We start from the raw sequence: 57,671 nt of genomic DNA, 5'->3' as shown, positions 1-57,671 counted from the left end.
AATTTTGTCCCTGTCTTTAAACCATGTTTAGTAATTACGTAAATCGCGTAGGGTTTTCTACTCTGAATCATCAGAAATACCTCTTAGGACGCCTTTTCGTTTTCGAATAGAGATTATAACCATGGAAAAATAATCGCATGTTTCGTTTTTGATGGATTCTATATCTTTTACGATCCGCTGGCGGTCGGTGGTTCCATAAGAAACGTAGGTTGCATTTTCTAGAATATTCTGTTCCTTTAATATTCTTATTAGTTCGGGAACTACCTGTCCGACTTTTGTTAGAACAATTGTATCAAAATCTTGGATGAGTTTTTCAAGATCCTCTAGGCCATAGGTGGCAGGTAGGACGCAGAACCGTTCTCTTCCATCTGCGAGCGGAGTGAGTAAACTTGCTGGGATCGCTGTGATAGACGATACTGCAGGAACAATTTCAATTTCTATTCCTGGCCATCTGTCTGGAGCTTCTTCCAATAAATAGCTCCAAGAGCTGTAGACAGAAGGATCGCCTTGTGTGATGAATGCAACATCCAATCCTTTTTCTATTCGAATGCCTATTTCCTTAAATGCCTTGTCCCAGGCTGGGATTAAGATATTCGGATCTTTGGTCATCGGGAAATGTAAGAATAATTTTTCTTGCGATTCGTTTTCCTGAACAACTGGAGAGCAAACTCTCCAAGAAAAAGAGGGAAGAGATTCGCTACTTTTGGGGATGGCAAGAACGGGGACTGAATTCAGAACGTGAACTGCTCTGAGAGTAATGAGGTCGGTAGCGCCAGGGCCCACACCGACTCCGTATAATTTGCCGTATTTAGTTTTTACATTCATAAAATGTATTAAGATTTCCTAATTTTAAATATGTGAATCGGATTTAGAGCCTCGTATCTGAGATAATCGGCGAGTTTTTGGCCTCTGGAAATATTAATAAGACTCACTTCAGGGATTAGATCCATGTCTCTAAATGTCCTGTAAGCCTCGGAAACATTGTCTAAGGTAATTGCATTCGCTACTAAACATCCTCCTGGGCTTAGTTTTTCCCACGAAAGTTCTATGATCTCCTTCATGTTTCCTTTGGAGCCTCCTACAAAAACGCAGTCGGGAGAAGGAAGGTCTATCAATGCTTGAGGAGCTTTTCCATGTATTAAGAAAATATTATCCGTTTTGTGAGTGAGAATATTTTGCTCGCAGATCTCTATTCCTTCCGGATCCACTTCGATTGCATATACCCTTCCTTCCCTGGCAATTCTGGCTGCTTCTATTGAAACGGCGCCTGAACCAGCTCCGATATCCCAAACTATTGAATCCGGTCGGATTTCTAACGCAGAAAGAGAAAGTATTCTGACTTCTTTTTTAGTAATCAGTCCTTTTTTAGGAAGACGTTTTGCATATTCTTCTTCTCCTAAAAAGGGAAGAAGTGGAGAAGGTTTCCAAGTCGGATCCTTTCTAAGAAGGATAAGTACGTTTAAGTCGGAAATATTTTGAGTTGTAGCTAAGGTTTCTAATTCGAACTCTCGAACCTTCTCCTCTTTTCCTCCTAAATTTTCACATACGAATGCTTTCCAGTCTGTTTCAGAATAATTTAATAAATACTTTGCGATTGTAGAAGGGGAGTTTGTCTCGTCGGTAAGACAAGCAACCTTGGATATACTTTGTAATTTTGTAATAAATCCTTCGATCGGTCTTCCGTGTAAGGAAAGAAAGGAAGCGTCATCCCATTTAACTCCGATTTTAGAAAAAGCATTTTGAACCGAGCTCGGAGCCGGGATAAATTCTACATGCTCTCTCCCGACTTTTTTTAAGATTAGATTTCCTATTCCAAAAAATAAAGGATCGCCTGAAGCAAGAACACATATCGTATGCTCCGCTGAAAGTTCCGCGATCTTCTCTGCAGTTCGAACCACATCGTTTTTAATAATGATCCTTTCTCCGTCGAACTGAGGAAAGAAGTCTAAATGCCTTTCTCCTCCTGCAAGAATTCTTGCTCTTGCAACGGCTCCCATAGCTTTGCTGGAAAGGCCGACACAACCGTCGTCTCCGATTCCTATAACGGTAACCGCTTTCAAAATTTTTTCTCCGTAGAAAGAAGTAGGAGTGCATGTATGATGGAGACTGCGATCGTGCTCCCTCCCTTTCTTCCTCTTGTAAGTATATAGGGAATGGAATATTCGGATTGGAATTTGACATCCAATAGAGCTTCTTTAGATTCTGCAGCAGAAACAAATCCTACGGGAACTCCAATCACAAGAGAGGGACGTATACCTTCTTCTTGCACAAGTCTCACTATTTCCAAAAGTGCAGTCGGTGCATTTCCGATGGCGATCACACTTCCGTTTAAAAGTCCTTGATTGGCTGCTTTGCGCATGGACTCTATTGCTCTTGTGGAATTATTTTCCTTAGCTTTTTGGATCACTTCCGGATCACTGATAAAACTATAAGTTTTACAACCATAAGCATTCAAACGTTCGTTGTTTAGGCCTGCTATGATCATCTGAACATCACAAATGATCGGGCATCCATTTTTCAATGCGAGAATGCCATCACGGATTGCATTCTCGTGGATCTTTGTTAAGTCTCTGTATTCAAAATCCGCAGTAGCGTGTATAATCCTTCTGACAACTTCCCATTCACTGGGAGGGTGAGGATGATTTCCAGCTTCTTCATCTATGATCGCAAAAGAATTATTTTCGATTTCCCTTCCTAGGGAAGTTATCTGTCGCATATCGTTCATTTATTCCGCTTCTCCTTTAATACCCCAGCCTTCCGGAGCCTCGAACTTTCCTAAAAGTGTTCCATCAAAATCCACCATATAAGTGGAAACCCGTAAGCCTAATCCGTGTTTGGAACAATTTTCGGAAACGATCTCGCAGATTCTGGTGGTGATATAAAAATGTCCGGATTCTTTACAAATATCTAATACGTGTCTTGCGGTATTTGCCGCTTCAATATTGGAACAAACCGTCTCGGGGATTTCCAAAGATCTTGCAATATTCGCAAGCATCTTCGTGTTTACTGAAGAACCTCCTCTATGGGTCATCATGACTCCGTCGGCCATCTTGGATAGTTTCCCGATCATACCTACTATAATCACATGATGGATATCTTCTTTAATCGCTGTCTTGATTCCTGTTCCAATAAAATCTCCGACTTGTATGAATGCGATTTCGTTCATATTAGGAAGAAGGTCCATTGCGAACTTTTCGGACTTTCCTCCGGTGGTTAAAACGATACTTTGTTCTCCGTATTCTCTCGCGACCTGTATCGCCTGTATTACACTTGCTTTATATGCTGCGGTGGAATACGGTTTGACGATGCCGGTAGTTCCTAATATGGAAATCCCCCCGATCAATCCGAGGCGTTCATTCATTGTTTTTTTAGCCATTTCTTGACCGCCCGGAACACTGATGGTCACTTCTGCGCCAGAAAATGCGGAGCCTATCAGTTCTTCTAATATCATTTCCGTAATATTCTTTCGAGGAACGGGATTGATTGCAGGTTCGCCGATTTCTAAACCGAGTCCTGCTTTTGTAACTACTGCAACTCCTTCTCCACCTTTTAAGATGATCTTGTTTTCTTGCGTGAGTTTTACTTCTGCGGTTAGTTCTGCTCCATGAGTACAATCAGGATCATCTCCTGCGTCCTTAATAATACTACAAACTGCGCTATCCTCGGAAATCTCACAACGTTTTAGTTCGAAAGTGACTTTCCGTTTGTTTGGAAGCGTAGTTTCAATTTCCTTAATGGTTTGACCTAAGAGTAAGACTCGGGTAGCTGCTTTTGCAGCCGCGGCTGAGCAAGCACCCGTAGTAAAACCTTCTCTTAGTTCCTTTGTTGCCATTTAAACTCCGAGACTTAATGTAGGAGAAGGATTTCTCTGAGTATTAAAAAATGTTTCCATTCCGATCCTAGATTCTAAGGTTCCTAAACGAACCAATTCGGATCTTACTTCTCTTATAATATTTCCATCTCCGCTCAAGAAAGCATTTTCAGGAACAGTACAGTCTCCTAAAATTGATCTTAGAATTTCTAATACAGTTGAAACCCGATTCGGATCGGAGATGGAAGGAATTTGAAATATATTCGGAAAATTGGAAATACCTGGAAGAATAGTTCTTATTAATTTTTCCGAAATAAAATCTTCCTCTTTTGTTTTAAACCAAACTGCAGTTGTGCTGTCCAATCGGCCCGAGAATTTTTTGGAAAGAAGAAGTCCTATCAGAGAAGTGATCCCGGTATCCGTTGCCAAAATCAGAGAAAAACCCGGAGAAGGCCATGTTGGATCTCCTGCAAATTTTCCCCAAGGACCCGAATATTCTAATTCGTCTCCTAATTTTAATTCAGGAAGGATCGAGGATGCCTTTCCGGTTCCTAAACGTTTCACGCAGATTTGAAAAGAATCAGTTTTAGAATCCGAAGACATGATAGAATAAGCCCTTTTGATTGCTTTTCCTTCACTATCGTTTCCGGTATTTAGGATAACGTATTGTCCTCCTACAAATTCAAAAGGAGAACTGTCCGATCTTTGAAAATGGTATATATCCGAAGAAGGACTTATATTTTCTTTAAAAATTAATTTGAGAAGTTTTTGGCTCAATGTTCCTCCTAAGAAGGGTAGATCTCATGTACGAAATCATGCATTTCTTCTAAATCTAAATATAATGTTTGGAATGCTTTAGCGGAATTTTTCAGATCCAATTCCACTTTTTTAGTTAAGATCAAAAGAGAAGTATAATATCCCGATTTAGGATCTGAGGAGGATAGTCCGGAGATTTTTTGCTCCAACTCTACCAGGCTCGCGTCGAAAAATCGGATCAAATCCTCAAAGTTATTCGCATTCGTCAAAGATTGGATTGGTCCAGGAGAGGAGAGTGCTTCGGATCCTATTTCATTTTTTTCGTGTTGGATAACCGACTCGTCTTTGATTCCGAGAACATTCATCATCCCTAATCTTAAAGCTGCAATTTCATGACATGCCATACTATATTCCTATTGCATAATATTATCAACTAAACGAGAAACCAATCTGTCCTGCAAAAGATGCTCGGAAACAAGATCCTCTGCATCTTCTACGCTTACTTTTTGATACCAGACACCGTCCGGGTATACTACTACTACGGGACCTTCTCCGCATCTCCCCATACAAGAAGAGCGCGAAATTTTAAAATCCAAATGTCTTCCCTGTAATTTTAAAATAGATCTCATACGAGCGACTAAGGCTGAACTTCCTTTGCTTGCGCAGTCTATATTCTCGCAAACAAATATATGTTTTTGTAAATTACGATGAGGGAATAGATGCGGAGCGGCTTGGTTATGAGTTTCCAAATGGCGGATACTCCAAAGCAGAGCCTTTAATCCGCCCACTTTTTTAGAAAGACCTGGAAGTTGGGCTCTATATTCGCAAGTGTCACAAGGGAGAGAAAATTTTCCGGTAATACAATCCTGGATTCTTTCATCCATTACTGAGAAAAGTTCAGGATCGGGGCCTAGATAGGAAGATAGTTCCGTTTTTATCCAAGGAAATTTTTCGGAGAAGTTTTGGACTAAGGAGGAAATTTTTTGGATCAATTTACCTCCGAATAAAAAGTAGGGGACCACCAGAAGTTTTTCCGGTCGTAACTTGGAAGCCATCTCCAAGGTATCTGGAAGCAGAGGGCTGGTGATCCCTATGAAGGAAGGAAGAACAAAGGAGAAATGATTTCCTTCTTGGAATAATCGAACCGTTTTATAAAAATCTCCGTTTGCATCCGGATCGGAAGAACCTCTGTTTACGATAATCACTCCGGTTTTAGAGGCCTGTTCTTTATTTAAAGGTATAAATTCTTCTGCACGTTTTCTAAGTAAGGATATCATCTTAGAATGAATGCCTAAACTATTCGCTATTTTGAAAGAATGCCCCGGAAACTCTGCTTTAATTCTATCGAGTATGATCGGAATATCATTTTTGATATGACCGGATGTGTATAAAAATAGGGGAAATATTATAATATTAGAATGTTCTTGGCTAAGTTCTCTTAATGCGGTTTCCAGATCCGGTTTTGCAAGTTCCACATGGGCATAGGCAATTTTTAAATCTGGGCGGGTAAGTGAATACGCCTCCACTAGGGAAACGAATTCCATATTGGAATTTTCTTCCCTGCTTCCATGACCCAGCACCAATACCGCAAATTTAGGTTTCATTCGAATCCCAATACCTGCCGGGGTTTCCAGAGAAGAAAAAATAAGGAAGATAATAAAAACCAGAAAATCAGATTTGTGAGTAAACTTACATATTCGAATTGAATTCTTATCTCTTCTGGAGCGGAAAAATCCTCGGAAATTTTAGGGACTCCGAGATAGAAGGGAAGCCCTATAAAAAATAGAGCCGTCGCCGCCGCCATAGTCCATTTTAATACATTATGAATTCTTAAATAATTTAGAAGGACCCGAGCTACTAAAACACCTGCTAAACTGGAGCCTACACAGAGATACCACCAGGCCTGTCTTTTTGGATAATCGTATGCACCCGAGGCTCTACCTGGCAACTCAGGAGGAAGTCCTAAGAACGGGATCCCGAAGAAGATTAAAAATCCTCCGAACGTAAACAAAATACTTAAGAGGACCGCTTTGGAAAAGTTGGGACTTTCTAAAAATCCGTTAGGAGGGAATAAGATCAGCCAAACCGAGAGCAAGATTCCAAAAGAAATTCCTAATAGAGCAGAGCCGATGATTGTTCCAAGGTTCCTCTTTTGCCATAGTCCATCATTCTCAGTTTTTTCAGACAGGGTGGACTGCATATTTGTATGAGAATGGATTTCTCCATGCCCGTGTGAGTGTACATGCGTTTCGGCTTTATCTGAATTTTCAGATATCGATTTGGATTCAAACTTCTCCGCTTCTAGGATCAGAGGAAGATTCCAAACACAAACTAAAATTCCCAAAACCAGACCAGATACCAGACCGGATAATAACCCGGTCCTTAAAAGATCAGAAAATCCTGATCTTAATGGCATGGAAAACCCGTAGAATGTCTTATATCGTGAAAAGTATCGTGCAAATACACCATAGGTTCAAGACCTACTGCATAGATCGTAGAAAATGCAAGGAACACGGTTAAAGCTAAAACGGAACCTCGAAGCCATACTTTGGCTCCCGAAAAATCCTTCGAAACGGAAATCGAGCGCATAAAAATCCCTCCTAAGAGATCTTCACCTAACAAGATATAAACGATATTCGAACGCAAAAGATCGCGCCGAAGCATCGTATAAGCAAAATTATTGAGTTTAGTTACGTAATCGTCTTACATCCGAGACTGGGTCACGTAGCTTCAGGATTTTTGTAAGGTCGTTTTCTGACTCGAGATCAACCTACTCGGCACGTCTTCCCAGGTTTTACACCCAGTGACATCTTGTGCCTTTCGTCCCTCTTACAGCGGCGGGTACCGTGACGGAATTGCACCGTCTTCCCATAGATGAGACCATCTATGTTCCTACAAAAATAGACTGAGATTTTAGGATCTATTTAGCTGCGCCATTTTGTATAGTATTTTATTTTCGGATCGAATAAAAATATATAGTCGCTGCTTATACTTTTTGTTTTTTCTTATTTAGTCTGGACTGAGCCGCTTTTAATTCGGAATCGGTAAGTTTAATACTGAATTCGGGAAAATGTCTAAATAAAAAATATTGAAGCCATGAATCCCAACCTGTGTATCCGACAAATTTAGTATTCGGGATCCATTTTAAAATTGCCTTCGCTACTGAATCAATCGAATGCACTCTATTTAATGCGGATCCCATTTCTATTTCCTTACTCAATTCAGGTTTATCTGTATTCTCTTTTTCCAAACCGGGAGTGTCTGTAGTAGGAGGAAGAAATAATTTCACCTTCACACCATGAAGCATCATTTCTTGGCGAAAACCTTGTGCAAAACCTACGATAGCAAACTTACTTGCCGAATAAGCCCCATATCCGTAGATCGAAAAGAATGCCAATGTAGAGGCTAAGAATACGATCTCTCCGCTTTTTTGTTTAGCAAAATGATCCCTAAATGCAAGTGCACTATTCACGTGACCAAAGTAGTTCACATCCATTAGATTTCTATAAACTTCGTCGTCCAGATCGGAAGCTTCTCCTGCTTTTGCAAAACCGCTACTACAAATTAGGAGGTCTAGTCCTCCTAAGGTTTGGATTGCCTTTTTGGCTTCTTTTTCAAGGGCCTTTTTATCTGAAACATCCAAAACTGCGAATCCGAAGATAGCCGTTGGAGTTCCTACAGCCTTCAATTCCTGGACTGTTTTTTCTAAGTTAGACTTTCCTCTGGCTGAAACGATTACACTTGCTCCAGCCCTAGCTAATTCCATGGCAATTCCTTTGCCTATGCCTGCGGAGCCGCCTGTTATAAATACTTTTTTACCTTTGTATCTGCTAAATGACATATTTAAAAATTCTCTTCGATGCGGGCAAGGTTTCCCTTTTTAGGAAACTATTCAATCTAATTCGAAACTTTTTAAATAAAGAATTCGAGAACTTGTTCCAAAATCTTAAATTCCCGGTTTGGTCCCAAAACAAATCTTGCCTTTTCATTCCTATGATACTGAATACGGGAGAATCCAAGGCCAAAATAATGCAGGACATACCTTTTCTGGAAAATCTAAAGAAGAAGATCCCAAGTTTGGAAAAAAATTGGGACCGTTATACCTCCATGTTAAAGGAAAAGAAGGTCCCGGCAAAAACCGTGCTCATCAAAAGAGGAGTTTATACTAAAAATATATTCATCGTTAAAAAAGGATGTTTGAGATTAAGATTCGAAGATAAGGGCAGGGATATAACGATCGCATTTTTTCCCGAGAATAGAGCGATCACATCTATTCATAGTTATAGAGGTACTTATAGAGACAGCCACTTGAGTGTGGAAAGTATAGAGCCAACGGAATTATTAATCTTAAGCGGAGAAGATGCTGAAATTATCTATAGAGAAAATGCGGAGGTCCGGGATTTTTTATTGGAATACGTAGCTGAACGGTTTGATACTTATATGAACTTGTTTTTGTCGAGAATCAGGGATAGTCCGGAACAAAGGTATTTAAATTTGATCAAAGAGCAACAGGATATTGCAAATCGTATTCCGCAACATTATATCGCTTCTTTTTTAGGGATTACCCCAGTGTCTTTAAGTAGGATCCGAAATAGGATTTGGAAGGAACAAAAATAAACTTCTTACAAAATTTAGAAACGGAAGAATGTTTGAAATTCTCCTATTCCAATGCAGGGAAATAAAGGGAAAATTTTGTACCTGACCCAAGTTCACTTTCTACTTTGATCTTTCCTTTATGATTTTCTAAAATTCCATATACGATAGAAAGTCCTAAACCTGTTCCTTTTCCCGGCTCTTTTGTTGTGAAAAAAGGATCAAATATTTTACGAATTGTTTTTCGATCTATCCCAGTTCCGCTATCTATAATTTCTATCACCGCAGTCTTTTGAGTTCGTTCGGGGGAAATAAATTCTCCATCTTCCATTCTTAATCTGATAGAAAGTAATCCACCGTTTGGCATTGCGTCCTTTGCATTTAAGAATAAGTTCAGAAAAACCTGATGGATCTGAGTATGATCCGCTTGGACCAGAATCGGATCTTGGGGAAGGTCGGAAATTACCCGGATAGATTTAGGAAAAGTAGAAGCAGCAATGTGGACTGCCTCGGAGAGCAAGTCGTTTACGATAGAAGGTTTTAGATCTGATTCTACCTTTCTCGCTAAGGTCAAAAGTTGTTTGATTAGAGAAGAACCTCTTTCTGCAGTCTTTTTTATAATTTCAGAATATTGTAAAATTTTTTCAGGATACGTTGCGTTTTTTTCCAAGAGAGTAGTGTAACCTAATACCACTGTCAGAATATTATTAAAATCGTGAGCTACACCTCCTGCCAGGGACCCGATCGACTCCATTCTTTGAGAATGGATGAGTTGTTTTTCCAATTCATGGTGTTTGGTAATATCTTGGAATTGGACTGCAAAATAACTTGGGCTACCTTTTTTGTTTCGTATCAGACTTACATCAATTTGTACCCAAAGATGATGTCCATCTTTATGGATGTATCTTTTTTTCCTCTTAAAAGTAGAAGCGGGACTTTTTAGAAATTGGTCTCTGGAGCGGATATCGTCTTCCAGATCGTCCGGGTACGTGATAGAATCGAAACTCATTCCGACCAATTCATTTTCAGAATAGCCTAAAATTTGAGAGAGAGCAGGATTGGAGCTGATAAATTTGCCTTCCAAAGAAACAATCGCAAATCCATTCGGAGAGTGATATAGTATATTCTTAAATTGTGTCGCTTGGCAGAACCATTCGTCCCAACCCATTTCTTTAGGCAAAAAATCCTTTTCTAAAAAACCCGAGGGCTGCTTTATTTTTGGAGGAATTTCATCGCAGTTTTGCATAACCTTCTCTTCCATAATCTTTCTGACAGATAAGGAGAAGGATTTCGTCTTAACTAATGTTAATAAATTATGTATCTATTTTGAAGTCCATAAGAGAGTTGATCATAGTCTAACTTATTCTAGAGAATGGATTAGATATACGCCTATCCAAAAAAAAAAGAAAGGAGAGGCCGAAACTTCGACCCCTCCCAAGGAAGGATTGCCTTATAGGGAGGCGGAGACCATGAGATAAAAGAATTTAGAAGTATCGTCGAATGTGTATCTTTTCTCTGGATCAGAAGCAAACGGATTCGTTCTTTCATTTCCAATTGCCTCTTTAGCTTTCACAAGAGAAAACCCCATCCAGATTGAGACGGATTCAGTGTAATTATAGATCCAAGTGAAATCGTATTGATAGAATAACCTTCTTCCTAATCTGGAATTCTCGTAAGAGAACTTGTCGTTGGAATAATTTTCTGTACTTGCTCCTGTATTCGGAACCCCCGAAACCTTATACCAAGCATCCTGTAGATTTGCCTTTTGGGTATCGTAGATTGCAAATACAAACATCCCGTATTCCGTTTTGAGATTCGCTCTGATCGAATATGACTTTATATTCTCGAATCCAGCCATTAAGGATTGGCCGTTCATAGTATTCCAATTCGGAAATGAACCTGCGATTTGAGGAAATAAACTCTGCCAAGTCCCTACCTTAGAATCGGATCTATTCGGATCTCCGGATGCATACGTATACCCTAAACCTAAGCGGATCCAATCATTAATCTTGATCCCGGTATCCAAAGAGAGAAGTCTTGTATCATACTGCACCTTCTCCGTATAAATATTTTTACCGTTAGCTGCCTTTTGGTCTAAAACATCCCAATCTGCCTTTACTCTGTCTCCAGTCATCCCAGACTGCCAGGCTGATTCGATCGTCCAATCCCAGATTTTTCCGGCAGGTAAAAGGTTATTATTGGTTCTATTGGTAAATCTAATACCTGTGGTTAATAGATCGTCTCTTTGTTTTAAACGATTATCGAAGTCCGTAGGGTTCGGGTTAGGGATCCATTTTTTAGAAACTTCAAACATATATAGATCTAGATGAGCTTCTTCTCCTAACTTGATCGTATTATAAGCGCCGAAAAAGTAAGCTTGATCTATCGAACCCTTGGATCTTCCATTACTCGTAGTTAATCCGTAGGGAGCATCGTATTGATTGGATAAGATTGTTCCAAATACATGTGATCTGAACCACTGAGAATCATGCACGAATCTGACCCCGTCGAATGCAAACCCTGTATTTAGCCAGTTTAATGGGCCTACAATTTTCAGATCTCCAAAGGCGAATACCTGTCTACCTACCAAAACGGAAACGGGAAGTTTATCAGTTTTTTTGAATACTATATAAGCTTCTCTAATATCCGTATTGTTTCTGATATTCGTGTTATTAGAAGTAGTCGGAGTCAAAGTTGTACCGGCGCCGGTGCTGAGTCCATACGTCCAGTTGCCGGCATTCTGAGGAGTCTGGCTTCCTCCCCATAGTCTACTATCTTGCACAGTAACTTTAATAGCGTAATAGGGAGAAGGATCGAATAAGAACCAAAGTTGAGTATTCTGACCTACAAAAGAACTATAATCATCCGTCTTTTTGTTGAAGTCCGGATTCTCTCTAGATTCGAATCTAGGGCGAAGAGAAACTCCCAATTTTAAATTATCCAGCCAAAACAAATCCGACTTCTGAGTGTCCTTCATCTGTTCCGGAGTGACTAAGAGTGTTCTGAGATGATCAACCGGAATATTTCCTTTCCAGGGAGAATTATACTTTGGCTCTTGTTTTTTAGTTTTTGGATCAGGACCTTCCGTCTTGTTCGTATCCGAAGAAGAGGGCGGATTACTTTGATTTGTTTCCTTCGCATTTTTGCTCGGTTCTTCTTCCGAATACATAGGAATACTAATAACGATAGTTATTAAGAGAAATAGAAAATTAAACTTTAGTTTCGGGATAATGTACATTCGGTAGTTGCCCACAGTAAAAGTATCTTTCCAAAACATATAGCAATTACTGTGCCAATAGTTTAAAAATATATCTATGTTGAAGAAATTGGCAAATTAGATCAATCTGCAGTGAGTTAGATCGAGTTTGTTCTTTTATGTTAGCTTAAATAGCGGTCGTACTGTAGAATTTATATGCAATATCTAGGAGGATTACTTTTGTAGTATCTTCGACTTCTTACCGTGGAGCTGAATTTGCATAAAAATTCTCTGTTTCTGAAAATATTTATATTTTGGCATGAATATTGCTGATTATGTAATGATGTCTATATTCAGTTTTTTGCGGAAATTGAATCCGTAATGTTCTATCAATTCCAGTTCCAGTTCGTTATTAAAACGAATAATACTCTTGGCGGTTTCTTCAAGTGAAACGAGTATTGGGCCTTTTCTTCCTTCTTGGATCTCTTTTTGCAGATTCCAGAAGTATTTACTGTTTTGGAGAGACTTCTTCTTATCCGTTTGTTTGCTTTCAAAAACTCTTTTGTAGATCGAAACTAATTCGCTTGGAGTTTTTACGTTTATATCTACCTTTTTTAATTCGTAAGAAAAATCAGGATCGTGGCCATTTTCGGAAATCTGTTTTGTCTTTGAGATCACGGAAGGGAGAAGTTTAGAAATGTCTTCGTAGATTGGAAATGCGGCAAAGATCCAATTCACAAGGTTTAAGCAGGAAAGTTTTGCGGGAGATCTTTTATATTCCGCCCAGACTTCCTCTAAAAAATCCGCTTGGGAATAGAAAAAAAACAAAATTTCATGCTCGTTCTTCTCTTTCATCTTTTGGGTTCGAGCCTGGGGGACCCGTCAGTATCCAAGGGATACCATTTCTTTATATGCAGGATAAATGCCAGATCTAAAAAAGAAAGGCAATTCGTTTCTGATCACTTTGAATCTTGATTCCAGCAGATATTCTTGGCTTTTCTTCCGGTTAGGGCAGTGAATATTGTCAAGGGTCATTTTGTCGAAGCTACTACATTGCAGATATTTTACACAAACTGCCTGGGATCTAAGGGTATAAGAGCCATACCTCTTGGAAAACAGATTCCAAAAGCCCCTATTTGGTCCATTTTCCAAATAATCCAGAATTTGGCGTGATAATTGCATGAATATGAGTATGCAAAACCCTGAAACCTTTCAGACCACCTGTCCGTACTGCGGGGTGGGTTGCGGCCTAAGGGTGGAAAAATCCGGACCATTAGATATTTCCGTAAGTGGGGATCCGGATCATCCTACAAACAGAGGGATACTTTGTTCTAAGGGAATGAATTTGCATTATTCTGTCATGGACAGAACGGATAGGCTTTTATTTCCGATGATGAGGGAGGACCGTTTTGCTCCCTTAAAAAGAACAAGTTGGGACAAGGCACTTGATCTGGCTGCGGAAAAATTTAAAAGTTTTATCCGAGAGTTCGGTCCTGACTCCGTCGGTTTTTATGTTTCCGGACAACTTTTGACGGAAGAATACTATATTATAAATAAGTTAACTAAGGGTTTTTTAGGAACAAATAATATAGATACTAATTCCAGACTTTGTATGAGTTCTGCAGTCACAGGATATAAGATGGCGTTCGGAGAGGATGCCGTCCCCGTTGGTTACGAGGATCTGGATCTCGCGGATTGTTTTTTGGTAGCGGGTGCAAATCCCGCTTGGTGCCATCCGATCGTATTCAGAAGGATTGAGGCTAGAAAAAGAGAAAATCCGAACATTAAATTGATCGTTGTGGATCCTCGTAGGACCGAGTCCTGTGAACATGCAGACATTCATCTGCAAATAGATCCAGGAACTGATATTTATTTATTTCATGCAATTGCAAGAATCCTAATAGAGAAGGATTGGGTAGATCCCAAATTTATCCAGGACCATACGGAAGGTTTTGAAGAATTAAAAACAAAGGTTTTCGAAATTTCAGTTCCGAAGGCAGCAGAAATCTGCGGGATCTCTTCCGATTTAATTTATAAAACTGCGGAGTACATTTCAAAAGCGAAAGGTTTTATCAGCCTATGGGCCATGGGTTTGAATCAAAGTGTAGTAGGAGTAAATAAAAATTTAGCTCTGATCAATCTTTCTCTTCTTACAGGGCAGATTGGAAAACCAGGAGCCGGTCCATTTTCTTTAACCGGGCAATCTAATGCGATGGGAGGAAGAGAAGTTGGCGGACTTTGTAATCTTCTCCCCGCGCATAGAGATTTGGAAAATCCGGAACATAGAAAGGAAGTCGCAAAATTTTGGGGAGTGGATTCTATTTCAGAGATTCCAGGGTATAGTGCGACTGAAATTTTTGAGAAGCTTGCTTCCGGAAGGATGAAAGCTATTTGGATTATCTGCACAAACCCTGCGGTTAGTCTTCCTGATGTGAGGGCTGCCGAGTCTGGTTTACGTTTAGCCGAGTTTGTAGTAGTCCAGGATATTTCTGCGGACTCGAGTGTAATTCCTTTTGCGGATCTTGTTTTGCCTGCGGCAGGTTGGGCGGAGAAGAAGGGTACAATGACAAGCTCCGATCGGAGTATTTCCCTTCTTCCTAAAATTTTAGAGCCTCCGGGAGAAGCGAGAGCGGATTCTTGGATTATACAGGATTTTGCAAAAAGAATGGGATTTGCTCCTTCTTTCCATTATGAAGATGAGGAAGAAATTTTTTTAGAACATTGTAAATTAACAGAAGGGACCAAGATCGATATATTAGGTTTAGATTATGAAGAAATTCGTAAATATAGAGCTGTAAGATGGCCTTATCCTCAAAAGGGACATTCAGATAATATAAGATTATTCGGAGATGGAAAGTTTTATAGAAAAAGTGAGAAGGCGAGGATACACTCGGTAAGATCCGAAGATGATTCCGAAAAACCGGACGAAGATTTTCCATTGGTGCTTACCACAGGTAGAATCAGAGACCAATGGCATACAATGACTAGAACCGGTAAGGTCAAAAAATTAAGAGAACATCGACCTGAACCTTTTTTAGAAATACATCCGGACGACGCTTACAAATACGATATCAAAGACGGGATGGTAGTGACCGTTTCTAGCAAAAGAGGATCTGTTCGTGCTAAAGCTCTTCTGACTGAATCTATTAAACGAGGTGTTGTTTTTTTACCGATGCATTGGGGGAGAAAGAACGGAACAGATATATTCAGATCTAATAATCTTACAAGCTCTGCTTCGGATCCGTTTTCCAAACAACCCGGTTTTAAAATTTCTGCAGTACGTATTATTCCTTATAAAAAATCTAAAGAAAAAATACTAATCGTAGGCGGTGGAACTGCTGCTTATGCATTCTTAAAACAATATCGTCACCTTGCTCCCGGTGACGATATCACGGTAATGTGCAGGGAGGAAGATCCATTTTATAACCGTGTACTTCTTCCCGATTATATTGGAGGGGAGAAGGAATTTGATGATTTAATGCCTCTCGATCCGGAAGAAGTTAAATCTTGGAATTTAGACCTATTTCCGAATAAATCCGTTCAGATGATCTATACCGAAGGGAAGAAGGTCCGTGACACGGAAGGAACATTATATTCTTATAATAAACTTGTGCTTGCTATGGGTAGTTCTCCTGTTTGGCCCACAAAGGTGCCTCCTGAAATGCAGGGAGTATTCAGCCTAAGAAGTAAATCTGATGCGGATCGTATCAAAGGATTTTTTGTTCCTAAATCTCATGCGTTGATCGTAGGGGGAGGGCTTTTAGGATTAGAACTTGCCGCAGCCTTAAAAGGTGTGGGCGTACAAGTAACCGTTCTTGTTCGATCCGATCGTCTGATGTCCCAAAAATTGGACGCTGTTGGAGCAGACATCTTAAAAGAAGAGATTCTCTCCAGAGGAATCGAATTAATATTTGAATGTGAAATTTCTAAAATAGAGGGGACGGAAAGAATTTCCAGAGTCCAGCTTACGAACGGAAATTTTATCGAACCGGATGGGATCATATTTGCGATCGGGACTAAGCCGAATTTTGAGATCGCAGTCAAAGGAGGATTGGATTGTAGTAGTGGGGTCCTTGTGGATTCCTTTCTAAGATCCAGTGATCCTGATGTTTACTGCATCGGAGAAATTGCAGAACATAAAACCGGAACTTATGGCAATATTTCCGCTGTGGATGATCAGGCAAAGATTGCGGCGCAACATCTATTCGGTTACGCGTTTAATGAATATACCGGTTCCTTACATGCTCATATCTTGAAAATTCCCGGATTGGAACTGGCTACTATTCGACTTCCGGATATTCCAATGGAAATTCCTAAAGAGTTAAGGGGAGAATTCGAGGAGATTATATTCTTAGATCGTAAAAAACGTTTTTATAAAAAATGTATTATCAGAAACGACAGATTGGTTGCCGCTATCCTGATCGGAGACAAATCTTCCTTTAGTAGAATGAAAGACTGGGTTTCTTCCGGAATTGAGTTGGGAGATCGCAGAAAACATCTTCTGAACGACGGAGAGATGATGAAACCTCTCCAAGGAAAGGTGGTCTGTTCTTGCAATGGAGTAGGAGAAGGAAATATCAGAGAGGCTATCCAGAATGGGGAAAGAACTCTGGAGGCCATAGGAAGAAGGACAGGTGCCGGTACGGGATGCGGAAGCTGTCGTTTGGAAGTAACGACCATCCTGAAAAGTATGCTAAAAGATCCTAACCCTGTTTAAACTTGGATGCTGCTAATAAAGCCTCTGCTCTTAGTTTATTTCCATTTTTATAATGTAGTTTGCTTAAATGTTCCAGATTTTTGGAATGGGTCGGATCTCTCATGAGAAGAACTTCTCCGAAATCGATCGCCTTATCATAATTTCCAAGTCTTGCAAGCGCATAAGAAACCCAAAGATAGACAGTACTATCATCCGGATATTTTTCCAAATACTTTTGACCTTCCGATCCGACGTAGATATAATCCTTCTCTTCGATTGCGTTTCTGAGCGCTTTCCTGCGATTTGATTTTTCGGAGATTGCATCCGGAGCTTGTTGGTTATGGAAAGGATCGTCCAGAATATCGGCGACTGAGGTCATTTCCTCCTTGTAAGAGATCCTGACAAGACTTAAGTCGTCTATGATATCTCCTCTGGATCGGATTAGAGCTTCTATTTGAAGTAGTTCGGCCTTTGCTTCTTCTACATCTTTTATAAATGCTCTTTCATCTTCGTTGATGATTTGGTTTCCGTCTTCATTGATCCCGAGTTGAACGTCGTCTCTTCCATCAGAGCCGATTAGGATGACATCATTCGGTTTAAGTTGTAGTGTTTGAACCACGAATACTTCATCCGGATCTTCTACTCCTACTTTTCTCAACATTCCGTTTTCGGAAAGAAAGTCCGCTCTTCCGTCCCTATACATCACAACTTGCGGATGTTCTGCATTCACGAAATACATTAGACCTGATTCTTCATCCACGATGCCTACTACCATGGAGATCAACATTCTTCCATCAAAGGAAACGAATACACTCTTCAGTTCATGATAACATCTTTTTAGCCAATGTTCCGGGAAGAGTTCCTGCATTTCTAAAGTGTTTTGGGTCCTCGTAACTATAGTTTTAAAGATGGTTCCCATGATGAGAGCTCCGCCGGCACCTTGCATGGATTTACCCATTGCATCACCATTAAAGAAAACTAATACAGGTCTTCCTTTCAATTTTAAGGAATATACCGCACATAAATCCCCGCCCAATTCTCCTTGCCAATTTCTGAATTGGAATCTTTTCTTTTGGCGACAAAGTATTTCCGCTCTTACTATATCACTATGTCCATAGTTTCCGGCCAATGGTTGCATTAGTTGGGAAGTTAGGAAATAATCCCCGTCTTGTTGGTGTTTGAGTTCCTTTATCTCACTTAGGCTTTTTTGGAGATCATTTGTTCTTTGTCGGACCTTCTCCTCGAGACTCGCATTTAACTCTTCCACCTCATTATGAACTCGGACAAAGCGGTTGGCCAATATGAATGCGATTCCTAAAATGAATGCAAGAAAGGTAAAAGGCATGATCAATGCGGAATTAATGAGTCTATTTGTAACTGCATAGTCGTGCACACCGCCTAGAGCGATTAATGCCACTCCACCTAAAAGTAATCTTGCGTCCGAGTTTCCTTTCCAGGCGGATCTTCCCGTAATAAATGAAATATAAGGAAGAACAAAAACTACTGTCAATCCTGCAATGATTGTAAGTAATAAATCTCGAATATACTGATTTACGAATATATCTAGAAAGCCTACTAATCCGTAGAGAGCGGCGGAATAGATGGCGAATTTTGGATGTTTTCCTTGGAAGAATCTTGCAATGAATAAAAGGAGGCTTCCGATGAACATCATCAAGGAGAATTGATCCACCTTGGACTGCAGCTGCCTATGAGAACCGAAAAGTATCTCCGCAGTGGAATTATTGGTTAGATGGAATATTGAGAAGAAGATTGCGAACAATCCGAAATATAAATTGAATATATCACTCGGCCTTCTGACTGCTAAAAGTAGGTGATAGAGTCCAACACTTATATAAACAGCGGCGAGCAGGAATGCGACACTCAACTCTAACCCGAATTTTTTAAAAATGGATTCTGAAAGTCCTAAAGAAACTTTAGGTCCGCTCCAATGAAAAGGTTTCCCTGGGATCTTACAGATCTTTGCATAGATATAATTTTCTCCGCCTGGACGAAATGCACCTGCGGGAAGTACGGATACAATTCTACCGTCTTGTCCGGAGAGATAAGGATCTCTTCTTCCCGTTTTTCCTATCAGGCCTAATTTAGAAGTTTCGTTTAGATAAAATTCTGCAAAGTCCGAACTATGACCTGAGTCGATTGCGACAGAAGTCTGTTGGTTCATCCATGCGCGGACCTTCTCCGGTAGCGCATGACGTATGGAAATACATCCGTCGAAATTTTGATAAACATCATCCGAACTAAAATCAAATGGAACAGTGATCTTAGTTCCTTTTTTGAAATCAGGATTTGTATTATTGTCGGAGATAAATTCCCATTCTCCATTTAAGGATAAAATGGAATCCTCCGCGATCCAGGAAGCTCTCTCACAATTGCCAAAGGAAAAAACTAGGCAGAATATAAGAAGTTTTTGTGAGACAAATCTGTGTAAATTAGATGGAATGATAAATTTCAGTTCGGTCATTAGGAGTTCTAGCAAAAAGTCTGCTGCAGGGTATAATACCCCGATTTATTGGCAAGAGCTAAATCCTAAGACGTAGCGTGATTGTAATTTTCGACCCGGAAAGGTCGGAAAATTATTGAAAACTGAAAATATCTCTTAACGTGAAAATCTTTCGCAGAGTAATTCCACTCTTTTACGCAAAACTTTCGTTTTTGGAAGGTCTGCGGAAAGTCCTTCCAAAGCCAGGAAAAACACCTCAGCTGTTTTCTTGTCTCCTAATATCCGCTCTGCGAACTTGACGATTTGCTTTTCGTATTTCTGGGTGCTTTCCGGAGATAATTTAGAACAGGTTTCATAAAACTCTGCTGTTTTTGGCCTTCCTTCTATTTTAGCCCAAGGCTCTATCAGATTCAATTCACATACACGGATGAGCTTTTCTTTCGGGGAAATATTTTGGTACAAAACTTTCTCCGTTTCATCGTAACTCCCTGCTAGGGTGTAATCGAAAATCCCTTGGAAAAGATCTTCTTTGTTCTTAAATTTTAGATAGAGAAGAGGGCGAGATAGATCTGCCTGTTTGGCCACATCGTCCATGGAAGTTTTGGAATATCCGAATTGGAGAAAACAATATAAGGCAGCATCTAAAATTTCCTTTTTTCTTTCCTCGTCCCCAAGGACTGCCTTTCGGGTCATAAGATTATTTGACAATTTTATAAAAAAATGTCAACTTTATAAAAGTTCTCAGGTCTGAAATGTTGACAATATCGAATGAAATTGTCAAAAATGTAAGAATAAAATCTGTCGGTGATCCCGGGAGATCGTTTCTGAACTAGGATATAAAAACGAATGAAGAATGTGAATCGTTCCCGAAAATGGTTGGTCCCGATACTGATCTTTGTCTTAGCTGGATCCTTTTTTTATACCTGCCAGGCCCTGGGTAAGAAAGCAGAAGGAGAAAGACTCGTCAGGATGCAAGGGTCTCCTCAATGGAAAGAGGGACAATTCGTAAATCCCCAACCTCTGATTAATTATTTCTGGTCAGCCTTAAGAAGTATGTTCAGTCCGAGTCCGGAAGTAAGTCCTAAAGATCCTGTTCCAGTGGTTTATGTGGAAAAATCAAGATTTTCTAAATTACCTGAATCCGGTTTAAGAGTCACATGGTTTGGACATTCTTCTTCTTTGATAGAATTGGATGGAGTTCGGATATTAACTGATCCTGTTTGGTCGGAAAGAACTTCTCCTTCATCTTGGATCGGTCCTAAACGATGGTATCCTCCTTTAATCTCTTTGGAAGATCTTCCTCAGATAGATATTGTTTTAATTTCTCATGACCATTACGATCATATGGATTTCGGGACAATATCTAAACTAAAAGACCGGAACACGTTATTTGTGGTTCCGCTTGGATTGGGAGCGAATCTTTCCTATTGGGGAGTTCCCGAAGAAAAAATCATAGAACTGGATTGGTGGGATACTAAGAAGATCAAGAATTTGGAAATAGTAAGTACACCCGCAAGACATGCTGCAGGAAGATATCTTTTGGACAATGATGAAAAACTTTGGTCCAGTTATGCATTGCTCGGACCTAAACATAGGGTTTATTTTTCCGGAGATACCGGCTTATTTCCTAAAATGAAAGAGATCGGAGAAAAATACGGGCCATTCGATCTAACTATGATTGAAACAGGTCAATACAACCAAGCTTGGCCGGATTGGCATATTGGGCCTGAGCAAGCGGTGATCGCTCATACCCAACTGAAAGGAAAGGTTCTCCTTCCGATCCATTGGGGATTATTTGCTCTTGCGTCTCATGGGTGGACGGAACCTGTGGAAAGAGTTTTAGAAAAATCTAAAGAACTTGCTGTCACTGTGATCACTCCAAAGCCTGGAGAAAGTGTAGAGCCTGATTTACAAAAAGATTATGCAATTTGGTGGCCTAAACTTCCTTATAAGTCCGCCAAAGAAGATCCAATCTTATCTAGTCAGCTGGAAGAAAATACTGCGAGTGCGAGGTAATCAAATGAAATTAAGAGCAATCATTACAGGTTCTACAGGAATGGTGGGAGAAGGGGTTTTGTTGGAATGTTTAGAAGATCCGAATGTCGAAAAGATACTTCTATTGAACAGAAAACCTTATGGGATCAATCATCCAAAGGTGGAGGAAATCATACATTCAGATTTTTCGGATATTTCTTCGATCAAAGATAAATTGAAAGGATATAACGCCTGCTTTTTCTGTTCGGGGGTTTCTTCTATAGGATTAAATGAAGAAGAATTTTTTAAACTCACTTATACATTAACATTGCATGTGGCAAGCACCTTGGCTTCTTTAAATCCTAATATGAGTTTTTCTTATATTTCGGGGGCAGGAACGGATAGCACTGAGAAAGGGAAAACTATGTGGGCGAGGGTAAAAGGTAAAACGGAAAATGATCTATTAAAACTTCCTTTTGCTAAAGTGTATAATTTCCGTCCAGGTTATATGCATCCGACTCCTGGAGCAAAAAACACTTTGTCCGCTTATAAGTATATTGGTTGGTCTTTCCCGGTTTTAAGAACGATTTTCCCAAAACGTGTTTCCACTTTGAAACAACTCGGGCTTGCAATGATCCGTGCGAGTGAGAACGGTTATAGCAAGAATACGATAGAAGTGGAAGATATTTTGGTATTAGCCAATTCCTAAAGTTGAATGGTATACTCTCTGAAAAATTGAAATAGTGAAAAAACAAGGGTTATTTTTTAATTTGAAAATAGCCCTTGTTCTTCGGTAAAATTTTCCGAAAAGCCGGGTTCGGCTATAAGGAATTTTCAAGGCCTATGGAAAACGAAGTTAGAATGAAAAAAGTTTTGGATAATATGCCTATCCTCTTCTTTTCCTTGGATGAGAATCTTAGGCCTGTTTCTTGGAACCATGAATGTGAAAGAGTTTTAGGATTTTCTTCCGAAGAAATTTTGAACGATCCAAACTTCTCCTTTAAAAATTTGATACAGGTAAAAGAAGAAGGAGAATCTTCCGGATTTAATCCAGGGTTTCTGAACTCGGATTTTAAAAATTGGGAATTAGATCTAATCTCTAAGGAAGGAAAATTAAAGTTAGTCTCTCTTTCCAATATTTCTTCAGAATTTCCCCTGTTTGGTTCCACGAATTGGTTTGTGGGAGTGGATATCACAAGGACAAAGGAAATTGAGAGGGAGCTAAAAAGTTCCTTAAAGGAACTTTCCGATTTTCAAACTGCACTTAACGCGGTTTCTATCGTGGCAATCACGGATAAGGCCGGAACAATCATCTATGTGAACCAAAACTTCTGCGATATCAGCGGATATTCTAGGGACGAACTTTTGGGGCATAATCATCGTATCATCAACTCGGGTTATCATCCTAAGGAATTTTTTACAGATCTTTGGAAGACAATTTCCAAAGGAAAAATTTGGAAGGGGGAAATTCAGAACAAAGCAAAAGACGGAAGATATTATTGGGTGGATACGACTATTTCCCCTATTTTGGATAGTAACGGAAAACCTTACCAATATCTGGCTATCCGTAATGATATCACGGAAAGAAAAGAAACGGAAGAGAAGGCTAGGCATGCGGAGAATAATCTGAAGATCCTACAAGATAGGATGAGCCCCCATTTTCTTTTTAATACATTGAGCATTATTCACTCTTATTTGCAGACAAATCCTGGGCTTGCGGATTCCGCCATATTAATGCTTGCTGATAATTATAGATTTTTAATGGATCAGGCAAATCTGCAGCTCGTTCCTTTCGATATAGAATGGGAATTTATGGAAAACTATCTACAATTATTAAAACTCAGATTTTCCGACTTTTTGGAAGTTGAGTCCGAAAAAGAGGGTAATTTTAAACAATGCCAGATTCCACCTTTGACCTTACAACCTCTTGTAGAAAATTCGTATATACATGGTTTAAGAGATCGAAAAGGAAAGGGAAAAATCAGCGTGAAAGCTTCTATCCAAGACGGAAAAACTTTAGTGACTATCCGAGATGATGGGAAAGGATTAAGCGATGCAAATATTCATTCTAGAAGTATTGCAAACATCTCTGAACGTCTGAAATTTTATCTTTACGATTCCGAAGTGAGGATCGAAAATCATCCGGAGGGTGGAGCCATCGTCACGATCGGTTTTAAATCCGCGAAAAATTAGAAACAATGACAGAATGGAGAACACTTATCGTTGAGGACGAAGCGCCTACCAGGGAATTGCTTGTAAATTATTGTTTAGCTCGTCCTGAATTAAAATTAGTAAAAGTAGCCAAAGACGGCGAAGAAGCTTTGGAGTATCTCCAGAACGAAGAATTTCATCTCGCATTTTTAGACATCAATCTTCCCATCCGTTCCGGTTTGGATATTTTAGAAAAACTGGAAAACCCACCTTATATCATATTTATCACTGCGCTAAGAGATAAAGCGATCGAAGCATTCGAATTCGGCGTGATCGACTATCTTCTCAAACCATTTTCTAAAGAGAGATTTTTTAAGGCAGTGGATCGAGCTTTGGAAATCTTGGGAAATGAGGCGGACAAACCTTCCAAGAATGTTTTTAACGAACACGGACTTTTTATTTTAGAAAAGGAAAATCATTTTCTCATTCCTTACGGAGAAATTATTTATATTTCGTCTAGAGATAATTTCAGCGTGGTCCACACGGAAAAAAGGCAATATGTGACTTACAAGTCCTTAAAAAGTCTGGAGCAAAAACTTCCACCTGCTAAGTTTTTACGAATATATAAACAATACATAATCAATCTAGAAAAGTTATCTCATCTACAAAGTGATAATATGGGAAATTATTCCGTTCATTTAAAAGATGAGGACGAAACACAACTTCCGGTTGGAAGGAAGTATATCTCTAAGATTAAAGAACTTCTCTAATTTTTTACCCTGTAATTTTGCCGTTTAAGAACTGATTTCCCCGTATCTCATCTCTGCCATTGACTTAGGAAAAAATTTACTTATCCTTTTTTCCTTCCGGTAAGTTCGGAAAAAGTCCATCAAAAGGAGAAATGTAAGTGGAGAATCAGAACGAACGTTTCGTTAGTCTTCAATTTTTAGGAGGAGTGGGAACTGTTACCGGTTCTAAATACCTTATAAAAGCCTTCGGTAAAACAATCCTTGTCGACTGTGGACTTTTTCAAGGAGAGAAAAAGTTAAGGCTTCTAAACTGGGACTCAGACCAATTTTTCCCAACGGAAATAGATTATATTCTTCTTACACATGGCCATTTAGACCATTGCGGTTACTTGCCGAGAGTAGTTAAAAAGGGATTCAGGGGGAAAATATTCGGTACTAAACCTACATTAGATGTATCGAATATAGTTCTGAAAGATAGTGCAAAATTACAGGAAGAAGATGCTGAACTCGCAAATTCGGGCGGATATTCCAAGCATAAGCCTGCTTTTCCATTATATGATAGCGATGATGCCGAAAAAACGGTCGAACTATTTCATTCAGTAGAATTAGGAGAATGGTTTGATTTAGAACCTAATATACGATTTCGTTTTAGATACAATGGACATATTTTGGGAGCGAGCTTCATTGAGTTGAAACTCGGAAATAAATCCCTTATTTTTTCAGGAGATATCGGAAGAGAAGAGGACCCTCTTTTATTTCCTCCGGAAAAACCGGAAGAAGGAGATATTATCTTAATAGAATCCACTTACGGGAATCGGATACACAGAGGAAATCCGATTAAACGTTTGGCTCAGCTAATTCACGAATTTTCCACTTCCAAAGGAACTATTATCATTCCTTGTTTTGCAGTAGAAAGGATCCAGGCAGTTATGTATTTGATTTGGAAATTGATGAAGGAAGGCGAGATCCCTAATATTCCTGTCTATATGGATTCTCCTATGGGTTCCAAAGTTTTAGATTTATTTAATGTTTATGGCGCTGAATGGCATAAGCTAAAGGAAGAGGAATTATCCGAATTGAAAGAGGATATAATCTGCATCACCGAATCTTTTGAGACCAAAAAAATAGCTAATAAAAAAGGTCCTAAAATTGTGATCGCTGGGAGTGGGATGGCTACGGGAGGTAGAGTTCTTTCCTATTTGGAACATTCCTTAGGAGATCCTAACTCGTTAGTATTATTCGTAGGCTACCAAGCAAGAGAGACCAGAGGCAATAAGTTGCTAAGAGGAGATACTGAGATTAAGATTCGAGGAAAATATCATGAGGTAAGATGTGATGTTCAAAATATAGACGGATTATCCGCTCATGCTGATCAGTCCGAACTTGTCTCTTGGTTATCCAAGATAAAAATAGCTCCTAAACAAGTATTCATTGTTCATGGGGAAGAGGATGCCAGTCGTATCTTGGGAAATCGGATCCGTAAAGTATATGGTTGGGAAACAAAAATCCCTGAGAGAGGGGAAGTTTTCGAATTCGAAGTATAATAATGAGGTTAAGGTCCTGGAATTTTCACCCTGGAAATCCGCAGGAAACCGCCCTAATTGGTAGGATCTCCCGTCGGCCCTTGACCTTTGCTTTATTCTCACTTATGGTAAGACCATCGAGATATAAAAGGGACTTAAACCATGACCAGCGCAGTAAAAATCGCAACCGAAACAAATCGAGTTTTACCAAGGGAAATTTTTCCGAATGAAAATCTTCTCCACCACCATGAAGTTAATTTCACTCGCAAGAAAATTTCCAAAAACGAGATCTTGTTCTCTCAAGGAGAGCAAGCGAACGGATTTTATATAGTAGAGACCGGTTCCATTCGATCATATAGAACTTCCGGTTCCGGGGAAAAACAGCATACATTCAGAATTTATCATCCAGGAAATTGGGTCGGGATTAGAGATGCTGCCATAGGTGGAAATTATCTGCATCATGCGGTTGCACTTGTCGAATCCACAGTTTTATTTGTGGAAGAAGAAGAACTTCGCAGACTTTTAAACTCTGATTCCGAATTTCAAAATTCAGTGTTCAGGCAAGTTACGATAGAAGCGGTGGAATCTGAAAATAAGATCTACTCTTTGGGAACTCGTCAGGTTCATGCAAAACTTTCGGAATTTTTGTTACAATTATCGGAATCCCAGGACTCGGAAGAAGATCTTCCTTTTACTCGTGAAATCATGGCATCTATGATAGGTGTGACTACGGAGACATTAGTTCGCGCCTTAGCAGATTTTAAAAGTAGAGGTTGGGTGGAAATAGATAAAAGAAAAATAGTAATCAAGAATAAAGAGGCACTTCTTCGTTTATTAGATTAAACGTACGATCATTTTTATAATTGAAAATTAAAGTTTTATAAAATGGTCAGGTATGATCTTCAAAATACTCTCGATTTCCAAGTAAATCGGGTTCGCTTGAAAGCAGAACTTTTTATCCCGAGCCAGGCGGTCTTTTTGGCTGTCCTGGTTCTGGATGAGAAAGAAGACAAATTTGCGGATCGATTTTCTAAAATGAGGAATTTTCTTAATGAAAGGGGAGTTGCTACTCTTTTTCTAAAAGGTTTATTGACCCAAGAAGAAAAAGAAATACACGCCAATCGATCCGATATCAATCTTTTATCGGATCGTCTTTCCGAAATCACAAAACAGATTAAAAATATAGAAGGCGCCAATTCTTTAAAAATTTCTTATATAGGTTCTTCTTCCATTGCGGGTAGAATGTTCCGGGCTGCAGGAAGTTCTGACTCTACTGTAGAAAGCCTGATATTGATTGGGAATGGTCTTCAGGAATATGACGGTAAGTTCTTAAATGCTTCCGTGCTGAATATTTTAGGTGAACTCGATTTTGCCGGAAGGATAGTGAATCGTTCTGTTCTTTCTAAGATAGAAACCTTTATTAAGAAAGTATATTTTGTGCCTGGATCTCCCAGTCATTTTGAGGACAATACTAAGTGGTTTTTAGTTTCAGAAGCCATACAAAGATGGTACCGCTTCCCAGAAAAAAGATCCAGAGACTTCTCCGAATTTTAAAAGTTAATGGTGGTGTTGATGATGACTACCTTCTTTCATTGTTTCTCCCGTTTCGGAATGTTGATGAGTATGATTCATTCTGAATAACATTAGAGAGATTGAAAGAAGAATGATCGTAAAACCTGCGAGTTTGAGTTTATCTTTTCCGAACTTTAGCAAGATTATTCTGAATCCTAAGCCGAATCCGAAAAGTAAGGGGAAGGTCCCTAAAAAAAAGAAGAACATACTTAATGCGCCGAATGCAGGTGAGCCGGTTGCAAATGCCATCACGAATGCGGGATATAAGATTCCGCATGGTAAAAACCCGGTTAACATGCCGAAAACAAATCCAATTCCCAATCTGTTGCTTGGGCTTTTGTTTTCCCTCATTTTTAAAAGTTTGGATCCTACTTTAGAAAAAGTTTTGGAGAAAAATCGATTCTGGGTCCAGTCTTTTTGGAATAGAATGGAAACTCCAAAGAGTAAGATAAAACCCACTCCGAACCAGGCAGCGAATTCTTGAGCGGGAAGTAATAGGGAAAAACTTTGATTTGTGATTTTCCCTAAAAATCCAAAACCTAATCCGATTGAGGAGTAGGAGACTAATCTTCCTAGATTATATAAAATTTGTAATAGAACCGGACTTTCCTTTTTATCAGTCGGAGATAATGATAGGTTCAAGCTTCCCGCCAATGGGCCACACATTCCCAAACAATGGAAGGAGCCTGTTAGACCGTTTAAAAAAGAGCCGAATAAGATAGCGGAAATCAGTTCCATAATAAACTCCTAATTTGGTTTTTCCTGTTTGTCTTCTTCAAATAACATTCTATACTTGGGGCCTTCGATATCTTCGTATTGCCCCGACTTAAGATTGATTAAAAATACATAAAATGCCCCGAAGGAGATCACGAGTGCGATTGGTATAGTTAGATACAAAGCGTTCATGTAAATACCCTATGTTTTAAAGAAATTGAATTTAGGACCACTGTCAGCGAGCTTAATGTCATAAAACCCGCACAGATTACGGGGAGCATGAATCCTCCTGCCGCTAACGGGATCATTATAGAATTATAAATTAAAGAAAGACAAATATTTTGAAGTATGACCCTTCTTGTTTTTTGGGCAATCAATACGGATTTAGGAAGGGAATCTAATCTGTTTTTTACCAATATAATATCCGATTTATCTAAAGAAAGATCGGAGCCCATTCCCATGGAAATTCCCAGATCCGCCTGTGCGATACATGCAGAATCGTTAATCCCGTCTCCCACCATAAGGACCACTTCTCCGGAAGATTGTGCTTCTAAGATCCTTTCTTTTTTTTGGATAGGAGTTAGATTTGCCTTATAATTTCGAATCTCGAGCTCTTTGGAAAGTGTCTCTACCTTGGAAGAAATATCCCCGGAAAGAATTTCCATATTAGAGAAAAATAATTTTAATTCTTTGATGGCCTCTTTTGCCTCTACTCTGGCCTTATCCTTAAATTCCCAAGCGACTAAGGGGATACCATTCTCGGAAAGATGAACCCACCCGTCGTTTTCCGGCCGATTTTCCCAGGCAAAATTTTTTTTTCCGATTCTGTAAGTTTTACCTCGGAATATTGCCTCCATTCCTTCTCCCGGTATTTCTTTGTAGGAGCTCCAACCGCCTGAGGAGATACTCGCGGGACCTCCTCTGAACTTATCGTTGCTAATATTTTCTGAAAACTTTGGAGCATCCGATGCAAAAGTTTCGATAATTGATTTTGCGATTGGATGAGTAGAATTGGATTCTAATCGAATTGCGATCTCTCTGAATTTGGATAGGTTTTCATCTATCACAAAATATTTTTCTGCACTCAATTCCATTTTGCCTGTGGTCAAGGTTCCAGTTTTGTCAAAGAAGATACGGTTTGCTTTTGCTAAAATTTCCACAGACTCCGGATTTTTAACTAGTACACCTTCTTTTGATTGGAGTAAATGGCTGATCACTAGTGCGGCAGGAACGCTTAAGCCCAATGCACAAGGGCAGGCTACAATCAAAACGCTGATCGTATTCAAGATCGCGTCTTCTGTAGAATGAAACTTAAACCAATAGATAAATGTTCCGATTGCAACAAATAATACAACTTTTATGAAAACAGCGGCAAGTTTATCCGTACTTCTTTGGATTTTCGGCTTTGTTAATAAAGAATCTTCTAATATTCTGCCGATCTGAGCGAGTGAACTTTCATTTGTATTTCCTTTTGCTTTGAATTTTATATCCGTGGAAAGTGAAACTGAACCTGCTTTGATCTCCGCTCCTATGGTTTTTCGGATCGGTTTACTTTCTCCGGTCAAAACGGATTCATCAAAAAATGCGGTCTCCGATTCTAAGACCCCGTCTACTGGGGCCTTACTTCCCAAGGATAATTTAATTATATCTCCTTTTTCAATCGAAGAGGAGGACTGTTTGGACCAATTTCCTTTTTTAGAAACTTCGTATTCCTCTGGCAGAAGAGAGAGTAATTCTCCGATTTTTGTTCCTGCTTTGTAGCGGATCATTGCTTCAAAATATTTTCCAAGTAATATGAAGAAGTATATGGTGCAAACAGAGTCGAAATAAACCTCTCCTTTTCCGGAAATGTTTACATAGATACTGTAGAAGTAAGCGAGACTTACCCCTGCGAATAATAATGTATCCATTCCAAGAAGTTTTCTTTTCCAGGATTCGTAGGCTCCTTTCCAGAAAGGATAGCCTGAGTAAAAATAAACTGGGGTAGCAAATATCCAGGAAATATAATGGAATAAATTTTTAATATTTAATTCCATTCCTTCGAAATAACCTGCATAGAGACTGGCAGAGAATAACATGATATTTCCCCAACAGAAACCCGCGACTATCATTCGAGTGCTTAGTTCTTGAAATGGTTTTTCCACCTTGGATTCCGCTTTAAGTGGAGAATACAGTTTGGCCTTGTATCCCAAACTTTCGATTGTTTTGATAATTTTCCCGAGGGTAATCTTAGAAAGATCGAATCCTATTTTAAGTCTTCCTGTTCCAAAATTGATCCTTGCTTCTCGGATCCCTTCTGTTTTAGTGAGAACAGTTTCTATCAACCATACACAGGCAGAACAATGTAGATTTGTAACGGTGATGTATACATTTGAGTCCGAACCATTCTTCTTATCTAAATATTCAGAATATACGGATTCATTGTCCAATTCTTCAGGAGAAAATTGTGGAGCATACGTATCGATCGGTTCTAGGGATTGGGTTCCTCTAATCTGGTAGAATTGATCCAGTCCGTTTTCTAACAATAGATGAGAGATTTCCGCACATCCATTGCAACAATATTCTCTCTCTAATCCTTGTTCCTTTCTGTGTATGGATACCCCTTCTATCTCGGTATTACAATGAAAACATAATGTTTTGTTTTCTAATACTTTCAAGGGGTCACCTTAACGGTTACGGTTTTTTCCAAGGTTCCCTCTGGAATTTTGGCGGAGATTGAAATTCTCCATTCTCCTGGGAAGGGAACAAAGAGTGTTCCTTGGTATTTTCCCGAAGTTCCTTCTTTTAAGGTGATTGTCTCATTAAATTTTTCAGTCGCGGTTTTATCCAATTGGACTTGGATCTGAGCACCTTTGATCTTTTGCCCGTAATGTTTGAATTCCAACTGTAGCTCTTGCTTTCCTGATCGCATTGAATTAGGATTTTGGATCCAATCCGCCTGGAATCCGTAGCCAGCTTCTATCATTTTTCTTTGGGAAAGAATCGACTGTTCATATTTGAGCCCTTTTTCGTAATAATTGGAGTCGATAGCGGGTGTATGGCCAGCTAATGCAAGTTTTACCGTGTAAAATGTAGCTACAAATATTGCCAGAAATGCGATCTTGATCACCCAAAATGCTCTTTTTAAACTAACGTCCATGGACTATCCTCTCATCATTTGGTAATTTCCATCCGGATATAGATACCGGAAGTAGGAACGGAACTGTTTCAGATTTAGAATATTCTAAATCTTGAATATCGATTACTTTTAGCTTGATATCGTGGCTTCTTTTTTTAGAATCCTGCTCCGTTATTTTAAGTTCTATGAATAGCCTGTATCTTTCTTCGGAATCACCCTTTAGCTCTACTATGGCTTGTTCCGTTCCGCCAACGAGTATCTTTCTTTCTCCTTGGAGATCAGAATTTTCTATTTCAAATTTTAGAATTCTATCTTTAGAGGTCAGGTTCTGCATTTGTACTTCGTAAAAGTTACGAACGATCCCATCTTGGATTAACATCGGTTGTATATTTCTGTCCGGAAGAACGGAGAGATAGAGTGGAACTCTGTTTGATAATAAAATTCCAATAGAAGAAATTGTAAGTATTAAGGAAAGTGCATATATAATGGTTCTTGGACGGATCCAACGGATAGAAGATCCTTTTTGGGAGATCTGGTTTTCTGACCAATATCCGATCAGTGTTTTCTTATTTTCCTTGCCCATTTGTTTTGTGCATGCATCTGAACATTTTCCGCAGGCAATACACCAAGGATTTGCTCCGTCTCTAATATCTATTCCTGTGGGACATACTACAAGGCACATATTACAAGCTGTGCAGTCCCCGACCTTTGTTTTCCCCTTTCTTCTAGGCTCTCCTCTTGTGTAATCGTAAGTGATATTAACGGAATGATTGTCCATCATCACTGTTTGGAAACGTGCATACGGACAACCGTATTTACAGAATTGTTCCCGTATGAATGCTATATCTGCATACATCGCGAATGTAAAAAATCCTAAGAATAAAAACCAAGTAGGGAAATCTAAATTAGGATTTTTGAAATATGTGATCATTTGGTATGGATCTGAAAAATAAGAGATCCAAGCGAAAGATGCAGCAAAGCCGACTAAGATCCAAGCTATATGAGTTAAAATTACCAATGCACGGTTTGCGTCTTGTTTTCCATATTTAGAATTTTGGATCCTTCTTCCTATCCAATCAAAAATATCAGAGTAGATTGTTTGAGGACAGGCCCATCCGCACCAGACTCTACCGATTAGAGTAGTAAAGAAGAAGAGGCAAAGTCCTGCTGCGATCAGGAATAAATGAAGAAAGTATCCCTCCTGAGGAATAAAAATATGACCGAATAGAAAAAACTTTCTATCCGGTATATCCAATCGGATAATTTGAAATCCGTCCCAGCGAATCCAAGGAGTTATAAAAAAGAGAAGAACCAAGAATACCTGGACGTAATTTCTGGCGGTCCTTATCTTTCCTTGCATTGGCCTTGAAATGATCATTGCTCCTCCTATTGATTCTCTGAGACGGTTAAACTTATTTGGAAGATTTTAGCTCCGGATTCCTGGAGGCTAACCAAGCAAGCACCTGGTAAACTTTTTCGGAACCTAATGAATTCTCATGCGCAGGCATTGGTCCCCTGCCTGACTTTGTCCTTTCTACGGAAATTCCTTTCATTACGGTTGCATAAAGTTCTAAATCTGTATTTCCATGTAACCACTCTTTATCCATAAGGTTTGGGCCTACTAAACCTTCTCCCGTTGGGCCATGGCAGGCGACACAATAGGTTTGGAATGTTTTCTGTCCGATACTGATAGCGTCTTGATTTCCTCTGAAAGGATTAGAGCCATCAGTGGACTCAACTGCAACGTTACGATTCGGAAATTCTTTTTCGTATTCTTGGATCTGGGCCGCGTAATACTCGCTTGTTCCCCAGTTGGAAAATCCGTGGAAATATACTGCGTAAATCCCGGAAAAAATGATACATCCTAAGAAAACCCATTTCCACCATTCCGGAAGAGGATTATCTGCCTGTCTGATCCCGTCGAATTCCTTGTTTGGGTCGCTCATTTTAATCCTCCTCCAGCATTCTAAATTTAGGTTTTTCCATTCTTTCCTTTCTTGAGCTTCGATATACGTATAAGATAATCGTAAATATGGAAAGGACCAGAATCGGAAGTCTTAAAGATTTATAAATTTGTAATGTATCTAGATCCATTGTTACCTCACTGTAAACTTTTGGACAATTCGGCGGTATCTCTTCCTAATTTCAGCAGGTAGGCGATGAGAGCATCGCCGGCGGTTTTTCCTGCCAATAGAGTAGGAGCGGAGCTGATATCTTCTTCCGTGTAGGGAACTCCGATCTTTTGGAGGCCTCTCATATGATCAGCGATCTTTGAAGCATCAATGATAGAAGACTCTTCGAATAACCAAGGATAAGCAGGCATGATAGAACCTTTGGCTGTATCTCTAGGATTGATCAAATGTGTCTTATGCCATTCTGCAGAAGATTGGATCTGAGATTCGTGAGCCAGATCAGGTCCTGTTCTTTTGGATCCCCATAAGAATGGGTGATCGTAAACATATTCTCCCGCTTTGGAATATCCGTCTTTTCCGTAAGAATGCTGAGGGTCGAAACGATCCACTTCCCATTTGAAAGGTCGAATCATCTGAGTGTGGCAGTTATTACATCCTTCTTTCTGATAAACATCTCTTCCTGCTAGTTCTAACGCGTTATACGGCTTTACGTTCTGGATAGGTTCAGCGGTTTTTGTAAGAAAAAACGGCGGGACCAGCTCAAATAATCCTCCGATCAAGATAGCGATCGTAGTGTATAAAGTGAATTTTACTCCATGTTTTTCCCACTGGTCCGTAAAACCGGAGAACCAATCCAATAATTTGTCGAACCAATTCATGCAGTTTTCCCCTCTTTTAATCCGATCCTTGGATCGATTTCCTTATATCCGGAGCCTGAGTTTATAATGGTGCGGACAACATTATAAATCATTAATACAACTCCTGATAGATAGAGTCCCCCGCCGATCCCCCTAAATAATCTGTAAGGTTTTAATGTTTCCGTGATCTGAACCCAATTCGGGAATTTTAAGGAGCCTGTTTCGTCTACCGCTCTCCACATGGATCCTTCGCTGATTCCGGATACCCACATGGATACGATATACAATAAGATACCGAGTGTAGCGATCCAGAAATGAACGTTAGCCAATCTTTCGGAGAATAGATTTGTATCCCATAATCTTGGAACTAAGTAGTAAATCGCCGCAAACGACATCATTCCTACCCAACCTAGAGTTCCTCCATGAACGTGACCGATGATCCAATCCGTATTATGACCTAAACCGCTAACTGCTCTGATAGAAAGAAGTGGGCCTTCAAATGTGGACATACCGTAGAATGTGAGCCCGACTAAAAGCATCTTTAAGGTTGCATCCGTTTTGATCTTTTCCTTGGCCTGAGTTAAGGTCAAAAATCCGTTCAACATCCCTCCCCAAGAAGGCATCCATAACATGATACTGAATACCATACCCGTGGTTTGTAACCAATCTGGAAGAGGAGAGTAAAGTAAATGGTGAGGGCCTGCCCAAATGTACAGGAAGATCAAACTCCAGAAATGAATGATAGATAGTCTGTGACTGTAGATAGGTTGTTTGATATGTTTAGGAAGATAATAATACATCATCCCTAAGAATGGAGTGGTGAGAACGAATGCCACAGCATTATGCCCATACCACCATTGTATGTTTGCGTCATACACTCCCGAATAAACGGAATAGGATTTGATCCAACTTACCGGAATAGAAAGGTTATTTACAATAAATAAGATCGGGATGGTCACCCATGAAGCGATATAAAACCATATCGCTGCATAAAGTTGTTTTTCCTGGCGGGTGAAGATGGTCCCGAAATAATTAATCAAGAACACTACAAACCAAACTACGATCAAAAGATCCAATGGCCATTCTAACTCAGCGTATTCTTTGGATTGGTTTAAGCCCAAAGGTAGAGTGATTGCAGCTGCTACAATCGAAAGGTTGTATAAGAATAAATGAAGATTAGAAAGTTTATCACTCCAAATTCTCACTCTACAAAGTCTTTGCACCGTGTGATAGCCTGTTGCAAATACGATACTCAATGCAAATCCGAAAATCGCTGCGTTCGTATGTAAGGGTCTCAGCCTGCCGAATGTGAAGTATGGTCCGAAATTTAATTCGGGATACACCATTTGGAAAGCGATCCATACTCCCACAAGCATGGAAGCCAGACCCCAGACCAGTCCCGATATCAAAAATCCTTTGACGATCGTATCGTTATATTTTTGTTCTGAAGAACTCATTCTTGATCTCTCCGGTTTTTCCGTGAAGGATAATTCCACATTTAGATTGGAATGTCGAAAGGCAAGGAATCCGACTTCTTCTTCCCTCAAAACGGCCTTGATAATTGTCAATTGGAGAAAGGTGAGCTGATTGTTATTGTTTATGAATTATTGTATAATAAAAATATAATATGATGTGAATGTATGTGGAGTTAGGATTTTGAGAATTAGAATCCTTTGAATCTTTCGAATGCCTCTCTTTCCAAGGATTCTCTATGATTCGGATGAGCAATTTCTGTAAGTAGTTTCGCTCTTTGTTTTAGATTTTTGCCGTAAAGATCTGCGATCCCGTATTCAGTAATTACATAATGAACATTTGCTCTGGTGGTGGTTACGCTTGCACCGGGTTGTAGAATAGGAACGATCCTGGATTTTCCATGAGAGGTCACAGAGGGAAGTGCAATGATCGGCTTTCCTCCTTCCGAAAGAGAAGCGCCTCGGATAAAATCCATCTGTCCTCCCACACCGGAATATTGTCTGGTCCCGATTGAATCCGCACATACTTGGCCGGTAAGATCTACTTCGATTGCAGAGTTGATCGCTGTTACTTTTGGGTTTTTGCGGATATTTGCAGTATCGTTGATATAACCTATATCTAAAAATACAACTTCAGGATTATCATCCACAAAATCGTAAAGTTTTCTGGTTCCCATCACGAAACCCGTTACTATTTTTCCTGGATGAATTCTTTTGTTTTTGCCTGTGATAATTCCTTTTTCCACCAAAGGAATTACACCATCCGAAAACATTTCGGTATGAATTCCTAAATCTTTATGATTTTGTAAACAAGACAGAACCGCATCTGGAATGGCTCCAATCCCCATTTGCAGAGTTGCTCCGTCTTCTACAAGACCCGCAATATATTCACCGATCTTAGCTTCTACCTCGTTCGGTTCTGCATGTTTTGCCTCCAATAATGGAATATTACCTTCTACTAATTTATGGATTTTGTTTATATGAACGATTCCGTCCCCGTGGGTTCTGGGCATAAAATGGTTCACCTGAGCAATCACAAGATTGGCTGAATCAACGGCGGCCTTGCTCGTATCCACCGAAACTCCCAAAGAACAAAACCCATGTTTGTCAGGAGGAGAAACTGTGATAAGGGCAACATCTAATGGAAGTATCTTTTTTCTGAATAAAGAAGGGCATTCGCTTAAGAAGATAGGAAGATAATCCGCTCTTCCTTCCTTGACTGCTTCTCTCATGTTTGCACCCACGAATAATGCATTTGTATGAAAAGAAGTCTCCATTCCATTTTGTGCATACGGGACTTCTCCTTCCGTATGAATATGAACGATCTCAATATTTTGTAATTCCGATGCTCTGGCGCTCAATGCTTCGATTAAAAGTTTGGGAGCAGCATATACACTGTGGATAAAAACCCTTTGGTCATTTTTGATCTCTAAAACTGCTTCTTTCGGTGAAACAAAATGGTAATCCATATTGGAATAATTTTCCGATTTTTGCGGAATAGAAGTCAAGGGACAAAATTAAGTAGAATGTATTGATATTTCATAACTTTTGCATTTCGAACTATTAAAAGAAGAAGGTCCTCTGGATCCGTGATCCCTAGAATAAGGGAGAATTTTCCTCCTTCTATTTCTTTACTGAATACTCATTTGGAATATTAAAAAGGTTTATAAATCTGGAATGGTCTGAAGAATCAGTGTAGATGGTTTCCATTTTCTCTCAAAAATTTCCAGGAGTTTTACTGATCTCAATCCTAATTTTCAGTTTGGGATGTGGCACTGAATCTTCTAAGAAAAAACCAAGAGTAGAAAATGGAATATTGGACTTAAGCAAGGATTGGGATTTCGGAAAGGAAGAACCTCTAAGTATAGAGGGTGATTGGGCATTTTATTGGTCCCAATTATTTTCGGAGATCAAAAATCCATTAAAGGCCGATCTGGATCCTTCTCAAAAATCAAAAGAGCAAATCAAATTCGGAGATGTTCCGAATGTTTGGAATGAAAACAAGGACCAAAAGTATCCTGGTTTCGGATATGCAACATACAAGGTGCTCGTTCGTTTAGAAAAACCAGAAACAGATATGGCAATCAAGATGTTGGAGGCCTCAACATCTTATACACTTTATGTAAATGGAAAAAAAGTAATCTCCAGTGGAGAAGTTGGAAAAACCCCTGAGACAAGTAAACCTTTATACAGACCAGGAGTTAGTGAGATATTTGACTTAGGAACAGAGAACGAAATTGCGATAGAGATTTCCAATTTTTCACATTTTAAAGGAGGCCCTTGGGCAAAGATCTTTATAGGAAAAAGAAAAGATCTGGTTACTATACGCCAAAGTAATGTCAGATTAGACTTGTTCGTAGGCGGAGGACTTTTTGTTTTAGGTCTTTACCACCTAAGTTTATTCGCCTTTTTAAGGAGAGAAACCTCCACGTTATATTATGGAATTCTAACGATCTGTTCGACCATTCGGATTTTGATAACGGGAGAAAGAATCTTATATTCTATTTTTCCTCATTTTGATTTCGAATGGGGATATAGATTGGAATTAATATCCAGCTTTTTGATCGCCATATTCTTTCCATTATTTATCCGAACTTTGTACCCTGATGAGATAAACAAAAAAGTTATTCGGTTTTTAATTAGTATTGTTGTCGGACTTTCTTTGATCGTACTATTCACTCCTTTGGTCATATATTCCAAGACCATTTCTATTTTTGGGATTTTAGTAACTATAGCCTGCTTTTATCTAGTATACGTTTTTTGGAAAGCGATGCAGAATAAGAAGTTAGGAGCAGACGTAGGCTTATTCTTTTTCCTTCTGTTTTTCGCAGTAGTGACCAATGATATCTTGTATGCGAACATGATCATAAATACTGCATACTTCTCATCGTATGGAGTAGCTTCCTTTTTTGTAGCTCAGGCATTTATGGTTTCTCAAAGATTTACAAGTGCCTATAAACTTTCAGAAAAATTGGCATATGATCTAAAAGAATCCAACCAAAGATTAATCTCTTTGGATAAACTCAAGGATGAGTTCTTGGCGAATACTTCTCATGAACTGAGAACTCCTTTGCAAGGGATAATTGGGATTGCAGATTCTTTGAAAAGAGGAGTGGTCGGCCCATTGTCCGAATCCATTACGAGACAATTGGGAATGATTGTAACAAGTGGACAACGGCTTTCTAGTTTAGTAAATGATATTATAGATTTTTCTAAATTAAAACATAAAGATTTAAATCTAAATTTAAGAGCCGTAGATTTGTACCAAGCGGTAAATTTTACTCTGGAATTGAATAGGATCTCTACCGATCCAACTAAAATTAAATTAGTAAATGCAATCTTGCCAGAATTTCCCGATTTGCTCGCGGATGAAAATCGACTGCAACAAATCCTTCAGAATTTAGTGAGTAATGCAATCAAGTTTACCGAGAAGGGAGAGATCGTTGTCAGCGCTCGTATCAAGGCGCTTGGAATTGCGGAGATCAGTGTAAAAGATACTGGGATAGGAATAGATCCAAGAGAACACCAAAAGATATTCGAATTTTTCGAGCAGGTAGAAAGGGGAGACTCCAAAAATAGTTCGGGTGCAGGGCTTGGGCTTTCGATCAGTAGGGCATTGGTTGCGTTACACGGGGGAGAAATTGGAGTAGAATCCAGTCCAGAACAAGGTTCTCGTTTTCATTTTACCATTCCTTTGGTGTCTGGAAAAATTCCTAAATCGGATGGAAAGGAATTAAAAAATTATAAAGAAGGAAACAACCCAGGTTCGACCGTGGCTTTTCAAAATGAGTCTTCCGATTCTGAGAAGAATGCTAGGATTTTGGTAGTGGACGACGAACCAGTAAACTTGCAAGTAATACAAAACTATCTGTCTTTGAGAAATATTTCCTCAGTCACTGCAAAAAGTGGAATGGAGGCATTAGAAATATTACAAAAAGATAAGGCTTTCGATGTTGTTATTTTGGATGTGATGATGCCTAAGATGTCAGGTCTAGACACAGCCCGGGAAATCCGTAAAACACTTAGCACACTTGAACTTCCTATTCTGATGTTGACTGCAAAAAATCAAGATAAGGATTTGATGGCTGCATTGAATAACGGTGCGAATGATTATCTACTCAAACCTTTCGATTTTGAGGAATTGATCTTAAGGATCAATAATTTGCTCGCTCTTGCAGACGGTCATAAAAGCCGTTTAAACCAGGAGAATGAGAAGAGAGAAGCTGTGAACTATGTAAGGCAAAGGATTAATATTGACTTACACGACCATTTGGGTGGAAAACTTACAGATCTAAAGTTTTTATCTGAAGAATTATTATCTCAAAATCAAGAAGACAAACCAATCTTCAAAAAGATCAATGAAGCGGTGAATCAATCCATTCATATACTTAGAGAACAAATGTTGAAGATAGAAGATCTGGGTTTATTGTCCAAAAATTTTATCACAGGTATTAATTTAGTTTTACTCAGACGATATTCTGATGTGGAAAGGGACTTAGAATTCGAATGCCAAGAAGAACTTCTTCAATTTTTTGAAGAGGAAAGAAAAGAAACTTCGATCATTGAACTTTATAGTATTGTAAACGAGATAACGAATAACGATCTAAAATATGGACAGGGAGTAGCCAAATGGAATTTCTATTTGGAAAACGGGAGCATAGTCACCGAAATGAACGTGGAATCTTCTTATCATTTGAAAAAACATAAAACAGGAAGAGGAACCGAAAATCTGATCTATAGGATCTCGGGTCTTGGTGGAAAGGTGGAAATGTCCTTAGTCGAAAACATATATAAGATAAAAATAAATATCCCGATCGGAAATTTTTCCGTAAAATAAATAAGGTGTGAATACGGTTATGAAAAATTCGGAAATCAAAGTTGGAATCGTAGAAAACGACGAAAGTTTTAAGAATCAGATCCTAAAGACTCTGGAATCCATTCCCGAGATAGACGGAGTATTCCATTGGGAATCCGCTGAATCCTTTTGGGAGGATGAAAAGGGAAGGTCCTTGGATATAATTTTTCTGGATATCATGCTGTCCGGAATGAACGGAGTGGAACTTGCAGGAAAAATTTCCGCGAGAGATCCTGAAATCTCTAAAATAATGCTCTCTAATATGAATTCCGACGAGCTAATTTATGAATCCTTAAAGAATGGCGCCATCGGTTATATCTTAAAATCGGAATTAAAAGATATTGCGGACGTTGTGGATACGGTCTTGAAAGGAGGAGCGATCATTACTCCTACTATCGCGTTCCGCGTGTTGAATAGTTTTAAACAAAAAGATTATTCGGGAGAATTTAAGCTGACTCCTAAAGAAAAACAAATCTTGGACGAGATGGTAAAAGGAAAGACAATCGGAAGAGTTGCGGAATTCCTAAAAGTCAGCAAATACACAGTCCAACACCATGTGAAGAATATATATAAAAAATTGAATGTACATAATAGGGCCGAATTGGTAAGAAAGGCGAGTGATATAGGTTTATTGCCTTAATTGGCCTTACAATTCCTGCTTTAATGTAGTTGCGCCTTGGGACGTTTTTCGTCCTTTCCCCATTCGTTCCAAGAGCCGTCATAGACGGGAATATTCTCTATTCCTAAAATTCCGAGAGCCGTGACTACTACAGTCGCGGAAACTCCTCCATTACAGTAACAGATAATATTTTTCGGAAGAGAATCCGTATCCACTCCTGCTTTTTTAAAAGAATTCTTTAATCCTTCTTTAGAGAGAAATTTGCCTGTCTCCGGATCCGTTAAACTTGTATGAGGAATATTGATTGCCCCGGGAATAAAACCTTTTGCATAAACTTCCGGGCGTCGACCGTCTAGTAGTAAAGTTTCCGAAGATCTGAACTGCACCTGATCTGCATTTCGTTTTAGTTCAGGATGGGGAACAGCTATAAAATCCTTTCTTTCATATTTAGGAAGATTGGAATCAACTGGTTTTCCTTCTTTAACCCAGTTAGCAAAACCTCCATCTAAGATTAGTCCCTTATTATACCCGTAATATCTGAGAGCCCAGGCTAAACGACTGGAAAACATCCGATTATGATCATCGTAGGCAACCACGACGGTTTCATTAGAAATACCTAATGTGCTCATCAGTTCGGAGAATTTTTCAGGTGGTGCGATATTTACCGGAACAGAATCGTTCAGGTCCACTATATCCTTGGTCCAATCTATAAAAACTGCTCCTGGGATATGACTTTTTAGATAAAGTTCCGGTTCGGAATGGTATCTGGGCTCAGAATGTTCCACTCTTCCACGTATATCCACGATCCTAATATTCGGATCAGATAGACGTTCAAAAAGCCAGTCGGAACTAACGATCATAAGGAATCTAGTTTAGGTTTTAAAACCCTTTTCCCCCAAAGCCCCACGGTAGTAGGCGTAGTTGTTTCTGAGCTACGTATTCCTTCCACTTCTCTAGGAAGATGCATGGAGCGGTAGATATCAGTATAACCTTCTGCGGCAGCTTTTGTCACACCTTTTGCGATCAAGTCCTTGTAAAAATTTTCCAGGCTTATATAATTATACTTTAATGTAGTTCCGATCGCATCATTTAAACTTTTTGTAGCCGCCTCGAAGGTCAGATCTTCGCCTCCATGCAAAATATGGATCTTCTTCCCTTTCCAGTTCTTATTTAAAAGATAATCTGCGGCCACATCTGCAATATCCGAAGTAGCAATAAATGCGACCTCTCTATCGGGCGGAATAGGGAAGGTAATCGTCCCTTTGAACTTGAGTTCTGAAATTTGAGGAAGAAGATTTTCCAAAAAGAAACCGGGACGAAGATGAACCACATTCGCATCCGTTTCGTTAAGAAATTCCTCCACATGAACGATTCCGTCTGCAACACCTGCTTCTACCACTTCCGGAATGATCGTGGAAATATTTACCACATATTCTATCCGGTTCTTTTGGACTGCGTTAGCAACACTCTTTCCATAAAGACGATACCAACCATGTACATCTTCCGCCTTTTTGTTACCCGGGTTTAACCAGTAGATTGCTTCCGTTCCTTTAGTAGCTTCTAAGATAAAATTCGCATCCTCTAAGGCGCCTTGGCGAATTGTCACTCTTTCCCGAATTGTTGGTTCTAATTTCTGGGGACTTCTGGTCAGGACGGTAATATTTTTGCCCGATTCCAAAAGTTTTGGTAGAAGAAATTTACCGATATTTCCTGTAGGAACTGCAACAGTTACACTCATGCGGAAATTGTGCTCAGTTCATCCAAGAAGGCCACGGCAAAACTTCCTGTACCTGAAGATCTTTCAGCAGCTCTGGAACCTGCAATTGCAAAAACGGCGGATGCAGAAACCGAGGCACGTAATGCGTCTTTTTGGACACCTAAGAAGGATGCAATCAATGCTCCTAAAGAACATCCAACTCCGGTAACCTTGGTCATCAAAATATGACCACCGGGAACCGCTACGGTCTCTTTTCCATCGGTAATATAATCTACTTCTCCGCTAATCGCGATTACTGCTCCGGTGCTGATTGCTAATTCTTTTGCAAGAGGAAGTGCATCGGAAGAAGCAGCGGTAGAATCCACACCCTTTCCGCCGCCTACAGCGCCAGCCAGTGCCAATATCTCGGAAGCATTTCCTCGAATCACGGTAGGTTTATGTTGTAAAAGATCTTTTGCAATTTCAGTTCGGTATCTAAGGGCACCTACTGCAACTGGATCTAAAACCCAAGGAGTTCCCGCTTTTTGGGCTGCGATTGCAGCGGCTTTAATCGACTTTGCATCAAAACTATTTATTGTTCCTACATTGATCAGCACCCCACCTGCAATCGCGGCGAAATCGGAAACTTCTTCTTCTGCAATGACCATAGCAGGAGAAGCGCCCGCGGCCAGAAGAACGTTCGCAGTCCAATTCGTAACTACAATATTGGTTAGTACATGAGTAAGAGGTGCATGTTTACGGACTTCCGCCAGGTCGGAGACTACGTCGGAAGAGGGCCAGGTTTTTTGGGTCAAAGAAGCGGTTGTCATATTTTATTCTCCTAATATAATGAAAACTTAAAGTTAAATCTATCTATTCTTTCAGTAAGCTTAGTGCGAGAAGTTGTGGAAGTTCTCCTTGTCCACCTTCTACCACCCTTACCAATTTAAAACCTGCGGATAAGAAAGTGTTAATTACATCGGAGACGGGCCTATGCCAAGCTCCTACCTTGCTCCTCACTGTTCCTTTCAAAAGATTCGGTTCCACGAATTGAGACTGATTATATCCCGGTTTTTGAAGAATTTCACCTTGAGAAAGTGGTTCTGAATAAGCCCCGTAAAAGCATGGATGAACACCAATGTCCACGTATCTTCCACCTGGAGAAAGAACTCTGTAAATTTCCTTGGCGGATCTTTCCAGATTTTCCCAATCGGTCGTTGTAAACGTGCTATAAGCAAGGCAAACGGAATGATCCGAAATAGGAAGATCCGCAGAGTCCCCCAAAACTACAGGAAGCCTTTTGGCCGCGATCCTCAATTGGTCTTTGGAAAGATCCACACCGATAGGAGTATATCCCAATTCCTTAGTAATATCTGCGGCAAGTCCTGTGCCACAACCAATATCTAACACGATACCTTCTCCTTTACCAAGTAAGGATTTCAGGATAGAATATGCGGAGTTTGCCAGTTCTCCCCGATTATTTTGGTCTTGCATAATAGAATCGTACCATTCAGCCAAACCTTCGTAACGTGCTTCCGATCCCAAAAATTTACTTTGGATGGCGTTTTGTTTGGTTAGGTGAAAGAAACCATTTAAAAAAGGGTAATCTAAACCCAGGCGGGGGTTATGGACCACCCGCTTTTCCTGATCCCAGACCAAACTTCCTTTATCAGATGGATCAGCTATTATATTATGCAATATATCTAACATATTGAATATTAATATTATATAGCAGATGTTGTGTTTTTGTGAGAAGGAGTCAAACTTTTTTTAGAATAGAAACGAATAAAGAAGAAGTTGGGAAAGTAAGAGTCTGCCCGAGAGGAATTCGGTTTAGTGTATCTTAATTAAGCACGCATAACGTTATTTTTTAGATACGTTATGATATTCTATCTTGGGATATAAGATAGATCCATACTTATTATCTGCTATGCGGGCTTCAAGGGCTTAGTCCTTAAGAGACTCATGGTATTTGGTCGGGAACTTAACAGTTATCAAAACTTTTTTTGCGATTTTTTTTGAATTCGTAAGACATAGTGTAAGGATTTTTTATAAGATCCGTCTACATAAGTAATCACTCTTATCTAGTTTTCATTAGGGAGGAATAATGAAAGGAAGGATTGCCGGCATCAATGAGAAGTCGAACAAAATGATTATACTAACCGAACACGGATACACTTTCGGGATCGGTAACGTGGAATACATGCAATTAGATCATGTAATTACCGGTGAGTTGAGAAGTAGCGGGACAGAAATCCTTACTAATATGACTTCCGGAGACGACTTCGTATTAGATATAGAAGCATACGATTGTTCCAAAGAAATCGCACTCACTCTATTGAACGCTGAATAATTTCAGATCTATTTTTATCTTTCTAATAATAGCGAATAACGTAAAAATCCGAAGTCGGAATGATCCGACTTCGGAGAAAAATTATCTTCCGTATTTTGCGGTTAATTTTCCTTCTGCAAGTTTTAGGGAATTGATATAAAACCCAACTAATGCACCAGACGCTTCACCATCCAAATCGATCTTATCCTTTAAGGCGAATACTTTGAAGATATAACGATGAGGTTTATCTCCTTTAGGAGGGCAGGGACCGCCATATCCAGGTTTACCGAAATCGGTCCTTCCTTGGACTGCACCGGCAGGAAGAGGCCCTTTATCGTTTCCAGCTTTTGCAGGGAGACTTGTGACACTTGCTGGAATATTGATCACAGTCCAGTGCCACCATCCACTTCCGGTAGGAGCATCCGGATCATAAGCTGTCACTGCAAAAAATTTGGTTTCCTTAGGAGCGCCTGACCATTGTAAGTCGGGAGAATTATTTTCTCCGGAACATCCGAATCCAGAAAACACATGAGCGTTGGTGATTGTTCCTCCTTCTTTGAGGGCAGAGCTAGTGACTTTCAGGTCCCCAGCAAATGCAGATCCAGCAAAGAATAAAACACAAAGCAATATACCGTTCTGAAACGATAGGAATCTCTTCATAAAACCTCCGAGTTCTTAGCGCTGCAGAATAACACCGGAAGTTCAAATCTGCATTCCAAATTTATGAAAAAAGTGGTCTTATGTCCGGACCCGATCAAGGATTGTGCCGTTCCGATCACGGCTGGCTTCTCTTCTCAACATTGTGGGAGAATATCCGAATCTATCCCGGAATCTCACCGCAAATCTGGAAGCTGAGTCGTAACCTGCCTCCCTTGCGATCTCTCCTATGGATCTGTCCGTTGCCTGTAATAGGGAAAGAGCCAATGACATTCTGACATCGATTAGTATTTCCGAAAAAGAAGAAAGTTCGGAAGAAAGTCTTCTTCTCAGGGTAGCCTCACTCATTTCCAGACGATCTGCAATTTCCAAGGCCGACCAATCTTTGCCAGGATTTGAACTCAGAAAAGAACGGACCTTTTTAGAGGTGTTTTCGGGAGAAGGTACTTTAAACTTTCTTCCATATTCTCCTAACCATATCAATATTTCTGTTGCCCTATGGATAGCAACCTGATCGGAAATTATTTTGTCCGTGGTTATAGATTCTGTGGCGAGTCGAAATGCATCCGAAAATCCGGAAGTAATATTAGAAAAAATAAATGCTGTTTCGATATCTTTCAGAGTCTGAAGGTTGGAATTGTAATTTTGAATCACGTTCGGATGGAATGCAATCCAAGCCGCTTCGAACTCTCCCGCATCCGGCCGATTAATTACATCGAATGCCTGGCCACCTGCAATCGCCACCGCTTCTCCCGATTTTATATCCAATTCTAGATCATTCTGTTTTAAACTTTTGATCCCTTTTTTAACGAATACCAGTGTGGGTAGATCAGTTATCACTCTGGAAAGGTATAGTTCTCTTTTTTGGATCACTGTGGCGGCAATTCCGACCCCGTCTTTGGAAATAATGGAACGTTTCATAGGCTTTTTGGAGTTTTGTCTTAGACTGGCTATTTATAGAGTATTTGCAAGATTTTTGTTTTTTGCTTTTCGTATTTTTAGGTTTAGTTACTGTTTAGCTCGATTATGAAATTCTATTTGTTTCTCTTTTCGATCATATTAAGTTTTTATTATTGCGCAAGCGTTGAATACAGGGACCCGGGCGAAGCAGAAGGTACAAAACAATGGGGGGTAAGGGAAGTTAGAGAGACCGTGCAGAATATGAGCGGTTCCATTTCCGATTTTTATAAAAAGGACTCTATTAAGGGTTATATAGAACTACAAAAATTCAAGAACAATACTTCCGAACATATTGATACTAAAATTATAGCTAATGAGATCGTTACGAACTTAACCTCTTATAAAATCCCCTTTGTAGATACATCTCAAAGAAAAGCATCCTTGGATGAGATCAGTCTAAATAAGACAGGAATCACTTCTTCTGAAGCTAAATTGGATTTTGGAAAATTAAAATCTCCCAGTTATCGTTTGAGTGGGGAACTAAACGATTTAGTTAATTATGAAAAAGGAAAAAAGATCCAATATATCTTAATTACACTTCGTTTGACGAGTGTAGAATCGAATGAGATTGTATGGCAAGCGGACAAAAAATTCCTGAAAATAAGTGATACGGAAGGTTACGGATTTTAGTCTTCTTTAGTATCCGGATAAAAACCTATAGTCACTGGAATTTTTCCGAAACTAGTGATTTGTAAAATTTGTTTTCCAGATCGTTTATCTAATATTTTAGGAAATCTTAAATTACTTCTGGAAGATCCAAACCAAAGATATTCGGGTAAAAAACGAACAAACCTATAATTAGGGGAAACATCTAAATCTTCGGCAAATTCTTTTTTAGATGTTTGGATAGCACGATCGATCATTTCTGCCGCTAGTTTCATTCCAGAGATTGCGATAATAACTCCTGCACCTCCGATCTCCGCTGAATTTGCCTGAACACCTAGATACGCGACACCTGCCCCAAGAGCGACGATAACACTTCCTACAAGAATACTTCCGGTGACTTTTCCTGCTAAGATAGAAGCTTGCTTAGTTGTACTAACAGTGACCAATTGAAAATATTTAGAATCATCTATGATCTCATGAATCGAATTATCCCGGTCCAGATGTCTTTGATACCAATTTTGAGTGGATGGACTTAAATATAATTTGTCTTGGTTGCCATCCAAGTCAGACCAAGAAAGTTCGCTTCTTTCTCCTGTAAATTTAAAGCCTAACTTTCTCAATCCTCTCACAAAATTTAAATTTGTCTCAGGATCCATAAAAGGTTCAGGTCCAGGGCCTCCAAAAATCAAAAAGATATTTTTGGGAGATTGGTCGGAGAATGCATATTGTCTTAGCCAAGAAGATTTAGGAGAAAGTTTTAAGGCTGCTCGCAGATCAATTTTTGCTTCTTGCCACTCTCCGCATGCAATCCAAAGAGAAGCGAGTAATATCCGCAAGTTGGGATCATCGAATTGGCCTTCTGCGCTCCATTCTCCGTTTAATAAATTAGAGGCATATCTTGCTTCCACTAACGCTTCTTCGTATTGTTCTTTCTTTGCATGATAAAAGCCTAAAAGTATATGAAGAAAAATGACTTCCGCTTCGGATGCATAATAACCTTCCGGAGTTTCAGAGTAGAAAAAAGAACGTAATTCTCTGCTTGCACTGAATCTAAGTCTGGATTTGTTTTCTTCAGCTAGGTCTTGTAATCTGGAAAAATCCTTTTCTTGGGTAAAAAGTCCGATGATGGCCTTTTCAAGAACTGTGATAAGGCTTCCCTTTTCCCCGGAAGGAAAGTGATCTAAGGCTGATTTTGGATTTCCATTGGACCATTCTTTTTTTGTCGGAATATAATCTTCTCTTTTTAAGAGGGAAGAACAGGAAACACAAAGAGACAAAAGTATAAGCAGAATACCGCTTAATTTCCGGAAATTTTTCACCATAGAGTAATTAGGATTAATAAGTTAAGAAATAGTATATGGGAACTAAAAAAAGTTCGGGAAATTTTTATTTTCGCGTTTTCTTTCGCTTAAAGGAGATACATTTTATGGAATAAACTGTCCTAAATTTCCATCGAAGTGGATTCATTATATCGTTTGGAATTTTCTTTTCGCTTTATTGTACTTTTGCTCTTCTGATTTCATTGTGTGCTTCCTATCTTTATTAATTTCCCAAAAGAATAAAAAAGTATTTCCCAATTTTGTTACTTATCGAATACCAACAGGAACGAATGTTTCGATCTATTTTAGTACATTTAATTTGTTTAATATTCCTATAATTAATTAAAGTATATTAAACAGGGTATTTTCGACAACAGAATCCTTTTATTCGTTTCTAAGCGATAATAAACATACGGATCGAAACGTTCAGCTAATCAGGAGTTTTTAACATGGCTGAAAACAGCATTCCTCAACATTCTTTGGGCGATAACGCCGCCCGTAAGCTTGCGAATACAACTAAAACACAGGCACAGTATGATTTAATCACACCACGTTGGCTAGTTCGTTTATTAGATTGGAAACCTTTAGAATCCGGAACCTTAAGAGTTAACCGAGTAAAAGATAACACTTCTGTAGAGGTTCTTTGCGGACAGAAGGATGAACAACCTCTTCCGGAGACTTTTGTAGACTACGAAGAAAAACCAAGAGAATATACATTGAGTGCGATATCCACCGTGTTGGATGTTCATACCAGAGTTTCTGATCTATTCAGCAATCCTTATGATCAAATTCAGGAACAACTTAGGCTTACTATAGAAAGTGTAAAAGAACGCCAAGAAAACGAACTCATTAACAACGAAGATTATGGTCTATTAAAGAATGTTCCTAAAAAACAAAGGATCCAAACTAGAAAAGGAGCTCCTACTCCGGATGATTTGGATGAACTCATTTCAAAAGTTTGGAAAGAACCTTCTTTTTTCTTAGCTCATCCTTTAGCAATTGCAGCTTTTGGTAGAGAATGTACTCGCAGAGGAGTTCCGCCGGCTACCGTATCTCTATTTGGAGCACAGTTCTTAACTTGGAGAGGACTTCCTATTATCCCTACAGATAAACTTTTAGTGGGAGGGGAGATTGCACCTAAGGCTCCCGGTGGGACAACCAACATTCTTCTTTTGAGAGTGGGAGAAAAGAAACAAGGCGTGATTGGACTATACCAACCTGGATTACCAGGAGAGCAAACTCCCGGACTTTCCGTTCGTTTTATGGGAATCAATCGTTCTGCAATCGGTTCCTATTTGATCTCTCTCTATTGCTCCGCTGCTATTCTGACCGACGATGCAATCGGCGTTTTGGAAAACGTGGATGTAGGCAATTATTATGAGTACAAATGATTTTTTTTCGGATCTTCCCGGAGAATTTTCGCGGAAGGATTCTCCTCCTGTAGATCCGAACTTGATCGCAGAATGGTCTAAAAAATTTTTTGGACCTCTTTCAAGCGGATCTAACGTTGATGAATTGGTGCTTTCTTCTTCCAAAATACCGAACGAGATCCCAGCATCCAGCCAAAATGTTATTTCCCAGGAGGAATCAGCTTCTGGAGGAAATTCCTGGACTCCTAGGTCCGGAGCCGGATACACAAGAGTTCCTGATTTGGGATTGTCTGGTGCTGGAGTTCCTACATTTCCCGGAGGTTTAAATGTTCCGGGTGCAGGCCAAGGATTACCCGGACAGAATTCTCCATTTTCTTTTTTAGATGATTTTAGATCTTTCGACTCGAAGGTCCAAAATTTGCAAGTCTCCGACCCATTTAGTTTTAGCCCTAGTTTAGTTCCTTCTGTGGATATTTCTTCCGGGAATTTCGATTTGAGCTATGCCAGAAAAGATTTTCCGATCTTAGAAGAGAAAGTGAACGGCAGGAATTTGGTTTGGTTGGATAATGCTGCCACCACTCATAAACCTCAGGCAGTGATCGATAGGCTTTCCTACTTTTACAAACATGAAAATTCCAATATTCATAGGGGAGCTCATACTCTTGCTGCAAGAGCAACTGATGCGTATGAAGCCGCAAGGGAGAAGATAAAGAATTTCTTAAATTCTTCTTCTACCGAAGAAATCGTATTTGTTAGAGGTGCAACCGAAGCTATCAATTTAGTCGCCCAAACCTGGGGAAGACAGAATATCGGAAAAGACGATGAGATACTTATCTCTTGGTTAGAACATCACGCTAATATCGTGCCTTGGCAGATGTTATGCTCTGAGAAGGGAGCTAAATTAAAAGTAATCCCAGTGGACGAAACAGGGCAGATTATCTTAAGCGAGTACCAAAGACTACTCACACCTAAGACACGTTTGGTGGCATTTACTCAAGTCTCTAATGCTTTAGGAACTGTTACTCCTGCTCAAACAATGATAGAGCTGGCTCATAAACAAGGAGCCACCGTATTATTGGATGGAGCACAAGCGGTTTCTCATATGCCTGTGGATGTCCAAGTATTGGATTGTGATTTTTATGTGTTCTCTGGTCACAAGGTATTTGCTCCCACAGGAATTGGGGTCCTATTCGGTAAAAAAGGAATTTTGGACCAAATGACTCCCTGGCAAGGTGGGGGAAATATGATCCAAGACGTTACTTTTGAAAGAACTGTTTACCAGCCGGCTCCTTTCCGTTTCGAAGCAGGAACGGGAAATATCGCAGATGCAGTCGGCCTAGGTGCAGCGATCGATTATTTAAACAAATTCGGGATGGTTCGGATTGCAGAATATGAACATTCTCTTTTGGAATATGGGACCAAGGAATTGAAAAAAATTCCAGGTCTAAAAATGATCGGAACTGCACCGGATAAGGCCGGAGTATTATCTTTTGTATTAGAAGGATTTAAAACGGAAGATGTCGGAAGGTATTTAGCACAGGAAGGAATTGCAGTTAGATCGGGACATCATTGTGCGCAGCCAATTCTCAGAAGATTCGGATTAGAGAGCACTGTGAGACCTTCGTTAGCATTTTATAATACTTGTGAGGATATAGATGCTCTTATCCGGGCCTTGTATGATCTAATCGGCGGAAGGACTTCCGGCCCTCTTTGAGGGTCGGATTCTCAATTTACTTCCGGTCGATAGTTCTCAGATAGAAAAATCGATCACATTGTCTAATTCTTTGGAATTTCTGACTCGGATTTCATTTTTCTGATACACCACCGAATAAGGAGGAACACTTTGAGTGAGCCAGGTGTTCCCTCCGATAATACTATTCCTTCCGATTACAGTATCGCCTCCTAGTATGGTGGCTCCAGCATAGATAATCGTATTTTCCTCGATTGTAGGATGTCTTTTGACGCTAGCTAAATCTTTACTAACAGAGAGTGCTCCCAAAGTGACACCTTGGTAAATTTTGACGTTATCCGCTATTTCAGAGGTCCCTCCGATTACTATCCCTGTCCCATGATCCATAAAAAATGATTTTCCTATCTTTGCACCGGGATGGATATCTATTCCTGTTTTTTCGTGAGCATATTCACTGAGCATCCTCGGAAAAATCGGGATCTTCAAACTATGCAATACATGAGCAACTCTATGAACGGCAATCGCATAAAAACCGGAATAGGCCAATATAACTTCTTTAACACTTTCCGCGGCAGGATCTCCCTCATACGCAGCAATTGCATCTTTCCAGATTAGATCATAGAGAATAGGTAATTCTTTTTTAAATTCAGAAAGTACCCAATTGATCTCAGGGCCGTTGGATCCTACTAAGTAAGGTTGTAACTTCTTCTTTGCATCTAAAAGAAAACGAGAAATACTATCTTCCACCTGGGTCCTGTCCCTAAAGTTTAGGTCTGAAAAAAAACCTGCAAAAAGAATATCGAATAACTCTTGGACGAATTGCCCAGCTACTTGCCTTCCTCCGTAACGATGGGGATCTTCATTCTGTTTTTTGAATATAGAATCTAAAAAATTGCGATAATTGTCTTCCGAGGTTGGATCTATTTGAGGTGTCCCGTTGGTTTCCTGGAATCTCATGATACTTTCTCCTGACGGATCTCTACGGAATAAATCCGTTATAATAGATATAATTAGGTATTATTTCTATAAAATCATCAATAATTTTTAATATATTAAATTTTATTCTGTTTTAATCGTATGAATAAGCAAATATAGTTTAATATATTTAGATGATTGCTTAATATATTCGGCTTATTCGAGAACTTGTATTCGTTTTATTGGATTTTTTAGGTGTGATGATGGAAATTTCTGGAACGCTTATGTCATTCAGGGTTCTGGGGAGGAACATAAATGCAGAGAGGTTTTATCCGAAATAAGTATTCGGTTTTTATTATATTCTTATTATTTGTTTTTGGGAGCGGAGAAGTTTTGGCAATCGATGGATTGTATTTTAACGCGATCAATTCCAGATACTTAGGACTTGCAGGTGCAGGTTATGCGTTAGGCGGGTCGCCCGTGGACGTTGCTTTGAATCCGGCAAATTTATCCTTGGTTAAAGGTAAAAAGTTGGAGTTCGGTTTGGGCACTTCTATCATTCAAAACAGATACAGGGATCGTTTCCAAGATCCGAATCCGGAACTGGTGTATGAGAATGATAAAACATCTAATGTAGTTGGTCCTGGTCCTTATGTAGCTTTTAAACTTCCTGTTACTGAAAATATCAATTATGGAATCACATTCTATGTACCAGGAGGAGCTTCCGGAGGAGTGGATAAGATCACTCGGAACACTCCTACTGGAGAATCTGTAAATCAATGGGCGGATATAAATTTACCCGGGCCTCTTGGAAATTCTAAACAGATCAAAGAATCCAATTCGAATACGTTTGCGGTTTTTAAATTGGTAAACGGACTCTCGGTTAAATTTGGGAATTTATCTTTAGGTGGAAGTGTGGAACTCGCTTACGGAACCCAAAAATTAAATCAAAAATATTATGATATCACAGGCAATATAGAGATCCCTGGCCAAGGATATTATTATGAAAGTTCTAAAAATGCTTTCGCGTTGGGTGGAATTTTAGGAGCTAATTACTCTTTTTCGGATTCCTTCCGGATCGCATATGCGTACCAATCTCATGTGGGAATTCCTCTAAACGGTGGATATTCGATCGGGACAAACGATCCGAATTATTATCGTAAGACCGGGGTTTCTTATACTTTCGATCTTCCTGAAAAGCATGTTTTAGGTCTGGCATTCGGGCCGGAAAATCTAAAGTTCGCATTGGATTTTGTTTATACCAATTATGGTTCTTATTTAAGAAAGGCTAATCAAACCTTGGAAGATCCATGGCTTCCTACTCCTTTAGGAAAAACAGGTTCAGCAGATGCACATTTAAATTTCAGGGACCAATGGGCGGTCATTTTAGGAGTAGAGTATAAGGCTTCTTCTTCCTGGATACTGAGAGGAGGATATTCTTATAATTCCCCATTAGTAAAAAGTAATGCTTTGGGAGGGACAACAGGAGGATTTTTCTCACTTACGGATATCGTTTCTGCAGGGTTTAGTTATTTATTCGATAGCTGGAGTTTGGACCTGGCAGTAAGTTACAATATCCCTAGAAAAACGATAGAAGGTGGAAAAGGGACGGACTGGGATCTTTCTCATGCGGTAGGAAGTTTAGGTAATGCGAACTTAACAGGTTATTCTTATAATGCAAGAGCCGGAATTCCTTCCTTTAGTATTGGAGCAGTAAAATCTTTTGATTGATATGATAAGTCAATAGGAGCCGGTTTTGCCGGCTTTTAAAAGAAAGATAAAACACTTAGGACTTATTTATTCTTTCTAAAGAAGAATTTAAGTCCTTTTCCGTTTTTTGACTTAGTAAACTAAATTTCTCAATTGCTGGAATACGGAACCAGAGTGAGCTCTTATATAAAGGGCATAGCTGCTAGTTAATATACTCAAAACAAGCGGTAGAAATTTAAAAAACTTATTCTTCCCAAATGAGAACAGGATGAACGCAGGAAATACACCTACGATCGGGATTAACGATCCTATAAATAGGAAAAGATAAAATACCCAAAAAGAGGTGATTTCTTCCTCTTCTGGTTTTCCCGTTCTATATCTGATAGGTTTTTGTGGCTGTGCCCGTGAATGAATCACGACGCCGCCCGGTTGGGTTTTCATTCGGTATTTTTGATCCGACTTCTGGCTTCTATTATCCATTCCTTAAGTGTAGATCTTTTTAGATAAAGGAGCAATCCGATTCAGCTTATTTCAAAAATAAATAGTATATTCCAAAAATTGAAATTTAGCCGAATTGGATGAAATCGAATGAAAATCGATAGTTAAGTAGTGAATAGAATCCAGAACCTTCTATAAGGTGAGAATACCTATAAATACGTGAGTTTTCGTAATTTATCTATTTTAGGATGATAATGACTGTAGTTCTATGATCATTTTAGTTCCATGATCAAGTTCACTTTCCGCGTAAATTCTGCCATTTAACGCTTCTACTTGCGATTTAGTGAGAAAGAGTCCTACACCTCTTGCATCAGGATGTCTATGGAATGTTTTATGCAAACCGAACAGTTTGTTCTGGTATTTTTTAAGATCTATCCCTAATCCATTGTCTTCTACGATCAGTAAATACTTTCCTTCCGAGATTTCCGTTCTGATTTCTATCTTAGGAATTCTGTGAGAAGATCTATACTTAATGGAATTTGAAATTAGGTTTAGAAGGATACTTTCTAAGTATGTCTTATCGTATTCGAATTCTTCTAAAGAGGAGAAGTCGGAGCGGATCTCAGCAGAAGTTTCTAAGATCTGACCTTCTAAAATTCTCAGGATTTTTTTAAGGATAGAATCGAACCTTACTGTTTCAATTTTTCGTCTGGTTCCTTCTTGTATCTTTAATACTTCTACCAGACTATCCAAGGTTTCCTGTAAATAGTCCACTGAAATCTTGAATTTTCCTACTAAGGAATGGACTTCTTCTTCTGAATCGGCTTCTTCTACCAATTCTACTAAGGAGATTAAATTGCTAGTGGGAGCCCTAAGGTTATGAGAAGTGATATGGGCATAATTCAGAAGCTGTGCATTCTTTCTGCCTAATTGATCGGCTAAAACTTCCAATTGTAGTTTTGTATCTTCTAGTCTTTCTAAATATTCCTGAGCACCTGATACGTCTGTGCCGATTCCTAAAAATCCGGAGAGTTTAGAATCGAAGCCCTTTACAGGGGTGATGATCATTTGTGCTGGGAAAGTAGTTCCGTCCTTCCTTTTATACTTCCATATTCTGGAGTCATAAGATTCTCTTTTGGCAACCTCGCTGAATATATCGAAACCTTTAATTTCCTTTTTATAAAGTTCGCTTAGCTCTCGGCTTCTCTTATTCGTGTCTTCCTTGTCATGGAGTATTTCCGGAGTATATTTTCCGATCAATTCATCTTCGGAATATCCGAATAAATTTTCCGCTCCTTTGCTAAAAACCGTGATTACTCCTTGTAGATCTGTTTTGATAATAGCAACTTGAGTGGCGGAATCCAGGATCTGTTTCATCTCATAATTGATCGCTATCAAAGATTGTTCAGCGACTTTTTTTTCGGTGATATCTTCTATTTGAGAAACGAAATATAAAAAGTTTCCGAATTTGTCTCTAACAGAAGATACACTCAGGTTGATCCATATAATGGTGCCGTCTTTTTTGAAGTATCGTTTTTCCATTTTATAGGATTCGAGCTCTCTATCCAGGATTTGTTTTACATAACTTAAATCCTTTTCTAGATCTTCCGGATGAGTGATATCTTGAAAGGTGAGGGAGTAAAATTCGGTTTCTTCATATCCGAGCATCTCGCAAACTTTTCTGTTAACCTTGAGCCATTTCCCTTCGGAAGAAACGAGAGCCATTCCGATTCCATTGTTCTCGAACGCTCCTCTAAACATGAGTTCACTTAGTACTAGGCTATCTTCTATTCTTCTTCTTTCCTCGATATCTTGGAAGATCCCGAATAAACGTACACATTTTCCTTCCGAGAATTCAGCATGTCCAATCGTGCGAACCCACTTGTTCTTTCCCGTTTCTGTACGAATCTGAAGATCCATATCATAGTCAGTTCCCGAATGTAGAGCACTTTCTATGGCAAGTGTCATTCTTGCCTTATCTTCTCCTAGGCCGGAAAATTGAATAAAGTCCTCTAATTTAGGAGAATACTCTTCCGGCACCTCGAATATTTCTTTGGTCTTTTTGCTCCAATAAGTTTTGTCCGATATAAAATCGATTTCCCAGGTCCCGATCTTTGCGATCTCATTTACCCTTGTTAGGTTTTCCTGGTTCTTTCTGGATTCTTGGTCTGCCTGTTTGATTTGAGTAATATCCCAATTTGTTCCGATCATCTGGATTGGATTTCCTTCGGAATCTCGGAATACTGCAGCAATGGCCTTGATATAATGTACCGATTTGTCTGGCCAGAGGATCCTAAATTCCGTATCGAATTCCTTTCTTCCTGCAACTGCATTATAAAAATCTTCTATAGCCCTGGTTTTATCCTCCGGGTGAAGTGATTTCTCCCAAGCCTCATAAGCGCCTGAAAATTCCGTTCTCGGAATTCCGTAGAGATTATACATTCCTTCGTCCCAGACTAAGACATTTTTAATCAGGTCCAGATCCCAAATTCCAACGTTAGCCGCTTTCGTTGCGAGTTTTAGTCTTCTGTTACTTTGTCGGAGAGATTCACGGTCCGCCTTAGGTTTAGTGATTTCTTGTAATAAGAATATAAATTTACTAGATGTTTCCGCAGAAGTTTTTAGATGCCGAATCCCGACTTTGAAGTATAAAAATTCACCATCCGATCCGGCAATTTTCAATTCGAATGGTTCCGGATTTTCTCCGTTTTTGGCCGATTCGATCTCTACCTCTAATTTTGTTCTGTCTGCCGGGTGGATTTTTGTAAGAAGAAATGAGAGAGAAATTTCTGGTTCGTTTAAACCTAATCGTTTACAGAGTTGAGGAGGAACTTTGCAGAGACTGATATCTTCCGTTTCCCAAACATACGTGTCCAGAAGTTCGGTCAGAAAGTCCAGGGTTTTGGGCGTTGGATTTGTTCCGAGTTCTTCTTTCTGAGGCATACCTG

General features: G+C 39.4%; 51 protein-coding genes and 1 riboswitch (1 of these 52 running past the window's edge). Of the genes, 16 read left to right on the top strand and 35 right to left on the bottom strand.

Annotation, left to right across the window (positions count from 1 at the left end; genetic code table 11):
* The 11 genes from CH365_RS02375 to CH365_RS02325 all read right to left on the bottom strand — a co-directional run.
* Positions 1 to 71: the 5' end (the start) of a cobalt-precorrin 5A hydrolase gene (locus CH365_RS02375; RefSeq protein WP_100766986.1), read on the bottom strand. The gene continues 1,084 nt to the left of window position 1, outside the view; the window shows 71 of its 1,155 coding nt (coding positions 1–71); it begins with the start codon at positions 69 to 71; its stop codon lies off the left edge, out of view.
* Positions 58 to 825 carry a precorrin-2 C(20)-methyltransferase gene (gene cobI, locus CH365_RS02370; protein WP_100766985.1) on the bottom strand — a complete coding sequence of 256 codons (768 nt, stop codon included), beginning with the start codon at positions 823 to 825 and terminating at the stop codon, positions 58 to 60. The genes CH365_RS02375 and cobI overlap by 14 nt, the downstream gene beginning before the upstream one ends.
* Positions 826 to 833: 8 nt before the next feature.
* Complete coding sequence (cbiE, locus tag CH365_RS02365) at positions 834 to 2,060, bottom strand: precorrin-6y C5,15-methyltransferase (decarboxylating) subunit CbiE (protein ID WP_100766984.1); 1,227 nt, start codon at positions 2,058 to 2,060, stop codon at positions 834 to 836.
* Positions 2,057 to 2,725: a precorrin-8X methylmutase gene (locus tag CH365_RS02360; protein ID WP_100766983.1), complete on the bottom strand. Its 669-nt coding sequence runs from the start codon at positions 2,723 to 2,725 to the stop codon at positions 2,057 to 2,059. The genes cbiE and CH365_RS02360 overlap by 4 nt, the downstream gene beginning before the upstream one ends.
* The gene (locus tag CH365_RS02355; RefSeq protein WP_100766982.1) at positions 2,726 to 3,832 is read right to left on the bottom strand and encodes a cobalt-precorrin-5B (C(1))-methyltransferase; all 1,107 of its coding nucleotides are present in this window, start codon (positions 3,830 to 3,832) and stop codon (positions 2,726 to 2,728) included.
* A complete protein-coding gene (locus CH365_RS02350; protein ID WP_100766981.1) occupies positions 3,833 to 4,588 on the bottom strand; it encodes an FAD-dependent oxidoreductase in 756 nt (251 codons plus the stop codon).
* An 8-nt stretch (positions 4,589 to 4,596) separates the two neighbouring features.
* On the bottom strand, positions 4,597 to 4,971 hold the full coding sequence (locus tag CH365_RS02345) for a DUF3209 family protein (protein ID WP_100766980.1): 375 nt from the start codon (positions 4,969 to 4,971) through the stop codon (positions 4,597 to 4,599).
* A gap of 9 nt (positions 4,972 to 4,980) precedes the next feature.
* Positions 4,981 to 6,171, bottom strand: coding sequence for a CbiX/SirB N-terminal domain-containing protein (locus CH365_RS02340; RefSeq protein WP_100766979.1), 1,191 nt, complete (start codon positions 6,169 to 6,171; stop codon positions 4,981 to 4,983).
* Positions 6,168 to 6,983, bottom strand: coding sequence for a CbtA family protein (locus tag CH365_RS02335; protein WP_100766978.1), 816 nt, complete (start codon positions 6,981 to 6,983; stop codon positions 6,168 to 6,170). Before CH365_RS02335 ends, CH365_RS02340 begins: the two co-directional genes overlap by 4 nt.
* Positions 6,974 to 7,156, bottom strand: a complete 183-nt coding sequence (locus CH365_RS02330; protein ID WP_100766977.1) for a CbtB domain-containing protein — start codon at positions 7,154 to 7,156, stop codon at positions 6,974 to 6,976. The genes CH365_RS02335 and CH365_RS02330 overlap by 10 nt, the downstream gene beginning before the upstream one ends.
* A 138-nt stretch (positions 7,157 to 7,294) precedes the next feature.
* Positions 7,295 to 7,478, bottom strand: a riboswitch (cobalamin riboswitch).
* A gap of 75 nt (positions 7,479 to 7,553) precedes the next feature.
* Positions 7,554 to 8,408: an SDR family NAD(P)-dependent oxidoreductase gene (locus CH365_RS02325; protein WP_100766976.1), complete on the bottom strand. Its 855-nt coding sequence runs from the start codon at positions 8,406 to 8,408 to the stop codon at positions 7,554 to 7,556.
* 92 nt (positions 8,409 to 8,500) lie between these two features.
* Between CH365_RS02325 and CH365_RS02320 the strand changes: the two genes are divergently transcribed.
* Entirely contained in the window at positions 8,501 to 9,184 is a 684-nt protein-coding gene (locus CH365_RS02320) for a Crp/Fnr family transcriptional regulator (protein ID WP_244282950.1), read from the top strand.
* Positions 9,185 to 9,227: 43 nt separating this feature from the next.
* On the opposite strand, the gene CH365_RS02315 is transcribed toward CH365_RS02320, so the two are convergent.
* From CH365_RS02315 to CH365_RS02305, 3 genes are all read right to left on the bottom strand, one after another.
* A complete protein-coding gene (locus CH365_RS02315; protein ID WP_100766975.1) occupies positions 9,228 to 10,421 on the bottom strand; it encodes a two-component system sensor histidine kinase NtrB in 1,194 nt (397 codons plus the stop codon).
* Between the two features lie 189 nt (positions 10,422 to 10,610).
* Positions 10,611 to 12,398: an alginate export family protein gene (locus CH365_RS02310; protein WP_100766974.1), complete on the bottom strand. Its 1,788-nt coding sequence runs from the start codon at positions 12,396 to 12,398 to the stop codon at positions 10,611 to 10,613.
* 291 nt (positions 12,399 to 12,689) lie between these two features.
* On the bottom strand, positions 12,690 to 13,211 hold the full coding sequence (locus CH365_RS02305) for a hypothetical protein (RefSeq protein ID WP_100766973.1): 522 nt from the start codon (positions 13,209 to 13,211) through the stop codon (positions 12,690 to 12,692).
* A gap of 337 nt (positions 13,212 to 13,548) precedes the next feature.
* Between CH365_RS02305 and CH365_RS02295 the strand changes: the two genes are divergently transcribed.
* Positions 13,549 to 17,073 (top strand): nitrate reductase, encoded by a 3,525-nt coding sequence (locus CH365_RS02295; protein WP_208861144.1) that lies wholly within the window; start codon positions 13,549 to 13,551, stop codon positions 17,071 to 17,073.
* On the opposite strand, the gene CH365_RS02290 is transcribed toward CH365_RS02295, so the two are convergent.
* The gene (locus tag CH365_RS02290) at positions 17,060 to 19,534 is read right to left on the bottom strand and encodes a SpoIIE family protein phosphatase (RefSeq protein ID WP_100766970.1); all 2,475 of its coding nucleotides are present in this window, start codon (positions 19,532 to 19,534) and stop codon (positions 17,060 to 17,062) included. The two genes, CH365_RS02295 and CH365_RS02290, sit on opposite strands and share 14 nt — an antisense overlap.
* Before the next feature lie 135 nt (positions 19,535 to 19,669).
* A complete protein-coding gene (locus tag CH365_RS02285) occupies positions 19,670 to 20,206 on the bottom strand; it encodes a TetR/AcrR family transcriptional regulator (RefSeq protein WP_100766969.1) in 537 nt (178 codons plus the stop codon).
* Positions 20,207 to 20,359: 153 nt separating this feature from the next.
* Here CH365_RS02285 and CH365_RS02280 point away from each other — a divergent pair, with 153 nt between their 5' ends.
* From CH365_RS02280 to CH365_RS02250, 7 genes are all read left to right on the top strand, one after another.
* Positions 20,360 to 21,529, top strand: a complete 1,170-nt coding sequence (locus CH365_RS02280; protein ID WP_100766968.1) for an MBL fold metallo-hydrolase — start codon at positions 20,360 to 20,362, stop codon at positions 21,527 to 21,529.
* 4 nt (positions 21,530 to 21,533) lie between these two features.
* Positions 21,534 to 22,196: an NAD-dependent epimerase/dehydratase family protein gene (locus tag CH365_RS02275; protein WP_100766967.1), complete on the top strand. Its 663-nt coding sequence runs from the start codon at positions 21,534 to 21,536 to the stop codon at positions 22,194 to 22,196.
* 134 nt (positions 22,197 to 22,330) lie between these two features.
* Positions 22,331 to 23,680, top strand: coding sequence for a PAS domain S-box protein (locus CH365_RS02270; protein ID WP_100767028.1), 1,350 nt, complete (start codon positions 22,331 to 22,333; stop codon positions 23,678 to 23,680).
* Positions 23,681 to 23,685: 5 nt separating this feature from the next.
* Positions 23,686 to 24,408 carry a LytR/AlgR family response regulator transcription factor gene (locus CH365_RS02265; RefSeq protein WP_100766966.1) on the top strand — a complete coding sequence of 241 codons (723 nt, stop codon included), beginning with the start codon at positions 23,686 to 23,688 and terminating at the stop codon, positions 24,406 to 24,408.
* A gap of 137 nt (positions 24,409 to 24,545) precedes the next feature.
* Positions 24,546 to 25,931, top strand: a complete 1,386-nt coding sequence (locus tag CH365_RS02260; RefSeq protein WP_100766965.1) for an MBL fold metallo-hydrolase RNA specificity domain-containing protein — start codon at positions 24,546 to 24,548, stop codon at positions 25,929 to 25,931.
* 141 nt (positions 25,932 to 26,072) lie between these two features.
* Positions 26,073 to 26,753: a Crp/Fnr family transcriptional regulator gene (locus CH365_RS02255; protein WP_100766964.1), complete on the top strand. Its 681-nt coding sequence runs from the start codon at positions 26,073 to 26,075 to the stop codon at positions 26,751 to 26,753.
* 96 nt (positions 26,754 to 26,849) lie between these two features.
* Entirely contained in the window at positions 26,850 to 27,464 is a 615-nt protein-coding gene (locus CH365_RS02250) for a dienelactone hydrolase (protein WP_244282948.1), read from the top strand.
* Positions 27,465 to 27,467: 3 nt separating this feature from the next.
* Here the strand turns inward: CH365_RS02250 and CH365_RS02245 are convergent, their stop codons facing one another.
* The 10 genes from CH365_RS02245 to CH365_RS02200 all read right to left on the bottom strand — a co-directional run bounded on the left by CH365_RS02245 (position 27,468) and on the right by CH365_RS02200 (position 37,025).
* Complete coding sequence (locus tag CH365_RS02245) at positions 27,468 to 28,220, bottom strand: sulfite exporter TauE/SafE family protein (protein ID WP_100766962.1); 753 nt, start codon at positions 28,218 to 28,220, stop codon at positions 27,468 to 27,470.
* A gap of 9 nt (positions 28,221 to 28,229) precedes the next feature.
* Positions 28,230 to 28,388: a cbb3-type cytochrome oxidase assembly protein CcoS gene (gene ccoS / locus CH365_RS02240; RefSeq protein ID WP_100766961.1), complete on the bottom strand. Its 159-nt coding sequence runs from the start codon at positions 28,386 to 28,388 to the stop codon at positions 28,230 to 28,232.
* Complete coding sequence (locus CH365_RS02235) at positions 28,385 to 30,853, bottom strand: heavy metal translocating P-type ATPase (RefSeq protein ID WP_100766960.1); 2,469 nt, start codon at positions 30,851 to 30,853, stop codon at positions 28,385 to 28,387. The genes ccoS and CH365_RS02235 overlap by 4 nt, the downstream gene beginning before the upstream one ends.
* Positions 30,850 to 31,335, bottom strand: coding sequence for a FixH family protein (locus tag CH365_RS02230; protein WP_100766959.1), 486 nt, complete (start codon positions 31,333 to 31,335; stop codon positions 30,850 to 30,852). The genes CH365_RS02235 and CH365_RS02230 overlap by 4 nt, the downstream gene beginning before the upstream one ends.
* Positions 31,325 to 32,692 carry a cytochrome c oxidase accessory protein CcoG gene (ccoG, locus tag CH365_RS02225; RefSeq protein ID WP_100766958.1) on the bottom strand — a complete coding sequence of 456 codons (1,368 nt, stop codon included), beginning with the start codon at positions 32,690 to 32,692 and terminating at the stop codon, positions 31,325 to 31,327. Before ccoG ends, CH365_RS02230 begins: the two co-directional genes overlap by 11 nt.
* A gap of 34 nt (positions 32,693 to 32,726) precedes the next feature.
* Positions 32,727 to 33,260: a cbb3-type cytochrome c oxidase N-terminal domain-containing protein gene (locus CH365_RS02220; RefSeq protein WP_100766957.1), complete on the bottom strand. Its 534-nt coding sequence runs from the start codon at positions 33,258 to 33,260 to the stop codon at positions 32,727 to 32,729.
* A 1-nt stretch (position 33,261) separates the two neighbouring features.
* Entirely contained in the window at positions 33,262 to 33,408 is a 147-nt protein-coding gene (locus CH365_RS02215) for a cbb3-type cytochrome c oxidase subunit 3 (RefSeq protein ID WP_020768294.1), read from the bottom strand.
* Between the two features lie 7 nt (positions 33,409 to 33,415).
* Complete coding sequence (ccoO, locus tag CH365_RS02210) at positions 33,416 to 34,105, bottom strand: cytochrome-c oxidase, cbb3-type subunit II (RefSeq protein WP_100766956.1); 690 nt, start codon at positions 34,103 to 34,105, stop codon at positions 33,416 to 33,418.
* Positions 34,102 to 35,541 carry a cytochrome-c oxidase, cbb3-type subunit I gene (ccoN, locus tag CH365_RS02205; protein WP_100767027.1) on the bottom strand — a complete coding sequence of 480 codons (1,440 nt, stop codon included), beginning with the start codon at positions 35,539 to 35,541 and terminating at the stop codon, positions 34,102 to 34,104. The genes ccoO and ccoN overlap by 4 nt, the downstream gene beginning before the upstream one ends.
* Positions 35,542 to 35,747: 206 nt before the next feature.
* Positions 35,748 to 37,025 carry an acetyl-CoA hydrolase/transferase family protein gene (locus tag CH365_RS02200; RefSeq protein ID WP_100766955.1) on the bottom strand — a complete coding sequence of 426 codons (1,278 nt, stop codon included), beginning with the start codon at positions 37,023 to 37,025 and terminating at the stop codon, positions 35,748 to 35,750.
* A 230-nt stretch (positions 37,026 to 37,255) separates the two neighbouring features.
* Here CH365_RS02200 and CH365_RS02195 point away from each other — a divergent pair, with 230 nt between their 5' ends.
* Positions 37,256 to 40,393, top strand: coding sequence for an ATP-binding protein (locus CH365_RS02195; protein WP_100766954.1), 3,138 nt, complete (start codon positions 37,256 to 37,258; stop codon positions 40,391 to 40,393).
* A 19-nt stretch (positions 40,394 to 40,412) separates the two neighbouring features.
* Positions 40,413 to 41,051: a LuxR C-terminal-related transcriptional regulator gene (locus CH365_RS02190; protein WP_100767026.1), complete on the top strand. Its 639-nt coding sequence runs from the start codon at positions 40,413 to 40,415 to the stop codon at positions 41,049 to 41,051.
* A gap of 20 nt (positions 41,052 to 41,071) precedes the next feature.
* Here the strand turns inward: CH365_RS02190 and CH365_RS02185 are convergent, their stop codons facing one another.
* Genes CH365_RS02185 through CH365_RS02170 form a run of 4 tightly spaced genes read right to left on the bottom strand, consistent with a single transcriptional unit; the run spans position 41,072 to position 44,361 of the window.
* Entirely contained in the window at positions 41,072 to 41,890 is an 819-nt protein-coding gene (locus CH365_RS02185; protein WP_100766953.1) for a sulfurtransferase, read from the bottom strand.
* Complete coding sequence (locus tag CH365_RS02180) at positions 41,887 to 42,768, bottom strand: NmrA family NAD(P)-binding protein (RefSeq protein ID WP_100766952.1); 882 nt, start codon at positions 42,766 to 42,768, stop codon at positions 41,887 to 41,889. The genes CH365_RS02185 and CH365_RS02180 overlap by 4 nt, the downstream gene beginning before the upstream one ends.
* A complete protein-coding gene (gene thiM, locus CH365_RS02175; protein WP_100766951.1) occupies positions 42,765 to 43,556 on the bottom strand; it encodes a hydroxyethylthiazole kinase in 792 nt (263 codons plus the stop codon). The genes CH365_RS02180 and thiM overlap by 4 nt, the downstream gene beginning before the upstream one ends.
* A gap of 43 nt (positions 43,557 to 43,599) precedes the next feature.
* Positions 43,600 to 44,361, bottom strand: a complete 762-nt coding sequence (locus tag CH365_RS02170) for a class I SAM-dependent methyltransferase (RefSeq protein WP_244282947.1) — start codon at positions 44,359 to 44,361, stop codon at positions 43,600 to 43,602.
* Between the two features lie 472 nt (positions 44,362 to 44,833).
* Here CH365_RS02170 and CH365_RS02165 point away from each other — a divergent pair, with 472 nt between their 5' ends.
* Complete coding sequence (locus CH365_RS02165) at positions 44,834 to 45,079, top strand: hypothetical protein (RefSeq protein WP_100766949.1); 246 nt, start codon at positions 44,834 to 44,836, stop codon at positions 45,077 to 45,079.
* An 81-nt stretch (positions 45,080 to 45,160) separates the two neighbouring features.
* Here the strand turns inward: CH365_RS02165 and CH365_RS02160 are convergent, their stop codons facing one another.
* Positions 45,161 to 45,718: a YbhB/YbcL family Raf kinase inhibitor-like protein gene (locus CH365_RS02160; protein WP_100766948.1), complete on the bottom strand. Its 558-nt coding sequence runs from the start codon at positions 45,716 to 45,718 to the stop codon at positions 45,161 to 45,163.
* Between the two features lie 78 nt (positions 45,719 to 45,796).
* On the bottom strand, positions 45,797 to 46,636 hold the full coding sequence (locus CH365_RS02155; protein WP_100766947.1) for an AraC family transcriptional regulator: 840 nt from the start codon (positions 46,634 to 46,636) through the stop codon (positions 45,797 to 45,799).
* Positions 46,637 to 46,753: 117 nt separating this feature from the next.
* On the opposite strand from CH365_RS02155, the gene CH365_RS02150 reads away from it, so the two are divergent.
* A complete protein-coding gene (locus CH365_RS02150) occupies positions 46,754 to 47,305 on the top strand; it encodes a penicillin-binding protein activator LpoB (RefSeq protein WP_244282946.1) in 552 nt (183 codons plus the stop codon).
* On the opposite strand, the gene CH365_RS02145 is transcribed toward CH365_RS02150, so the two are convergent.
* Positions 47,302 to 48,603 carry a COG3014 family protein gene (locus CH365_RS02145; protein ID WP_125226287.1) on the bottom strand — a complete coding sequence of 434 codons (1,302 nt, stop codon included), beginning with the start codon at positions 48,601 to 48,603 and terminating at the stop codon, positions 47,302 to 47,304. The genes CH365_RS02150 and CH365_RS02145 overlap by 4 nt on opposite strands.
* Before the next feature lie 446 nt (positions 48,604 to 49,049).
* Between CH365_RS02145 and CH365_RS02140 the strand changes: the two genes are divergently transcribed.
* Together CH365_RS02140 and CH365_RS02135 are read left to right on the top strand one after the other, a co-directional pair.
* Positions 49,050 to 49,991 (top strand): family 2A encapsulin nanocompartment shell protein, encoded by a 942-nt coding sequence (locus tag CH365_RS02140; protein ID WP_100766944.1) that lies wholly within the window; start codon positions 49,050 to 49,052, stop codon positions 49,989 to 49,991.
* Entirely contained in the window at positions 49,978 to 51,684 is a 1,707-nt protein-coding gene (locus tag CH365_RS02135) for a family 2A encapsulin nanocompartment cargo protein cysteine desulfurase (protein WP_100766943.1), read from the top strand. Before CH365_RS02140 ends, CH365_RS02135 begins: the two co-directional genes overlap by 14 nt.
* 36 nt (positions 51,685 to 51,720) lie before the next feature.
* Here CH365_RS02135 and epsC read toward each other — a convergent pair whose 3' ends face one another.
* Positions 51,721 to 52,617: a serine O-acetyltransferase EpsC gene (epsC, locus tag CH365_RS02130; protein ID WP_100766942.1), complete on the bottom strand. Its 897-nt coding sequence runs from the start codon at positions 52,615 to 52,617 to the stop codon at positions 51,721 to 51,723.
* Positions 52,618 to 52,890: 273 nt separating this feature from the next.
* Here epsC and CH365_RS02125 point away from each other — a divergent pair, with 273 nt between their 5' ends.
* A complete protein-coding gene (locus CH365_RS02125; protein WP_100766941.1) occupies positions 52,891 to 54,306 on the top strand; it encodes an OmpP1/FadL family transporter in 1,416 nt (471 codons plus the stop codon).
* 660 nt (positions 54,307 to 54,966) lie between these two features.
* On the opposite strand, the gene CH365_RS02115 is transcribed toward CH365_RS02125, so the two are convergent.
* Complete coding sequence (locus CH365_RS02115; RefSeq protein WP_100766940.1) at positions 54,967 to 57,666, bottom strand: PAS domain-containing sensor histidine kinase; 2,700 nt, start codon at positions 57,664 to 57,666, stop codon at positions 54,967 to 54,969.
* Between the last annotated feature and the right edge of the window lie 5 nt (positions 57,667 to 57,671).

Origin of the sequence: Leptospira neocaledonica (assembly GCF_002812205.1) — a bacterium.
GTDB classification, from domain to species: Bacteria; Spirochaetota; Leptospiria; order Leptospirales; family Leptospiraceae; genus Leptospira_B; species Leptospira_B neocaledonica.
Note: the sequence above shows the minus strand (reverse complement) of the source record. Positions and strands in the feature narration are given on the sequence as shown.

Excerpts from the sequence above, each read along its gene's own strand:
- cobI (WP_100766985.1), bottom strand. The coding sequence starts at position 825 with ATGAATGTAAAAACTAAATACGGCAAATTATACGGAGTCGGTGTGGGC.
- CH365_RS02360 (WP_100766983.1), bottom strand. The coding sequence starts at position 2,725 with ATGAACGATATGCGACAGATAACTTCCCTAGGAAGGGAAATCGAAAAT.
- CH365_RS02355 (WP_100766982.1), bottom strand. The coding sequence starts at position 3,832 with ATGGCAACAAAGGAACTAAGAGAAGGTTTTACTACGGGTGCTTGCTCA.
- CH365_RS02345 (WP_100766980.1), bottom strand. The coding sequence starts at position 4,971 with ATGGCATGTCATGAAATTGCAGCTTTAAGATTAGGGATGATGAATGTT.
- CH365_RS02340 (WP_100766979.1), bottom strand. The coding sequence starts at position 6,171 with ATGAAACCTAAATTTGCGGTATTGGTGCTGGGTCATGGAAGCAGGGAA.
- CH365_RS02335 (WP_100766978.1), bottom strand. The coding sequence starts at position 6,983 with ATGCCATTAAGATCAGGATTTTCTGATCTTTTAAGGACCGGGTTATTA.
- CH365_RS02330 (WP_100766977.1), bottom strand. The coding sequence starts at position 7,156 with ATGCGCTCGATTTCCGTTTCGAAGGATTTTTCGGGAGCCAAAGTATGG.
- CH365_RS02325 (WP_100766976.1), bottom strand. The coding sequence starts at position 8,408 with ATGTCATTTAGCAGATACAAAGGTAAAAAAGTATTTATAACAGGCGGC.
- CH365_RS02315 (WP_100766975.1), bottom strand. The coding sequence starts at position 10,421 with ATGGAAGAGAAGGTTATGCAAAACTGCGATGAAATTCCTCCAAAAATA.
- CH365_RS02310 (WP_100766974.1), bottom strand. The coding sequence starts at position 12,398 with ATGTACATTATCCCGAAACTAAAGTTTAATTTTCTATTTCTCTTAATA.
- CH365_RS02305 (WP_100766973.1), bottom strand. The coding sequence starts at position 13,211 with ATGAAAGAGAAGAACGAGCATGAAATTTTGTTTTTTTTCTATTCCCAA.
- CH365_RS02295 (WP_208861144.1), top strand. The coding sequence starts at position 13,549 with ATGCAAAACCCTGAAACCTTTCAGACCACCTGTCCGTACTGCGGGGTG.
- CH365_RS02290 (WP_100766970.1), bottom strand. The coding sequence starts at position 19,534 with ATGACCGAACTGAAATTTATCATTCCATCTAATTTACACAGATTTGTC.
- CH365_RS02285 (WP_100766969.1), bottom strand. The coding sequence starts at position 20,206 with ATGACCCGAAAGGCAGTCCTTGGGGACGAGGAAAGAAAAAAGGAAATT.
- CH365_RS02280 (WP_100766968.1), top strand. The coding sequence starts at position 20,360 with ATGAAGAATGTGAATCGTTCCCGAAAATGGTTGGTCCCGATACTGATC.
- CH365_RS02275 (WP_100766967.1), top strand. The coding sequence starts at position 21,534 with ATGAAATTAAGAGCAATCATTACAGGTTCTACAGGAATGGTGGGAGAA.
- CH365_RS02270 (WP_100767028.1), top strand. The coding sequence starts at position 22,331 with ATGGAAAACGAAGTTAGAATGAAAAAAGTTTTGGATAATATGCCTATC.
- CH365_RS02265 (WP_100766966.1), top strand. The coding sequence starts at position 23,686 with ATGACAGAATGGAGAACACTTATCGTTGAGGACGAAGCGCCTACCAGG.
- CH365_RS02255 (WP_100766964.1), top strand. The coding sequence starts at position 26,073 with ATGACCAGCGCAGTAAAAATCGCAACCGAAACAAATCGAGTTTTACCA.
- CH365_RS02245 (WP_100766962.1), bottom strand. The coding sequence starts at position 28,220 with ATGGAACTGATTTCCGCTATCTTATTCGGCTCTTTTTTAAACGGTCTA.
- ccoS (WP_100766961.1), bottom strand. The coding sequence starts at position 28,388 with ATGAACGCTTTGTATCTAACTATACCAATCGCACTCGTGATCTCCTTC.
- CH365_RS02230 (WP_100766959.1), bottom strand. The coding sequence starts at position 31,335 with ATGGACGTTAGTTTAAAAAGAGCATTTTGGGTGATCAAGATCGCATTT.
- ccoG (WP_100766958.1), bottom strand. The coding sequence starts at position 32,692 with ATGATCATTTCAAGGCCAATGCAAGGAAAGATAAGGACCGCCAGAAAT.
- CH365_RS02220 (WP_100766957.1), bottom strand. The coding sequence starts at position 33,260 with ATGAGCGACCCAAACAAGGAATTCGACGGGATCAGACAGGCAGATAAT.
- CH365_RS02215 (WP_020768294.1), bottom strand. The coding sequence starts at position 33,408 with ATGGATCTAGATACATTACAAATTTATAAATCTTTAAGACTTCCGATT.
- ccoO (WP_100766956.1), bottom strand. The coding sequence starts at position 34,105 with ATGAATTGGTTCGACAAATTATTGGATTGGTTCTCCGGTTTTACGGAC.
- ccoN (WP_100767027.1), bottom strand. The coding sequence starts at position 35,541 with ATGAGTTCTTCAGAACAAAAATATAACGATACGATCGTCAAAGGATTT.
- CH365_RS02200 (WP_100766955.1), bottom strand. The coding sequence starts at position 37,025 with ATGGATTACCATTTTGTTTCACCGAAAGAAGCAGTTTTAGAGATCAAA.
- CH365_RS02195 (WP_100766954.1), top strand. The coding sequence starts at position 37,256 with ATGGTTTCCATTTTCTCTCAAAAATTTCCAGGAGTTTTACTGATCTCA.
- CH365_RS02190 (WP_100767026.1), top strand. The coding sequence starts at position 40,413 with ATGAAAAATTCGGAAATCAAAGTTGGAATCGTAGAAAACGACGAAAGT.
- CH365_RS02185 (WP_100766953.1), bottom strand. The coding sequence starts at position 41,890 with ATGATCGTTAGTTCCGACTGGCTTTTTGAACGTCTATCTGATCCGAAT.
- CH365_RS02180 (WP_100766952.1), bottom strand. The coding sequence starts at position 42,768 with ATGAGTGTAACTGTTGCAGTTCCTACAGGAAATATCGGTAAATTTCTT.
- thiM (WP_100766951.1), bottom strand. The coding sequence starts at position 43,556 with ATGACAACCGCTTCTTTGACCCAAAAAACCTGGCCCTCTTCCGACGTA.
- CH365_RS02165 (WP_100766949.1), top strand. The coding sequence starts at position 44,834 with ATGAAAGGAAGGATTGCCGGCATCAATGAGAAGTCGAACAAAATGATT.
- CH365_RS02160 (WP_100766948.1), bottom strand. The coding sequence starts at position 45,718 with ATGAAGAGATTCCTATCGTTTCAGAACGGTATATTGCTTTGTGTTTTA.
- CH365_RS02155 (WP_100766947.1), bottom strand. The coding sequence starts at position 46,636 with ATGAAACGTTCCATTATTTCCAAAGACGGGGTCGGAATTGCCGCCACA.
- CH365_RS02145 (WP_125226287.1), bottom strand. The coding sequence starts at position 48,603 with ATGGTGAAAAATTTCCGGAAATTAAGCGGTATTCTGCTTATACTTTTG.
- CH365_RS02140 (WP_100766944.1), top strand. The coding sequence starts at position 49,050 with ATGGCTGAAAACAGCATTCCTCAACATTCTTTGGGCGATAACGCCGCC.
- CH365_RS02135 (WP_100766943.1), top strand. The coding sequence starts at position 49,978 with ATGAGTACAAATGATTTTTTTTCGGATCTTCCCGGAGAATTTTCGCGG.
- epsC (WP_100766942.1), bottom strand. The coding sequence starts at position 52,617 with ATGAGATTCCAGGAAACCAACGGGACACCTCAAATAGATCCAACCTCG.
- CH365_RS02125 (WP_100766941.1), top strand. The coding sequence starts at position 52,891 with ATGCAGAGAGGTTTTATCCGAAATAAGTATTCGGTTTTTATTATATTC.
- CH365_RS02115 (WP_100766940.1), bottom strand. The coding sequence starts at position 57,666 with ATGCCTCAGAAAGAAGAACTCGGAACAAATCCAACGCCCAAAACCCTG.